At 66.9% G+C, this 53,767-nt stretch carries 58 protein-coding genes (1 of these 58 cut by a window edge); 32 read left to right on the top strand and 26 right to left on the bottom strand.

Annotated features, from left to right (window positions below; all coding sequences use genetic code 11):
• On the bottom strand, positions 1-420 hold the 5' portion of the coding sequence (locus tag VJ897_RS03130; protein ID WP_324053170.1) for a cytochrome c biogenesis CcdA family protein. It extends 318 nt beyond the left edge of the window; only the first 420 of its 738 coding nucleotides appear in the window; it begins with the start codon at positions 418-420; its stop codon lies off the left edge, out of view.
• A gap of 33 nt (positions 421-453) precedes the next feature.
• On the opposite strand from VJ897_RS03130, the gene VJ897_RS03125 reads away from it, so the two are divergent.
• The 4 genes from VJ897_RS03125 (at position 454) to VJ897_RS03110 (ending at position 3,429) form a co-directional block, all read left to right on the top strand.
• Entirely contained in the window at positions 454-891 is a 438-nt protein-coding gene (locus tag VJ897_RS03125) for a thioredoxin fold domain-containing protein (protein WP_324053168.1), read from the top strand.
• Positions 892-1,007: 116 nt separating this feature from the next.
• Positions 1,008-1,343 carry an ArsR/SmtB family transcription factor gene (locus tag VJ897_RS03120; RefSeq protein WP_324053166.1) on the top strand — a complete coding sequence of 112 codons (336 nt, stop codon included), beginning with the start codon at positions 1,008-1,010 and terminating at the stop codon, positions 1,341-1,343.
• Between the two features lie 28 nt (positions 1,344-1,371).
• On the top strand, positions 1,372-2,427 hold the full coding sequence (locus VJ897_RS03115; RefSeq protein WP_324053164.1) for a YeeE/YedE family protein: 1,056 nt from the start codon (positions 1,372-1,374) through the stop codon (positions 2,425-2,427).
• 54 nt (positions 2,428-2,481) lie between these two features.
• Positions 2,482-3,429 carry a DMT family transporter gene (locus VJ897_RS03110; protein WP_324053162.1) on the top strand — a complete coding sequence of 316 codons (948 nt, stop codon included), beginning with the start codon at positions 2,482-2,484 and terminating at the stop codon, positions 3,427-3,429.
• On the opposite strand, the gene VJ897_RS03105 is transcribed toward VJ897_RS03110, so the two are convergent.
• Complete coding sequence (locus VJ897_RS03105; protein ID WP_324053160.1) at positions 3,426-4,307, bottom strand: hypothetical protein; 882 nt, start codon at positions 4,305-4,307, stop codon at positions 3,426-3,428. The genes VJ897_RS03110 and VJ897_RS03105 overlap by 4 nt on opposite strands.
• Before the next feature lie 111 nt (positions 4,308-4,418).
• Between VJ897_RS03105 and VJ897_RS03100 the strand changes: the two genes are divergently transcribed.
• On the top strand, positions 4,419-5,333 hold the full coding sequence (locus VJ897_RS03100) for a DMT family transporter (RefSeq protein ID WP_324053158.1): 915 nt from the start codon (positions 4,419-4,421) through the stop codon (positions 5,331-5,333).
• On the opposite strand, the gene VJ897_RS03095 is transcribed toward VJ897_RS03100, so the two are convergent.
• Complete coding sequence (locus VJ897_RS03095; protein ID WP_324053156.1) at positions 5,272-5,946, bottom strand: thiamine diphosphokinase; 675 nt, start codon at positions 5,944-5,946, stop codon at positions 5,272-5,274. The genes VJ897_RS03100 and VJ897_RS03095 overlap by 62 nt on opposite strands.
• Before the next feature lie 163 nt (positions 5,947-6,109).
• Here VJ897_RS03095 and VJ897_RS03090 point away from each other — a divergent pair, with 163 nt between their 5' ends.
• Complete coding sequence (locus tag VJ897_RS03090) at positions 6,110-8,122, top strand: hypothetical protein (protein WP_324053154.1); 2,013 nt, start codon at positions 6,110-6,112, stop codon at positions 8,120-8,122.
• A 70-nt stretch (positions 8,123-8,192) separates the two neighbouring features.
• Here VJ897_RS03090 and VJ897_RS03085 read toward each other — a convergent pair whose 3' ends face one another.
• The 3 genes from VJ897_RS03085 to VJ897_RS03075 form a co-directional block, all read right to left on the bottom strand.
• Entirely contained in the window at positions 8,193-9,260 is a 1,068-nt protein-coding gene (locus VJ897_RS03085) for an ATP-grasp fold amidoligase family protein (RefSeq protein WP_324053152.1), read from the bottom strand.
• A 76-nt stretch (positions 9,261-9,336) separates the two neighbouring features.
• Positions 9,337-9,558, bottom strand: coding sequence for a DUF2842 domain-containing protein (locus VJ897_RS03080; protein WP_324053150.1), 222 nt, complete (start codon positions 9,556-9,558; stop codon positions 9,337-9,339).
• 9 nt (positions 9,559-9,567) lie between these two features.
• Entirely contained in the window at positions 9,568-10,860 is a 1,293-nt protein-coding gene (locus tag VJ897_RS03075) for an adenylosuccinate synthase (protein WP_324053148.1), read from the bottom strand.
• A gap of 135 nt (positions 10,861-10,995) precedes the next feature.
• Here VJ897_RS03075 and VJ897_RS03070 point away from each other — a divergent pair, with 135 nt between their 5' ends.
• From VJ897_RS03070 to VJ897_RS02995, 16 genes are all read left to right on the top strand, one after another.
• The gene (locus VJ897_RS03070; protein ID WP_324053147.1) at positions 10,996-11,319 is read left to right on the top strand and encodes a hypothetical protein; all 324 of its coding nucleotides are present in this window, start codon (positions 10,996-10,998) and stop codon (positions 11,317-11,319) included.
• 135 nt (positions 11,320-11,454) lie between these two features.
• On the top strand, positions 11,455-11,853 hold the full coding sequence (gene secG / locus VJ897_RS03065) for a preprotein translocase subunit SecG (protein WP_324053146.1): 399 nt from the start codon (positions 11,455-11,457) through the stop codon (positions 11,851-11,853).
• Positions 11,854-12,025: 172 nt separating this feature from the next.
• The gene (gene pyrG / locus VJ897_RS03060; RefSeq protein WP_324053144.1) at positions 12,026-13,669 is read left to right on the top strand and encodes a CTP synthase; all 1,644 of its coding nucleotides are present in this window, start codon (positions 12,026-12,028) and stop codon (positions 13,667-13,669) included.
• 97 nt (positions 13,670-13,766) lie between these two features.
• Positions 13,767-14,417: a hypothetical protein gene (locus tag VJ897_RS03055; RefSeq protein WP_324053142.1), complete on the top strand. Its 651-nt coding sequence runs from the start codon at positions 13,767-13,769 to the stop codon at positions 14,415-14,417.
• Between the two features lie 68 nt (positions 14,418-14,485).
• Positions 14,486-14,920 (top strand): tellurite resistance TerB family protein, encoded by a 435-nt coding sequence (locus VJ897_RS03050; protein WP_324053140.1) that lies wholly within the window; start codon positions 14,486-14,488, stop codon positions 14,918-14,920.
• A gap of 56 nt (positions 14,921-14,976) precedes the next feature.
• Positions 14,977-15,420: a tellurite resistance TerB family protein gene (locus tag VJ897_RS03045; RefSeq protein ID WP_324053138.1), complete on the top strand. Its 444-nt coding sequence runs from the start codon at positions 14,977-14,979 to the stop codon at positions 15,418-15,420.
• Positions 15,386-16,171 (top strand): phosphate/phosphite/phosphonate ABC transporter substrate-binding protein, encoded by a 786-nt coding sequence (locus VJ897_RS03040; RefSeq protein ID WP_324053136.1) that lies wholly within the window; start codon positions 15,386-15,388, stop codon positions 16,169-16,171. The genes VJ897_RS03045 and VJ897_RS03040 overlap by 35 nt, the downstream gene beginning before the upstream one ends.
• An 82-nt stretch (positions 16,172-16,253) precedes the next feature.
• Positions 16,254-17,036, top strand: coding sequence for an ABC transporter ATP-binding protein (locus VJ897_RS03035; protein WP_324053135.1), 783 nt, complete (start codon positions 16,254-16,256; stop codon positions 17,034-17,036).
• A gap of 75 nt (positions 17,037-17,111) precedes the next feature.
• Complete coding sequence (locus VJ897_RS03030) at positions 17,112-17,828, top strand: transporter substrate-binding domain-containing protein (protein ID WP_324053134.1); 717 nt, start codon at positions 17,112-17,114, stop codon at positions 17,826-17,828.
• 94 nt (positions 17,829-17,922) lie between these two features.
• Positions 17,923-18,810 (top strand): ABC transporter permease, encoded by an 888-nt coding sequence (locus VJ897_RS03025; RefSeq protein WP_324053316.1) that lies wholly within the window; start codon positions 17,923-17,925, stop codon positions 18,808-18,810.
• Between the two features lie 67 nt (positions 18,811-18,877).
• Complete coding sequence (locus VJ897_RS03020) at positions 18,878-19,684, top strand: ABC transporter permease (RefSeq protein WP_324053132.1); 807 nt, start codon at positions 18,878-18,880, stop codon at positions 19,682-19,684.
• Positions 19,681-20,994, top strand: a complete 1,314-nt coding sequence (locus VJ897_RS03015; protein WP_324053130.1) for a glutamine synthetase family protein — start codon at positions 19,681-19,683, stop codon at positions 20,992-20,994. Before VJ897_RS03020 ends, VJ897_RS03015 begins: the two co-directional genes overlap by 4 nt.
• A gap of 39 nt (positions 20,995-21,033) precedes the next feature.
• Positions 21,034-21,714 carry a type 1 glutamine amidotransferase gene (locus VJ897_RS03010; RefSeq protein WP_324053128.1) on the top strand — a complete coding sequence of 227 codons (681 nt, stop codon included), beginning with the start codon at positions 21,034-21,036 and terminating at the stop codon, positions 21,712-21,714.
• Entirely contained in the window at positions 21,711-23,066 is a 1,356-nt protein-coding gene (locus VJ897_RS03005) for a glutamine synthetase family protein (RefSeq protein ID WP_324053126.1), read from the top strand. Before VJ897_RS03010 ends, VJ897_RS03005 begins: the two co-directional genes overlap by 4 nt.
• Positions 23,066-24,373, top strand: coding sequence for an NAD(P)/FAD-dependent oxidoreductase (locus tag VJ897_RS03000; RefSeq protein WP_324053124.1), 1,308 nt, complete (start codon positions 23,066-23,068; stop codon positions 24,371-24,373). The genes VJ897_RS03005 and VJ897_RS03000 overlap by 1 nt, the downstream gene beginning before the upstream one ends.
• A gap of 133 nt (positions 24,374-24,506) precedes the next feature.
• The gene (locus VJ897_RS02995; RefSeq protein WP_324053122.1) at positions 24,507-25,715 is read left to right on the top strand and encodes a DegT/DnrJ/EryC1/StrS family aminotransferase; all 1,209 of its coding nucleotides are present in this window, start codon (positions 24,507-24,509) and stop codon (positions 25,713-25,715) included.
• 2 nt (positions 25,716-25,717) lie between these two features.
• On the opposite strand, the gene VJ897_RS02990 is transcribed toward VJ897_RS02995, so the two are convergent.
• Positions 25,718-26,683, bottom strand: coding sequence for a LysR family transcriptional regulator (locus VJ897_RS02990; protein ID WP_324053120.1), 966 nt, complete (start codon positions 26,681-26,683; stop codon positions 25,718-25,720).
• A gap of 104 nt (positions 26,684-26,787) precedes the next feature.
• Between VJ897_RS02990 and VJ897_RS02985 the strand changes: the two genes are divergently transcribed.
• Positions 26,788-28,155 carry an aminotransferase gene (locus VJ897_RS02985; RefSeq protein WP_324053118.1) on the top strand — a complete coding sequence of 456 codons (1,368 nt, stop codon included), beginning with the start codon at positions 26,788-26,790 and terminating at the stop codon, positions 28,153-28,155.
• A 35-nt stretch (positions 28,156-28,190) separates the two neighbouring features.
• Positions 28,191-28,430: an N-(5'-phosphoribosyl)anthranilate isomerase gene (locus VJ897_RS02980; RefSeq protein WP_324053116.1), complete on the top strand. Its 240-nt coding sequence runs from the start codon at positions 28,191-28,193 to the stop codon at positions 28,428-28,430.
• Between the two features lie 49 nt (positions 28,431-28,479).
• Here VJ897_RS02980 and phaR read toward each other — a convergent pair whose 3' ends face one another.
• The 3 genes from phaR to phaC form a co-directional block, all read right to left on the bottom strand.
• Entirely contained in the window at positions 28,480-29,043 is a 564-nt protein-coding gene (gene phaR / locus VJ897_RS02975) for a polyhydroxyalkanoate synthesis repressor PhaR (RefSeq protein ID WP_324053114.1), read from the bottom strand.
• 147 nt (positions 29,044-29,190) lie between these two features.
• Positions 29,191-29,634: a phasin family protein gene (locus tag VJ897_RS02970; RefSeq protein WP_324053112.1), complete on the bottom strand. Its 444-nt coding sequence runs from the start codon at positions 29,632-29,634 to the stop codon at positions 29,191-29,193.
• Between the two features lie 231 nt (positions 29,635-29,865).
• Complete coding sequence (gene phaC / locus VJ897_RS02965) at positions 29,866-31,680, bottom strand: class I poly(R)-hydroxyalkanoic acid synthase (RefSeq protein ID WP_324053110.1); 1,815 nt, start codon at positions 31,678-31,680, stop codon at positions 29,866-29,868.
• A gap of 122 nt (positions 31,681-31,802) precedes the next feature.
• Here phaC and phaZ point away from each other — a divergent pair, with 122 nt between their 5' ends.
• The gene (gene phaZ / locus VJ897_RS02960) at positions 31,803-33,074 is read left to right on the top strand and encodes a polyhydroxyalkanoate depolymerase (protein ID WP_324053108.1); all 1,272 of its coding nucleotides are present in this window, start codon (positions 31,803-31,805) and stop codon (positions 33,072-33,074) included.
• A gap of 55 nt (positions 33,075-33,129) precedes the next feature.
• Here phaZ and VJ897_RS02955 read toward each other — a convergent pair whose 3' ends face one another.
• The 3 genes from VJ897_RS02955 to VJ897_RS02945 form a co-directional block, all read right to left on the bottom strand.
• The gene (locus VJ897_RS02955; RefSeq protein WP_324053106.1) at positions 33,130-33,840 is read right to left on the bottom strand and encodes an alpha/beta fold hydrolase; all 711 of its coding nucleotides are present in this window, start codon (positions 33,838-33,840) and stop codon (positions 33,130-33,132) included.
• Between the two features lie 85 nt (positions 33,841-33,925).
• A complete protein-coding gene (locus VJ897_RS02950) occupies positions 33,926-35,269 on the bottom strand; it encodes an MFS transporter (RefSeq protein WP_324053104.1) in 1,344 nt (447 codons plus the stop codon).
• A 187-nt stretch (positions 35,270-35,456) separates the two neighbouring features.
• On the bottom strand, positions 35,457-36,197 hold the full coding sequence (locus VJ897_RS02945; protein WP_324053102.1) for an alpha/beta hydrolase: 741 nt from the start codon (positions 36,195-36,197) through the stop codon (positions 35,457-35,459).
• A gap of 154 nt (positions 36,198-36,351) precedes the next feature.
• Here VJ897_RS02945 and thrS point away from each other — a divergent pair, with 154 nt between their 5' ends.
• The 5 genes from thrS to VJ897_RS02920 all read left to right on the top strand — a co-directional run bounded on the left by thrS (position 36,352) and on the right by VJ897_RS02920 (position 41,077).
• Positions 36,352-38,343, top strand: a complete 1,992-nt coding sequence (gene thrS / locus VJ897_RS02940; RefSeq protein WP_324053100.1) for a threonine--tRNA ligase — start codon at positions 36,352-36,354, stop codon at positions 38,341-38,343.
• 202 nt (positions 38,344-38,545) lie between these two features.
• Complete coding sequence (bufA1, locus tag VJ897_RS02935; protein ID WP_324053098.1) at positions 38,546-38,851, top strand: BufA1 family periplasmic bufferin-type metallophore; 306 nt, start codon at positions 38,546-38,548, stop codon at positions 38,849-38,851.
• Between the two features lie 53 nt (positions 38,852-38,904).
• Positions 38,905-39,756 carry an MNIO family bufferin maturase gene (gene bufB, locus VJ897_RS02930; RefSeq protein ID WP_324053096.1) on the top strand — a complete coding sequence of 284 codons (852 nt, stop codon included), beginning with the start codon at positions 38,905-38,907 and terminating at the stop codon, positions 39,754-39,756.
• Entirely contained in the window at positions 39,753-40,499 is a 747-nt protein-coding gene (locus VJ897_RS02925) for an HvfC/BufC N-terminal domain-containing protein (protein ID WP_324053093.1), read from the top strand. Before bufB ends, VJ897_RS02925 begins: the two co-directional genes overlap by 4 nt.
• Positions 40,499-41,077, top strand: a complete 579-nt coding sequence (locus VJ897_RS02920) for a DoxX family membrane protein (RefSeq protein ID WP_324053092.1) — start codon at positions 40,499-40,501, stop codon at positions 41,075-41,077. Before VJ897_RS02925 ends, VJ897_RS02920 begins: the two co-directional genes overlap by 1 nt.
• On the opposite strand, the gene VJ897_RS02915 is transcribed toward VJ897_RS02920, so the two are convergent.
• Positions 41,034-41,402: a hypothetical protein gene (locus VJ897_RS02915; protein ID WP_324053091.1), complete on the bottom strand. Its 369-nt coding sequence runs from the start codon at positions 41,400-41,402 to the stop codon at positions 41,034-41,036. The genes VJ897_RS02920 and VJ897_RS02915 overlap by 44 nt on opposite strands.
• A 45-nt stretch (positions 41,403-41,447) precedes the next feature.
• Positions 41,448-41,774: an arsenate reductase family protein gene (locus VJ897_RS02910; protein WP_324053089.1), complete on the bottom strand. Its 327-nt coding sequence runs from the start codon at positions 41,772-41,774 to the stop codon at positions 41,448-41,450.
• 203 nt (positions 41,775-41,977) lie between these two features.
• On the opposite strand from VJ897_RS02910, the gene VJ897_RS02905 reads away from it, so the two are divergent.
• The gene (locus VJ897_RS02905; protein ID WP_324053087.1) at positions 41,978-42,184 is read left to right on the top strand and encodes a cold-shock protein; all 207 of its coding nucleotides are present in this window, start codon (positions 41,978-41,980) and stop codon (positions 42,182-42,184) included.
• 59 nt (positions 42,185-42,243) lie between these two features.
• Here the strand turns inward: VJ897_RS02905 and VJ897_RS02900 are convergent, their stop codons facing one another.
• The 5 genes from VJ897_RS02900 to VJ897_RS02880 form a co-directional block, all read right to left on the bottom strand.
• Positions 42,244-44,184 (bottom strand): acetoacetate--CoA ligase, encoded by a 1,941-nt coding sequence (locus VJ897_RS02900; RefSeq protein ID WP_324053085.1) that lies wholly within the window; start codon positions 44,182-44,184, stop codon positions 42,244-42,246.
• A gap of 19 nt (positions 44,185-44,203) precedes the next feature.
• Positions 44,204-45,910, bottom strand: coding sequence for a hydantoinase B/oxoprolinase family protein (locus VJ897_RS02895; protein ID WP_324053083.1), 1,707 nt, complete (start codon positions 45,908-45,910; stop codon positions 44,204-44,206).
• Positions 45,907-47,982: a hydantoinase/oxoprolinase family protein gene (locus VJ897_RS02890; protein ID WP_324053082.1), complete on the bottom strand. Its 2,076-nt coding sequence runs from the start codon at positions 47,980-47,982 to the stop codon at positions 45,907-45,909. Before VJ897_RS02890 ends, VJ897_RS02895 begins: the two co-directional genes overlap by 4 nt.
• 126 nt (positions 47,983-48,108) lie before the next feature.
• Positions 48,109-48,594: a hypothetical protein gene (locus VJ897_RS02885; protein WP_324053080.1), complete on the bottom strand. Its 486-nt coding sequence runs from the start codon at positions 48,592-48,594 to the stop codon at positions 48,109-48,111.
• 46 nt (positions 48,595-48,640) lie between these two features.
• Positions 48,641-48,763 carry a hypothetical protein gene (locus VJ897_RS02880; protein ID WP_324053078.1) on the bottom strand — a complete coding sequence of 41 codons (123 nt, stop codon included), beginning with the start codon at positions 48,761-48,763 and terminating at the stop codon, positions 48,641-48,643.
• A gap of 392 nt (positions 48,764-49,155) precedes the next feature.
• On the opposite strand from VJ897_RS02880, the gene VJ897_RS02875 reads away from it, so the two are divergent.
• Complete coding sequence (locus VJ897_RS02875) at positions 49,156-50,400, top strand: CFI-box extended C-terminal domain-containing protein (protein ID WP_324053077.1); 1,245 nt, start codon at positions 49,156-49,158, stop codon at positions 50,398-50,400.
• Here VJ897_RS02875 and VJ897_RS02870 read toward each other — a convergent pair.
• The 6 genes from VJ897_RS02870 to VJ897_RS02845 form a co-directional block, all read right to left on the bottom strand.
• On the bottom strand, positions 50,393-50,974 hold the full coding sequence (locus VJ897_RS02870) for a hypothetical protein (protein ID WP_324053075.1): 582 nt from the start codon (positions 50,972-50,974) through the stop codon (positions 50,393-50,395). The genes VJ897_RS02875 and VJ897_RS02870 overlap by 8 nt on opposite strands.
• Entirely contained in the window at positions 50,971-51,489 is a 519-nt protein-coding gene (locus VJ897_RS02865; protein ID WP_324053073.1) for a hypothetical protein, read from the bottom strand. Before VJ897_RS02865 ends, VJ897_RS02870 begins: the two co-directional genes overlap by 4 nt.
• A gap of 11 nt (positions 51,490-51,500) precedes the next feature.
• The gene (locus VJ897_RS02860) at positions 51,501-51,893 is read right to left on the bottom strand and encodes a hypothetical protein (RefSeq protein ID WP_324053071.1); all 393 of its coding nucleotides are present in this window, start codon (positions 51,891-51,893) and stop codon (positions 51,501-51,503) included.
• 104 nt (positions 51,894-51,997) lie between these two features.
• The gene (locus VJ897_RS02855) at positions 51,998-52,474 is read right to left on the bottom strand and encodes a hypothetical protein (protein WP_324053069.1); all 477 of its coding nucleotides are present in this window, start codon (positions 52,472-52,474) and stop codon (positions 51,998-52,000) included.
• Positions 52,475-52,520: 46 nt separating this feature from the next.
• Positions 52,521-53,036 carry a hypothetical protein gene (locus tag VJ897_RS02850; protein ID WP_324053067.1) on the bottom strand — a complete coding sequence of 172 codons (516 nt, stop codon included), beginning with the start codon at positions 53,034-53,036 and terminating at the stop codon, positions 52,521-52,523.
• 10 nt (positions 53,037-53,046) lie between these two features.
• Positions 53,047-53,415: a hypothetical protein gene (locus tag VJ897_RS02845; RefSeq protein ID WP_324053065.1), complete on the bottom strand. Its 369-nt coding sequence runs from the start codon at positions 53,413-53,415 to the stop codon at positions 53,047-53,049.
• Positions 53,416-53,767 lie beyond the last annotated feature (352 nt).

The raw sequence follows: 53,767 nt of genomic DNA, 5'->3' as shown, positions 1-53,767 counted from the left end.
GAAGGCCAGCCCCATCACGTAGGCGCCCAGCACCGTTGACGGGTCCGAGGTGCTTTCCATGCGCGCCTCGCGCATCAGGAAGGGGATCCGCAGCACCCCAAGAAAATGCAGCCCGAAGACGAAGATCACCGCGGCGGCGACGTAGCTGAGCGGTTCCTTGACCGCGGCGAAGGCCTGGCCCAGCGCGGTGGCCCCCAGCCCCAACAGCATGAAGATGGTCGTCACGCCCAGCGCGAACATGAGCGCCGAGACCGTCAGCCGCTTCTGCGCCCCCGGAGCGATTCGCCCGTCCGCGCGCAGTTCGGCCATGGATATCCCGGCCATGTAGGAGAAGTAGAAGGGCACCATTGGAAGGATGCAGGGCGTCAGGAACGCCAGCAACCCGGCCAGGAAAGCGCCCATGAAGGACACGTCGAACATGCCGGCTCCTTGAAGAATTCACATATTCGAATTATGATAAGTGAAAAGACAAAGGTCAATTCAATCATGGTCCGGTTCCTCTCCGCGCTCTGTCTCGTTCTGGCTCCGGTCCTGTCCGGCGCACTCCCCGCCCACGCGCAAGGGACCCCGGCCGAGGCCGAGGTGCAGCTGGTCATGGTCGAACAGGCCGGCTGCGCCTATTGCCGGCGCTGGGATGACGAGATCGGGCCGATCTACCCCAAGACCGAAGTCGGCGCGGTGGCGCCGCTGCGCCGGATCGACCTTCACGATCCCGTCCCCGACGACCTCGACCTCGCCCGCCGCCTGACCTTCACCCCTACCTTCGTGCTGGTCGTCGACGGGGTCGAGCTGAACCGGATAGAAGGCTATCCCGGCGAGGACTTCTTCTGGGCGCTCGTCGAGCGGATGATCGCTGACGCCGGTTTGATGGAGCCCGCGGCGGAGGGATGAAAGAGGTTCCGTCCCCTGTTGCCGATAACGCGCAAGTGACCGGTGATGCGTCAGACGGTCCTTTTGCGCCCCTCTCGGAAACCGGTAATATCCGTGAAACCCGCGGAAGGTGGATCATGGGGCTGCCAGTCATAGACAACGATATCCCGCCCGAGGAGCTCGACCGGATGGCCGAAAGCGCCACCGAAGCGTCGAATTTCCTCAAGGCGATCAGCCACGAGGGGCGGCTGATGATCCTGTGCCACCTGGCCACCGGCGAGAAATCCGTGACCGACCTGGAAAATCTTTTGTCAGCGCGGCAGGCGGCCGTGTCGCAGCAGCTGTCGCGCCTGCGGCTGGAGGGGCTGGTGACGCCCCGACGCGAGGGCAAGACGATCTACTACCGCTTGACCGACGAGCGTCCACGGCAAATACTGGATCTTGTCTACGACATGTTCTGCCGCCAGGCCTGAGCACGTCGAGGGCAGCTGGGAGGAGACAATGCTGGAGACGATCGGCTACGCCAACGCGGCGGCCCTGATCGGCCTGTTCGGGGGCCTGTTGTTGGGCCTCGCAGCGCGGGTCGGCCGGTTCTGCACACTCGGCGCCATCGAGGACTGGCTTTACGGACATGACGACACCCGGATGCGGATGTGGGCCGTCGCCATCGGCGTGGCCGTGATCGGCAGCTTCACCCTTGTCGGGCTGGGGGGCTTCGACGCGGGCCAGAGCGCCTATCTGCGCCAGGCCTGGAATCCGCTGGCCTCGGTCGGGGGCGGGCTGGTCTTCGGCTACGGCATGGCCATCGCGGGCAACTGCGGCTACGGCGCACTGGCGCGGCTGGGCGGCGGTGATCTGCGCTCTTTCGTGATCGTTCTCGTGATGGGGCTGGTCGCACTCATCACCCTGTCGGGGCCGCTGGCCTGGGTGCGGGTGGCCCTCTTTCCCGAACCGGCCGCCACGGGCACACCGCCGGGCATCGCCCACGGGCTGGGCGCGCTCACCGGGGTCTCGCCGGTGGTTTTCGGCCTTGGCCTCGGCGTGCTGATCCTGGCCTATGCTCTGCGCTCGCCCCTGTTGCGCGCGGCGCCGGCGACCATCGCCTGGGGCGTCGTCGTGGGGCTGGCCGTGGTGCTGGCCTGGGCGGGCACCCATTGGCTGGCCGTCGAGAGCTTTGCCGAGACGCCCGTCCAATCGCATACCTTCACCGCCCCGGTGGGGGCGACCATGCTCTATGCCATGACCGCCTCGGGCAACGAGCTGACCTTCGGCATAGGCTCCGTGCTGGGCGTGCTGGTCGGCGCCTTCATCGGGTCGCTCATCAAGGGCCATTTCCGCTGGGAGGCCTGCGAGGACCCGCGCGAACTGCGCCGCCAGATCCTGGGCGCGGCGTTGATGGGAGTCGGCGCGGTCGTGGCACTGGGCTGTTCCATCGGCCAGGGCCTGTCGGCCTTTTCCGTTCTGGCCTGGAGCGCGCCGGTCACCTTCGCCGCGATCCTTGCCGGGGCCGCGCTTGGTCTGCGCCAGCTTATCACCGGCTTTCAGCCCGCCGAATAGGCCGCCCCTCCGCCGGGCTGGACCCCACCCTGCCGACCCTGTAGGTGCATCGGCATGAGCACGCTCGACACCCCACAGGCCGACCGCATCCTGCCCGGCATCCTGCTGATGATCGGCTTTTGCATGTCGGCGCCCATGCTGGACGTCGCCGCCAAGCTGGCCGCGCAGACCCTGCCGGTGGGCCAGATCACCGCCGCCCGCTTCGTGATCCAGGCCGCGCTGATGCTGCCCGTCTGCCTCTGGCTGGGGTTGCGAATGCGTCCCCGTCCCGGGACGGTTGCGATGCTGCTGTGGCGAGCGCTGTTCCTTGTGCTCTCCACCTACTTCTTCATCGCGGCGATCCGCGTCATGCCCATCGCCGACGCGCTGGCCATCGTCTTTGTCGAGCCCTTCATCATCCTCTTCGTGGCCAAATACCTCTTCGGCGACGAGATCGGCCCGCGCCGCATCGGGGCCGCCGTGGTGGGCTTTGCCGGGGCGCTTCTGGTGATCCAGCCCAGCCTGCGGGCCTTTGGCTATGTCGCGCTGCTGCCGCTTGGCACCGCCTTCAGCTTCGCCGCCTACATGCTGATCACGCGCGGGCTGTCGCGGCGGATGCATCCCGTGACGATGCAGTTTCACACCGCGGCGATCGCGGCGCTGGCCACGGTGCCGGTGATCTGGCTGGCCGACGGGCGCGGCTGGCCCACGCTGGACCCGGTCATGCCGCAGGGCCTGGCCTGGGTCTGGCTGCTGGGCGTCGGGGCATTCGCCGCGCTCAGCCACATGATGATGACCCAGGCCCTGACCTTCGCGCCCTCGGCCACGCTGGCCCCGCTGCACTACCTCGAGATCGTGATGGCAACGGCACTGGGGTATCTCATCTTCGACGACTTCCCCGATCCGATGACCCTGGCCGGCATCGCGGTGATCATGGGCTCGGGCCTTTTCGTGATCCACCGCGAGCGGCAGATCTCGCGCGCGGATCAGGCCACCAAGGCCCCACCGGGCAGCCCGGTCTAAAGCAACGCGACCCCCTCCATGCGCGCGATCCGGGCGCAGTCCTCTTCGTAAAGGGCCGAGAGTGTCCTGCGCGTCTCCGCGTCCCATGGGTCATAGGGGCCGGACCCTTCGGTTTCCTGCCGGATGCGGCGCACCTGAGCGCCCGGCAGACGGGCGCCCCCGGCCGCGAAACTGGCCTCGGCGATGCCGGCCATTGCGCCGGCGCTGAGCGCCCCCATCGCCCCGGGCGCTGCCAGATCGATCTCGAAGGGACCGCCGGCCATGGCCTCGACCACCGCCAGGCCCGTCGCGCGCAGCTCCTCGTAGCGCCAGACGGTCAGCCGCGCCGCCGGAAGCGTCGCCCGGATATCGGCCACCACATCGGGCCAGCGTCTGGGCATCCGCGCCAGCGCCGTCCGTTCCTGCGCTCCGAAAGGCACCCAGACGCCCTGTTGCGCCACCGTGCTGTGGCAGGACGCGAAAAAGCCGGCGTAATCGCGGATCGAGAGGAAGATATGCGTATCGGCCATGTCCCAGTCAGCCGGCAGCGCCCCCAATCGCGCGGTCAGCCCGGGATAGAGCGCGGCATGTCGCAGCATCAGGCGCGGGGTGCCGAGGATGTTCTCCTCGCTGACCAGAAGCCGGCTGCGCCGCTCGCCCAGGGCGCCGGGCACCAGGGTTTCCAGCAGGCTCGCCGTGCGGCCCTGGACCTGCGCGATGCGGCTCGGCGGCATCTCGGGCTTGGGAAACACCAGTCCAGGCTCGTCGCGCAGGTCACCGGGGCCGAGATAACCCGTGCCCAGACGCAGCAACTCGCGCCGGCGCGCGTCGAACGCGCGCTGCAGGGTCGTCGTCGCCGTCTTGTGCGCACCAAGGTGCAGCGCCAATGTCGATAACATGCCGTCCGCCCGATCCTTTTTCCTTCGCCCGATCTAGACAGAGCAGTGGAGCCTTGTCCACGGCACTCTGCAGCCCCTTGCGCCCGCCCGTTCGGGCTGTAGCGTGACCGGATGGACAGTGACCGCCCCTATCTTGGAATCCTGCTGATGCTGGCCTTCTGCGTGCTCGCCCCGCTGGGCGATGCCATCGCGAAACTGCTGGGCGCGACGCTGTCGATCGGCGCACTGGTGGCCGTGCGTTTCGGCGCGCAGGCGGTGACACTGCTGCCGCTGGCGCTGGCGCTTCGGCTGCCCATGCCACGCGGGACCGCGGTACTCTGGCTCATCGCGCTGCGTACCGTGCTTCATGTCCTCGGGATCGCGCTGATGTTCACGGCGCTGCGTCACTTGCCACTGGCCGACGCGCTGGCCATCGTCTTCGTCATGCCCTTCATGATGCTGCTGGCGGGCTGGCTGCTGCTGGACGAGGACGTCGGCCCGCACCGCCTGGGGGCCTGCGCGGCGGGCTTTGCCGGAACGCTCATGGTGATTCAGCCGAATTTCATGGAATCCGGCTGGCCCGCCCTGCTGCCGCTGGGTGTCGCGGTGGCCTTCGTGGGCTTCATGCTGGTCACGCGCAAGATCGCCAAGGTCGTGGACCCGATCGCCATGCAAGGGGTCTCGGGCCTGATGGCCATCGCCGTTCTGGCCCCGCTGGCATTGGCCTTGCCCGGCTGGCCGGCCCTGTCCTTTGATGGGCTTGGCACCAGCAGCCCGGGCCTGCTGGCACTGATGGCCCTGATCGGCACCGTGGCACACCTGTTCATGACATGGTCGCTGCGCTTTGCCCCCTCGGCCACGGTCGCGCCCATGCAATACATGGAGATTCCATTCGCCACTCTGATCGGCTGGCTGATCTTCCGCGACCTGCCCGACGGGCTGGCGGCGCTGGGTATATGCGTGACCGTGGCGGCGGGGCTTTACATCATAGGGCGCGAGCGGGCCATCGCCCGCCGCCCGCGTCCCCCGACGCCAGAAGCGACCTGACCGTCACGTCCAGAAGGACGCGCGGCAGGATCACCAGCATCCCCGGCGTCTCCGGGAGAAGGTCCACCGGCCCGGTCGCGCGGTTCGAGGTCCCCACGCGCGCATCCGCCGCCAGGGTCAGCCCCGTCGTGGGCCATTCCAGCCCGTGGCTCTGCACCCGCCCCGGCGCCAGCGGAAAGAGCGAAACCGTGCTGCCCGCGGCCAGGTCCAGACGAAGGCGTGGTGGGCAGAGGAACACCAGGCTGTCCCGCCCGATGACCAGGCATGGCCGGTCGGGATGGCGCGCCAGCACGGTCAGCGCGGCAAGCTCATGATCCAGTCGACCGCCCGAGACCCCCACTGCCAGCACCAGCGGCGCGTCGATGGAGCGCAACGCCTTGTCGAAATCGGTGGTTTCCTGTTCCGTCACCGGGTGGAGGACATCGCCCAGGATCTCCTGCCCCGAGGCCGACAGGCTGTCCATGTCGCCGATCACCGCCTCGGGCGCGCGCCCTGCCAGCAGCGCCGCGTCACCGCCACCGTCAGCGGCAACCAGCCGCGGCGCCCAGGAAAGCGCCGCGCTCAGGTCTTCCTCGGCATGAGACGACCCGCCCAGAAGCGTGATCGGTGCCAAGCTTGAAACAATGACCCGATTCACGCTTCACTATCCACGACTTTTCCACCGCGCCACAAAAGGGTCATCAAATAATACTCCTCTAAACGTTCTTTCGTTCCGGATCGCGAACCAATTGGTGGTAAACCCTTCGGCATTGGGTTGGACAGAAAGTGAGCATTCAATGGTTGAAACGAGCAAGATCCTGACGGTCTCCTACGGCACTTTCTCATGTACCTTGGAGGGGTTCGACGACTCCTTCAACACGATGAAAGCCATCGCCGAGTATTTCCGGGACCTGGCCTCGGATGATCGCTATTTCGGCGCCGAACCGCCAACCCCGGATGCGGAGATGCTGGCCCGCATCGCCGAAAAGGAGATATCCCGCCGGGTCGAGGCCCGCACCGGGGCTGACGGGGTCGTTCTGCGCCCGGCCCTGTCCCGGCCCGAGGCCGAGACTCGACCGCGCCCGGAGATGCCTGACCTGGAGACCGCCGCCCCGCCGGGCGAAACCTCGTCCGCGGCGATTTCCGCCGCCGTTTCGGCAGCGGCCGCCGCGCCCTCGCGCAGGCAATCCGCCGAGACCGGCGCCCTGTCCGACCACCAGGACCCCCCCCGGACCAGCGCCGCCCGGGAGCATGTCGCGCCCGATGTGCAGTCCCCGGCCGAAGCCGCCCCGCAAGCCCCTGCGCTCGAAGACGACGAGGAGGCCCCCCAGGTGGCCCCCGAGGACTCCGAGGTCGCGCCGATCGCGGAACCGTCCGTTACCGCCGATCACCCCACCGACACAGACCCGCTCGATCGCCCCGACAGGCTCGGCGAACCCGCGAGCCCGCAGGTGCAGGGCACGCCTGACGCCCCCCTGACCGAGGCCCCCGCCCACCCCGATGCCGACAGCGTCGCCGCCAAGCTGCAGCGCATCCGCGCCGTGGTCAGCCGCGATGGTGCGGCCTTCGCAGGGTCGGACTATACCGAGGACCAGGGCGGCACGGACGAAACCCAGATGGGGCAGCTGCCCGATGTGACCGATTACGCCGCGGCCCCCGCGACCGACCCCGAGGACGAAATCGAAGCCATGTCCGAGGCCCCCGCACCCCTTGTCGAGCGCGCCTATCATCGCCGGGAAGACGACATCACGGACGTGGTCGAGGCAGAGGCCGGCCAGCACACCGCCGTCACGTCGCACGGGGACAGCCAAGCCGAACAGGACACGGATGCATCCACCGGCCCCGACGCCGCGGACGAGGACCCGCGCGAAGCAGAGCTTGCCGCACCGGATCTCGCCGTGCTTGACGGGGCAGATGAACTGGACCGGTATCTCGGCGACCGGGGCGATGCCGATCTCTCGCCCGAGGAAGAGGCCGAACTGCTCGAGGCCGTCACCGGCGACTCCGAACCCGGTGCTGACGCGGAGTCCGAAACCGCTACGGACGAGGCGGACAACGCCGACGACGCCGCTTCCACGATCGCACAGCCCCACGGATTCGCGGCCGCCCCGGAAGAGGACGAGGAAGCCCTCACCCGTCTGCTCGATGAGACCAATGCCCAGATGAAGGAACCCGAGGGCAACCGCCGTCGCGCCGCCATCGCCCAACTCAAGGCCGCCGTTGCCGCCACCCAGGCCGAGGGCGCGACCGGGCAGGCCGGGGACCCCAGCGGCGCCGGCGAGGTCGAGAATGCCTTTCGCGAGGACCTCGACCAGGTGGTGCGCCCGCGCCGCGCGCCCCGGCCCGACCAGGCCCGCAGCGGGACACAGAGCGAACGCCCCCGCCCGGCACCGCTCAAGCTGGTCGCCGCGCAACGTGTCGACGTCGACCGCGAGGCGCCCGAGGCCGAAAACACCCCTGGCCAGCCGGTACAGCCCGTGCGTCCGCGCCGGGTGCAGGCCCGCGACCGAGCCGAAGGCGCCGGCACCGACGGTTTTGCCGACTTCGCCGAACGCATGGGCGCGCGCGAATTGCCCGATCTGCTGGAAGCCGCGGCCGCCTATACCGCCTTCATCGAGGGGGCCGAGGAATTCTCGCGCCCGCAGATCATCCGAAGGGTGCGCCAGGTGGCTCCGTCCGACTTCAACCGCGAGGACGGGTTGCGAAGCTTCGCCGACCTGCTGCGCGAAGGGCGGCTGAACAAGGTACGCAACGGCCGTTTCCAGGTCGCCGAGGATACCCGCTTCAACCCCCAGCGCCAGGCCAGCTAGGCAGACCAGTCGCAGCCTGGAAGGGGCAGGGATTTCCCTGCCCCGTGCGCGTTGAAGGCCCCGCCGGGAGTCACCGGGCCGTGACCTCGTCCTGCAGGCGACGCGCGAGGGCGAGGCTGCGATGGAAATCCTCGACCGGGAGCGGCCCGGCGGCATTCAGGCCGGGCCGCCGGCGGGCCTCGCGGGCGCAGAACCGGGCCAGCGCCCGCGCATAGACCCCCTTCCAGCCCTCGTGGGTGGTGTTCAGGAACCAACTGCGGCGAATATCCCAGAACCGGCTCGGGTCCGTGGCCATCGAAAAGCCACCGACGAGGATGCCGGATTCACTGTAGACCGTGATCTCGCCAAGGTAGAGCGCGCCCCCTGTCACCAGGAAGTCCACCCTCAGTTGATCGAACAGGGCGCCGATGTGACTGGCGATTTCCAGGGCCGCATCGGTTGCCGGGGGCAGCGGCGCATCATCCACCACCTTCGGGCTGACCCCGCTCGGTTGATCGGACCGGGTCCAGGTGCCCTTCTCGTCGCGCAACCAGACAGCCGCCACCCGCTCGTTCCCGGCGATCGTGCGGATTGGCAGCACGCGGACCGCCAGCCCGCCATAAACATAAATCTTTAGGTCGACCAAATCGGCGCGCTTGTCGACGCGGTCCTCGACGAAAAGCCGTGGACGGATGTCGTAATAGGCCCATTGGTTGTTCCGGCGGCCGTGACGCTGGGCCATTGCCCGCCGGATGCCGTCTCGCACCTCGTCCCGGGACAACCCGTCGCGCGCCGGAAAGAGGTTCGTCGACCAACCGTGCGTGGTCTTGATGACAACATCTGCCCCCAGCATGGCCTCGGGGATGTCTTCCGGCCGCCCGGTCCAGAGCGTCTGCGGCATCTCTACCGCGATCCCCATGTCGCGGACGAAATCCTTCGCCGCCAGCTTGTCCGACACAATGGTGAACCTGGGGTCGTGATCGAACACCTTGCGCCAGACGAACTTGGCGTTGGCCACGCGCGGGGCGGCGACGCTCAGTCGCCAGTTTCCATGGGCGATGGATCGCCGGTAAAAGCGCAGGATCTCCCTTGGATGCGACAGCGCGATGGCGACATCCAGTGCGAGAAACAGCAAACGGTCGAAAAATCGTCGGGACACGCAGGCTCCGATACGGATGATCAAAGGCTACGGCCGCGGCCGGACCCGGGTCAAGCATGCGGCGCGGAAACCGAGCCTAGTCGCCTTGGCCCACCCCCTTGAACACCCATTTGAGCGGAAAGGCCCAGAGCACACCCAGCCCGACGTAGATCGCAAGTTCCGCGCCCAGCGGCGGGCGCGCTTGAGGATCGGGCCAGGCCCAGTTCACCAAGCTGACACAGGCCACGATGTAGACCGGAAGGCCGATCAGCAGGATCAGCAGCGACAGGCGCTTGCGAGCTTTGAGCGACAGGGCCAAGGGTCCTCCTCAGTCAGCAAAGGGATCTGTCACCAGGATGGTGTCGTCCCGCTCGGGTGAGGTGGACAGTAGCGCCACGGGGCATTCGATCAACTCTTCCACCCGGCGCACGTACTTGATGGCATTGGCCGGCAGGTCAGCCCAGCTGCGTGCGCCCTCGGTGCTGTCCTGCCAGCCTGGCAATTCCTCGTAGATCGGAATGCAGCGCGCCTGCTTGTCGGCGGCAGTCGGCAGGTAGTCCAGCCGCGCGCCGTCCAGCTCGTAGCCCACGCATATCTTCAGGGTTTCGAACCCGTCCAGAACATCCAGCTTGGTCAGCGAGATGCCGGTGACACCCGAGGTGGCGCAGGTCTGGCGCACGAGGGCCGCGTCGAACCAACCGCAGCGGCGCTTGCGCCCCGTGGTGGTGCCGAACTCGTGACCCCGTTCGCCCAGGCGCTGGCCGTCGGCGTCGTCCAGTTCCGTTGGAAACGGCCCCTCGCCAACGCGGGTCGTGTAGGCCTTCACGATGCCCAGCACGTATTCGATGCTGCCGGGGCCGACGCCGGTGCCCGTGGCCGCTTGCCCCGAGATCACGTTGGAGGACGTCACATAGGGATAGGTTCCGAAGTCGATGTCCAGCAGCGCGCCCTGCGCTCCTTCGAACAGAATCCTGCGGCCCGCCTTGCGCTTTTCGTTCAGCACCTTCCAGACCGGCCCGGCAAAGGGCAGTATCTGCGGCGCGATCTCTTCGAGTTGCGCGATCAGGACGTCACGGTCGATTGCCGCAAGACCCAGTCCCCGGCGCAGGGCGTTATGGTGCACCAAGGCCCGGTCGACGCGCGTCTGAAGCGTTGCGGAGTCGGCCAGATCAGCGACCCGGATCACCCGGCGCCCGACCTTGTCCTCGTAGGCCGGGCCGATACCGCGCCCGGTGGTACCGATCTTTGCGACGGAATTCTGGTCCTCGCGCGCCCGGTCCAGTTCGCCGTGCAGCGGCAGGATGAGCGGCGTGTTCTCGGCGATCATCAGGGTGTCGGGCGTGATCTCGACACCCTGCGCGCGAAGCGTCGCGATCTCTTCCATCAGGTGCCAGGGGTCCAGCACCACGCCGTTGCCGATGACCGACAGCTTGCCGCCGCGCACCACCCCCGAGGGCAGCGCGTGCAGCTTGTAGACCGCCCCGTCGATGACCAGCGTGTGGCCCGCGTTGTGCCCACCCTGAAAACGGCAGATCACCTCGGCCCGTTCGCTCAGCCAGTCGACGATCTTGCCTTTGCCCTCGTCGCCCCACTGGGCGCCGACCACGACCACGTTTGCCATGTCAATCTCCGGTTTGAAAACGTCGTTTGCATACATGGGGGGGCGGCACGGTGAAACCGCAAACTTGGGTCCCTATCGCCACTTTGCCGCAAGCCCGCCGAAATCCTGCCCGACAGCCCGGGCAAACCCGGCAACATGGTGAACCGAAAAAGCAGGATTCTGGCCTCGCTCGCGGTGCTTTTCGTGCTTCTGGCGACCGGCTCGGGGCTCTTGTTCTACCACGAAGGCGATGACGCGTTCGGCGGATTGACCGGATTCATCGGTTTCGTGTTCGTCGTCCTTCCCCTTGGCACCCTCGCACTCGTCCTCGTCATGGCCACGCTACGCAGCTGGCGAAACGACGGGAACCGCTTGGGCCGCCTCCAGTCGATGCGATCGGGCCGATGCGATCGGGTGTTCATTATTTGTCCCTGCGCCGGCGCCTCCGTAATGGCTCGGTCCGGGGGACTCGACGACTGAAACCTCGTCCGTGCTGATTGCGCTTCTGGGCAGGCCGGTCATTCCGCTCCTCGTTTTCCTGCTGCAGGACGGGGGTTGCGGGCGGACGTAATGGCTTCTAGATACGCCGGTGTTGCGCAACCAAAGGCTCGCCCCATGCAGAACGTCGTTCTTGTGATCCACCTGCTGCTGGCGCTCACGCTGATCGGCGTGGTGCTGATGCAGCGTTCCGAAGGCGGCGGCCTTGGCATGGGCGGCGGTGGCGGCGGTGGCGGTGGCGGTCTCGTGTCGTCACGCGGCGCGGCCACGGCGCTCGGCAAGCTGACCTGGCTGTTGGCGGTGGCGTTTATAGGCACCTCGATCACCTTGACGATCCTCGCCGCGCGAGAGGCGTCGGAAAGCTCGGTCGTTGATGGCGCTGTCCCCGCCGGGGCCGGCGACGACGCAGGCGGCGTGACGGCTCCGACGCTGGACGGGGACGCGTTGCTGCCGCCCTCGGTAGACGGGTCCGGCGGTTCGGGCGGCGATGCACCCCTGGTGCCCGACGCGAACTGACCGACAGGCACCGGCCACAACCTTTAGCGGGCGCGCGCAAGGCCCCAACACGATATTGCGCCGCCGGTTGCGTTCGCGGGGCGAATCCGGCTAAAATTGAACCCCGTGACATCGGGGCCGTCGATCGGCCCCGTTTCTGACGTTCGGACGGTTTCACGGGGGCTCTCGGCACATGGCGCGCTATATCTTCATCACGGGCGGCGTGGTCTCTTCGCTTGGCAAGGGCCTGGCCTCGGCCGCCCTGGGCGCTCTGCTGCAGGCCCGCGGCTTCTCGGTGCGGCTGCGCAAGCTCGACCCCTACCTGAACGTCGATCCCGGCACCATGTCGCCCTTCGAACATGGCGAGGTCTTCGTGACCGACGACGGCGCCGAAACCGACCTCGACCTGGGCCATTACGAACGCTTCACCGGCGTCGCGGCGCGGGGGACCGACTCGGTCTCGTCCGGGCGCATCTACTCCAACGTCCTCGAAAAGGAACGCCGCGGCGATTACCTTGGCAAGACGATCCAAGTCGTCCCGCATGTCACGAATGAGATCAAGGACTTCATCAATATCGGCGATGACGAGGTCGATTTCATGCTCTGCGAGATCGGCGGCACGGTCGGCGACATCGAGGGCCTCCCCTTCTTCGAGGCGATCCGACAGTTCAGCCATGACAAGCCGCGCGGGCAATGCATCTTCATGCACCTGACGCTCCTGCCCTACCTGGCCGCCAGCGGCGAGCTCAAGACCAAGCCCACCCAGCACTCGGTCAAGGAACTGCAGTCCATCGGCATCGCGCCGGATATCCTCGTCTGCCGGTCCGAGCAGCCCATCCCGGAAAAGGAGCGCGAGAAGATCGCGCTGTTCTGCAACGTGCGCAAGGGGGCCGTTGTCGCCGCCTATGACCTGAATTCCATTTACGAGGCCCCGCTGGCCTATCACCGCGAGGGGCTGGACCAGGCGGTGCTGGACGCCTTCGAGATAAGCCCCGCGCCCAAGCCCGACCTGCGCGTCTGGGACGACGTGGCCGACCGCATCCACAACGTGGACGGGGCGGTGAACGTCGCCATCGTGGGCAAGTACACACAGCTCGAAGACGCCTACAAGTCCATCAAGGAGGCCCTGTCCCACGGCGGTATGGCCAACCGGGTCAAGGTCAATGTCTCATGGGTGGACGCCGAGGTGTTCGACCAGGACGACGCCGCGACCCACCTGGAAGGCTTCCACGCGATCCTGGTCCCCGGCGGATTCGGCGAGCGCGGCACGGAAGGCAAGATCAAGGCCGCGCAATTCGCGCGGACCCGCGACATTCCCTACCTCGGGATCTGCCTGGGGATGCAGATGGCCGTGATCGAGGCGGCGCGCAACGTGGCCGGCGTCAGCACCGCCGGCTCCGAGGAATTCGACCACGAGGCCGGCAAGAAGCGTTTCGAGCCTGTCGTCTACCACCTCAAGGAATGGGTGCAGGGCAACGAGAAGGTCAAGCGCAAGCACACCGATGACAAGGGCGGCACCATGCGCCTGGGCGCCTATGACGCGGTGTTGGCCGAGGGGTCCCGGGTCGCCGGCATCTATGGCACCACCGCGATCGACGAGCGGCACCGCCACCGTTACGAGGTGGACGTGAAATACCGCGAGAAGCTGGAACAGGCCGGGTTGGTTTTCGCGGGCATGTCGCCCGATGGGCGCCTGCCGGAGATCGTGGAATGGCGCGACCACCCCTGGTTCATCGGGGTACAGTTTCACCCCGAACTGAAGTCAAAGCCCTTCGCGCCGCATCCTCTCTTTGCCGATTTCGTCCGTGCCGCGGTGGAAAATTCCCGGCTGGTCTGAGCGGTTTCGGATCGCTGTCGCGATCCGACCGGGTGGGGGGCCGGCCCCCCACACCCCCCGGGATATTTTCGGTCCGAAGAAGCTGGGCCTTGGCCTGGTGTTCTTGGCCGAATGCGCCTTGGCGCAGGTGGTCGAGGCGGATTACGACAGAGTGGCCGCAGAGCTGGGCGGCGTCTTCGATTTCGAGGCGTTCGAGGTGCTCCCCGAGCCGGGTGCGGCGATCGAGGGTGTGATCTCGGCGCCCGGCCTGCGCATCGGCGAGCGTTTCGCCGGTCAGCGGGTGGCGCGCGGCCAGCCTCAGGACAGGGTGACGCCGCCGGCACCGGCGGGGTTGGCCGTTCGCCCCGGCGCGCCGGGCCGGAACCACGCGGTGGCCCACCATGCCGGGTTCGGCTCCAACGCGCTGTTCCCCCTCGGCCCTGCGGGCTTTGGCAGGATCGAGGGCCGCGGCGAGGGGGCGACGGCGATCCGCTTTGCCCGGCCCCGGCAGGTGGCAGGATTTCGCGTTCATGCCGATTATGCCGATCCACTGGGGACGCGCCCGGCGCCCGGCACTCTGCGGCTGCGGGTCTTCGGCCCCGGGGGGCGCACACTCGGCACGGTCGAGGTCGCGCTGCGGCCCGGGGTGATGTCGCTTGGCTTTCGCAGCATCGGCGCGCCCATCGCCGGCCTTCTGATCGAAACACACGACCCGGGCGGGATCGCCCTCGACGACATCCTGTTCGCCGCGGTCGAGGTCATCGGCTGATTTGCCCTTGCAACCGTGGCACGGTGGCCCAGACTGACCACCAAGGACACTAGGGAACAGGCGACGCGATGTTGGAAAAACTGCTGGCCCGGCTTCACCTGGCCGACCCGCCCCAGACGCCCATGCCGCCCGCCGATGCGCAACACGCCCTGGGCGCCCTTCTGGTGCGGGTGGCCAAGGCCGACAAGACCTATCTCTTTTCCGAGATCCACGAGATCGACCACCTGCTGGCCGACCTCTACGCGCTTAATCCGGTCGAGGCCGCCCGGATGCGCGCCCAGTGCGAAAAGCTGGAGGCGGCCATGCCCGACACCACGGACCTGGCGCATATCCTGAAGGCCGGGATACGCGAGACCGAAAAGGAGGCCTTCGTGCGCGCGCTTTGGGCCGTGGCCCGTGCCGACGGGGTGCGGCACGCCAGCGAGCGCCAGGTCGTCGCCCTGGCGAGCGAGGCCCTGGGCATGGCCCCCGAGCGCGCCGAGGCCCTGCGCGAAACCGGCTGAGCGCGGCGCGGACGACGGGGATTGGCCTCGGGCGGCGCGGGGCTTATATCACGCGCATGATTGCCGATCTTCTGCGCGCCCTGACCGCCCCGACCCCGCAGGCCATCCCGGCCGATGATTCGCACTTGGCCCTGGCCGCGTTGCTTGTGCGCATCGCGCGCTCGGACGGCATCTATGATGCCAGCGAGGTGGCGCGCATCGATGCGGTGCTGCAAACCCGTTTCGAGATGACGCCCGCGGCCGCGGCCGAGATGCGCCGTGACGCCGAGCGGGTCGAGGCCGAGGCGCCCGACACCGTGCGCTTCACCCGCGCCATCAAGGACAGCGTTCCTTACGGCGAACGCGAGGGCGTGATCGAGGCCCTGTGGGAGATCGTGCTGGCCGACGGCGTGCGCGACCACGAGGAGGACGCGCTGCTGCGTCTGGTGGCGCCCATGCTGGGGGTGACCGACCAGGACAGCGCCCATGCCCGCCGCCGCATCGAGGCCCGGCAAGGGTAACGACGGGGTGATCGCCGCCCTTCCCATGTATGACCGGCCCGAGACCCGGTGGGCGACGGATCGGTTCTGGGGCCTGATCCGCACCGGCTTGATGGCGCGCGGCATCGACGCCCCCGAGACCCTGACCCGCGGCAATGATCCCTGGGAAGCCTGGCAGGCCCCGGACCTGGTGCTGGCCCAGACCTGCGGGTTGCCCTACCGCGCGCGGCTGCACGCGCAGGTGACATTGATCGGAAGCGCCGATTTCGGCCTGCGCGGCTGCCCGCCGGGCGATTACAACAGCGTCATCCTTGCCCGCGGGGACGCCCTTCCCCCGGCCCCGGTGCTTGCCGTGAACGAAGCGCTCAGCCAGTCCGGCTGGGCCGCGCTGGAGCGGTTCTGCCGCGATGCCGGGCTGTCCCCGCGCGACATCGTCCTGACCGGCGCGCATCGCGCCTCGGTCAGGGCGGTGATCGCGGGACGCGCAGACATGGCTGCCTGCGACGCCCAGACCTGGCGGCTGATACAGCGGCACGACGATTGGGCGCGCGACGCCATCGAGATCGCCCGCACGCCGCCCGGCCCCGGGCTGCCCTTCATCACCCGCGCCGGGCAGGACCCGGCGCCCTACCTGGCCGCCCTTTCCGAGGCATGCATCGCGCTGGACGCCGGGGACCGCGCCGCGCTCAACCTGTGCGGGATCGTCGCGCGCGCGCCCGGTGACTACACCGCCCTGCCCATTCCGCAGGCACCGGACGAGGCGCGGGGCTGACCAAGGGCCGGTCGGACGGAAATCGTTGCATTCGATCTGGAATCACGGCCTAGTGCTTCATCATACAACACCCAGAGGCCCCGTGACCGATCCGGCAACCGCCCCCGTCCTTGAAATTCACAACCTGCACAAGGCCTACGGCGCACTCGAGGTCATCAAGGGCGTCGACCTGTCAGCGCCGCCGGGGCATGTGCTCAGCCTGATCGGGTCGTCAGGGTCGGGCAAGTCCACGATCCTGCGGTGCGCGAACCTGCTGGAGGACAGTCAACAGGGCGACATCCTGTTCTGCGGCGAGCCGGTGGCCTGGAAGGGCAAGGGCCTGAGCCGCCAGCCCGCAGATCACGCACAGGTGATCCGCATTCGCACGAACCTGTCGATGGTGTTCCAGCAATTCAACCTTTGGGCGCACATGACGATCCTGCAGAACGTGATGGAGGCGCCGCGGACCGTGCTCAAGCGGGACCGAGCCGAAGTCGAGGCCGCCGCCCGCGCCTATCTCGACAAGGTTGGGATCGGCGACAAGTGCGATGTCTACCCCGCCCAGTTGTCGGGCGGCCAGCAACAGCGCGCAGCCATCGCACGGGCCCTGTGCATGGAGCCCAAGGCGCTGCTTTTCGACGAACCGACAAGCGCCCTGGACCCGGAACTGGAACAGGAGGTCGTGCGCGTGATCAAGTCGCTGGCCGAGGAAGGACGCACCATGCTTGTCGTCACCCATGACATGAAGATGGCCGCCGATATCTCGGACCACGTCGTTTTCCTGCACCAGGGCCTTGTCGAGGAAGAAGGCCCGCCGGATCAACTCTTTGGCGACCCGCGGTCGGAACGGCTGCGCGGTTTCCTTTCGGCAACCGCCCATACGTAACGGTTGCCAAACGCGAACGGGCAGGGAATCCTCTGCCGCAGGGTCCTACGGGGCCGAAATCAACGGGAGAAACCGATGAAGAAACTTGCACTTACAACCGCAGCGCTGGCCCTCCTCGCCGGAGCGGCTTCAGCGCAGGACGTTGTCCGCATGGGCACCGAGGGCGCCTACCCGCCGTGGAACTTTCTCAACGACGACGGCGAGGTCGACGGCTTCGAGCGTGAACTTGGCGACGAACTCTGCGCGCGGGCCGAGCTGACCTGCGAATGGGTCACCAACGACTGGGACAGCATCATTCCCAACCTGGTGTCGGGCAACTACGACACCATCATCGCGGGCATGTCGATCACCGCCGAGCGCGAGGAAGTCATCGACTTCACTCAAGGATATACGCCGCCGGACCCCTCGTCCTACCTGGCGCTGTCGTCGGATCTCGACGTGTCCGATGCGGTGATCACCGCACAGACCGGCACCATCCAGGCGGCCTTCGTCGCCGAGCAGGGCTGGACCCTGGTGGAATTCGCCACGCCCGAGGAAACCATCTCGGCCGTCCGCAACGGCGAGGCTGACGCTGTGCTGGCCGACAAGTCCTTCCTTGACGGCGCACTGGAGAGTAACCCCGACCTGGTCATGCTCGACCGCATGGAGCAGATCGGCGGCGGCGTCGGCATGGGCCTGCGCGAAAGCGACACCGAACTGCTCGAAACCTTCGACGCGGCGATCCAGTCCATGAAGGACGACGGGTCGCTCAATGCGCTGATCGAGAAATGGGAAGTGGCCTCGACCTTCTGAGGTCCCCTCGCGCCCGCGCCGAACCGTCCCGGCGCGGGCGCCCCCTTCATCCTGGCAACGAAACACCTTCCGCGCCGCTGATCCGAGGCCCACAATTTTCAGCTTCTGCACCGACCCTTCGACACTGGACGGCCTGCAATGGCTGTCGTGCTACCTGACCACGGGCAAGCACATGAATTTCTACGTGTCTTTCGGTACCGTGCTGTTGCTGCTCGCGATCACCGCGCCCACGGCGCTGGCCTTCGGCTTCGGCGGGGCCATGGCCGCGCGCAGCCGCATCGCGCCACTGTCCTGGCTGGGCAAGGCCTATATCGCCCTCGTGCGCGGCGTGCCCGACATCGCCTTTTTCCTGTTCTTCGTCATCGCACTGGACCAGGGATTTGAATACATCCGCCACCATCTCAAGTGCCCCGGCTGGCCAGATGCGATCCGTCAGGGCAACGATTTCGTCGTCTGTTCCGATGCCAAGCTGCCACTGGGCAATGCCGCGCAATGGGTGCATGAAACCTATGGTTTCTTCCTGGCAGTGCTGACCTTCGCATTGGTCTTCGGCGCCTTCGCAGCCAACGTGCTATACGGCGGGATGCACGCGGTCCCGCGCGGCCAGATCGAGACCGCCGAGGCCTATGGCATGTCGCGCCGCCAGACCTTCTGGCGCATCCTGGTGCCCCAGATGTGGGTCTATGCCCTGCCCGGCCTGGGCAACCTGTGGATGGTGCTGACCAAGGCCACGCCGCTGCTGTTCCTGCTGGGGGTCGAGGACATCGTCTACTGGGCGCGCGAACTGGGCGGGATCAAGGGCGAACGCTTTACCGACTACCCGCATGGCGACTGGCGCATGTGGTATTTCCTGGTGCTGCTGGTCTTCTACCTCGCCCTGACCCGGGTGTCAGAGATCGGGCTGGACCGGCTGATGCGGCACCTGACCCGGGGTCAGGCGACCGCCGGCGGCGACGCCCAGCGGAAGGTCGCCGCATCATGAAACGAAATTCCAGAATTTCGTTCGCATCGCAAAATTCTGGAATTTTGCGCGCCCCGGGGGCCGGGCGATGAGTTGCTGGCAGACCATCACCGACTATGCCTTTCGCTCGCTCGGCTTTGGCGAACGCCTTCTTCCGCGCGAGGATTTCACGCTGTGCCAGCAAGTCACCCTGATCGGCTCGGGGATGATCTGGAACGTCTATTTCGGCCTGGTCGCCCTGCTGACCGGGTTCGTTCTGGCCACCGCCGTGGCCATGGGCAAGGCCAGCCCCAACCGGCTGGTCCGCAAGCCGTCCGAGTGGTTCATCTTCCTGTTCCGGGGGTCGCCGCTCTTCATCCAGTTCTTCTTCGCCTACTTCCTCTTTCTCAGCCTCAAGTCGAGCTACCCGGTCTTCGACGCCTTCACCTCGGCCGCCGTGGGTGCGGCCATCGTTCTGTTCCTGAACACCGCCGCCTACTCGGGCGAGATCTTCCACGGCGCCCTGCAATCCATCCCCCGCGGCGACACCGAGGCAGCCGATGCCTACGGCTTTTCCGGCTGGGCAAAGTTCCGCAAGATCACCTGGCCGACCATGCTGCGGCTGGCCTGGCCGGCCTATACCAACGAAGCTATCTTCCTGTTCCATTCCACGACGCTGGTTTTCTTCAGCAGCTTTCCAGCCTGGCAGCAGCGCGGTGACGCGCTCTATTACGCCAGCTATTTCGCCGACAAGACCTTCAACCCCTTCGTGCCCTACCCGATCCTGGCGGGGTTCTTCATCCTGCTGACCCTGGTTATCATCCTTGTCATGGGCGCGATCAACCGCCACCTGAACCGGCACCTGCCGCAGGACCGCCGCGCGCGGCTGCGCGTCCGGGGCCCGGCGGTGCGATGACTGGCACGCCCGGCGCGCTGCGCACCGCCACCGCCGATCTCAACGGGATCGCGCGGGGAAAGCGCCTGCCGGGCCGCATGGCCGACAAACTGATGGCCGAGGGGCTGCGCCTGCCCCTTTCGGCGCTCAACCTCGATGTCTGGGGCGAGGATATCGCGGGTAGTCCGTTGGTCTTTGCCGGCGGCGACCCCGACGGGGTGGCCCGGCCCACCGGGCGCGGTCCACTTCCCGTACCGTGGCTGGCGGGGTCCGGCACACTGGTGCCGATGTGGATGTTTCACGAGGACGGGCGCGCCTTCGAGGGCGATGCCCGTCAGGCGCTGTCCCGTCTGCTGGACCGCTTCAGCAAGCGCGGCCTTGTCCCTTTGGTGGGCAGTGAACTGGAGTTTCACCTGCTTGACGACAGCCGCGCCATGCCCCGGCCTGCCGCCTCGCCCCGCTCGGGACACCGCCGCCCGGGTGGCGATATCCTCTCGCTGCGCCAGTTGGACGATTTCGAAGTGTTCTTCGCCGATCTCTACGAGGGCGCCGAGGCGATGGGCCTTCGCGCGGGTGCCGCCATTTCCGAGGGCAGCCCGGGTCAGTTCGAGGTCACGCTCGACCACCGCGAGGCAATGAGGGCGGCCGACGACGCCTGGTTGTTCAAGATGCTGGTGCATGGCATGGCCCGCAAGCACGGCATGGCCGCAAGTTTCATGGCCAAGCCCCTGCCCGATCACCCCGGCAACGGGCTGCACGTGCATGTCTCGGTCATGGACGGGACCGGCGCGAATGTCTTCGACGACGGCACCGAGCGCGGCAGCCAAACCCTGCGACAGGCTATCGGCGGCTGCTTGGCTCTCATGGCGGAGGCCACGCTGGTCTTTGCGCCGCATGGCCCCAGCTACGACCGTTTCGTGCCCGGCGCCCATGCACCGACGGGCATCAGCTGGGGTTACGAGAATCGCACCGTCGCCCTGCGCGTGCCCGGCGGCGCCCCGGCAGCGCGGCGGCTGGAACACCGTCTGGCGGGCGGTGACGCGAACCCCTACCTGATGTTCGGCGCGGTGCTGGGCGGCGTTCTGGAGGGCATCGCCGCGCCCACCGAGCCGCCGGCCCCGCTCACGGGCAACGCCTACGAAAAAGACCTGGACCAGGTGCCGGGCGACTGGATCACCGCCATAGATGGCTTCGCGGCAAGCCACGGGATCGCCAGGATCTTCGCACCGCAACTGATCGCCAACTTCGTCGCGACCAAGCGGCAGGAGGCCCGCAAGCTGGCCGATCTGGACGCGGCGTCGCGCCGCGCGCTCTACCTCGACATCGTCTGACCGGGGGCCTAGGTTGCGCGCAAACACCAAAGGTCATCCATGAAGATCGGCATCCTTCAAACCGGCCACGCGCCCGATCAGCTTCGCCCCGCGCTGGGCGACTACGACGCCCTGTTCCGGCAGCTTCTGGCCGGCCAAAACTTCTCGTTCGCCACCTACAACGTGGTCGATGACGTCTTCCCGCCCGGCCCGGCGGCCTGCGACGGCTGGCTGATCACGGGATCGAAGCACGGCGCCTACGAGGACCACGCCTGGATTCCCCCGCTCGAGGAACTGATCCGCGCCATCAATGATGCCGGGCGGCCCCTCGTGGGCATCTGCTTTGGCCACCAGATCATCGCCCAGGCGCTTGGCGGCCGGGTCGAGAAATTCGCGGGCGGCTGGATCGTGGGGCGGCAGACCTACGACTGGCAGGGCGAGGCGCTGCCCCTGAACGCCTGGCACCAGGACCAGGTCGTGGAATTGCCACCGGGGGCCGAAGTGCTGGCCGAAAATGACACGTGCGCCCATGCCGCTCTGCGCATCGGCGCTGAGATCCTGACCCTGCAGGCCCATCCAGAATTCGACCATGACATGATCGCGGGGCTGATCGAACATCGCGGCGACAGGGTGCCAGACGACCGGCTGGAAGCAGCCCGTGCCGGGCTGGGCCGGCCCGTGGCCAACGGGCATGTGGCGCGTTGGATCGGGGATTTCCTGCGCGACCGGGTGCCCGCATGACCAACTGGTTCGACCGCATCCCGGCGGCCGCGCAGCGTTACGCCGAGGCCCATCCGCTGGACGAGGTCGAATGCATGATCGCGGACCTGCCCGGCATCGCCCGGGGCAAGGCCGTGCCTGCCTCCAAGTGGGAGAAGATGCAGAAGTTCCACCTGCCGAACTCGATCTTCTTCCAGACCATCACCGGCGGCTGGGGTGAGGCCGCGGGCAACGAGGGCTTCACCGAACCGGACATGGTGCTCTATTCCGACCTGTCGACGGCCACGGCGGCGCCCTGGGCCGACGACGGCACGCTTCAGGTGATCCACGACGCCTATGACCAGCAGGGCGCGCCGATCCCGTTTGCCCCGCGCAACGTGCTGCGGCGCGTCGTGGAGCTTTACGAACGGCAGGGATGGAAACCGGTCGTCGCCCCCGAGATGGAGTTCTTCCTCGTGGCGCGTAACACCGACCCGGCCAAGCCGATCGCCCCGATGATGGGCCGCTCGGGGCGCCCGGCGGCGGCGCGGCAGGCCTATTCGATGTCGGCGGTGGACGACTATGGCCCGGTCATCGACGACATCTACGAATTCGCCGAGATCCAGGGCTTCGAAATCGACGGCATCACACAGGAAGGCGGCGCCGGGCAGCTGGAAATCAACCTGCGCCACGGCGACCCCGTCAAGCTTGCCGACGAGGTTTTCTATTTCAAGCGGCTGCTGCGCGAGGCGGCCCTGCGGCACGACTGTTTCGCCACCTTCATGGCCAAGCCGATCGAGGGCGAACCGGGCAGTGCCATGCATGTGCATCACTCGATCCTGGATACCGCGAGCGGCAACATCTTCACCGGACCCAATGGCGGTGAAACGGATGCCTTCTACCAGTTCATCGGCGGTCTTCAGGCGCACCTGCCCTCGGTCATCGCGTTGATGGCGCCCTATGTGAACAGCTACCGCCGCTACGTTCGCGACCATGCCGCACCGATCAACCTGGAATGGGCGCGTGACAACCGCACCACCGGGCTACGCGTGCCCTTGAGCGACCCGGACGCGCGCCGCATCGAGAACCGCCTGGCGGGCATGGATTGCAACCCCTACCTGTGCATCGCGGCCTCGCTTGCGGCGGGATACCTGGGGCTGACACAGGAACTCTGGGCCGACAAGAGCTTTCGCGGGGATGCCTACGAGGGCCAGCCCGACCTGCCACAGGGTCTGGGTGCGGCGCTGGACCTGTTCGATTCCAACATCGCGATGCACGAGGTCCTGGGCCCGGAATTCGCCCGGGTCTATTCCATCGTCAAGCGCGCGGAATACGAGGAATTCCTCCAAGTCATCAGCCCATGGGAACGCGAACACCTGTTGCTCAACGTCTGATGCCAAATCCGCTTTACCGCAACGACCGCCCGGCCACCTACCCCGACAGCTGGTATGCCGACAGCACCCCTATTCCCCCGGAACGGCCCGGCCTGCACGGTCATCAGCGCGCGGATGTCTGCATCGTGGGGGCGGGATTTTGCGGGCTGACAGCGGCGCTGCACCTGGCGCAGGCGGGGGTGTCGGTTATCGTTCTCGATGCGCACCGGGTTGGCTGGGGCGCCTCGGGGCGCAACGGCGGGCAGGTCGGGTCCGGGTTCAACAAGGACATGCGCTGGCTGCACACGCGGGTTGGCGAGGGGCCGGCCAAGGCCCTCTGGCGCATGACCGAAGAGGCAAAACAGCTGCTGCGTGACCTGGCGGACGCGCATGCCCCCGACGCGCCCTTCAAGCCCGGCGTGGCCCATGGCGCCTATTCCGTGGCCGAGGCCGCCGCGCTTCACGACGAGGCCGAGCACCTGTCCAGGATCCATGGCTACGACGCGATCGAGCCGCTGGGCGCACAGCCTTTCCAGCGCGTCGTGAAATCGCCGCGCTACCGTGGCGGCGTGATCGACCGCGGCGCGGGCCACATCCACCCACTGCGCTATGCCCTGGGGCTGGCGCGGGGCGCCGAAAAGGCCGGCGCGGTGATCCACGAACGCACGGAGGTGCTGCATGTCGAGGATGGCAGCCCGGTCGAGGTGCGCACGGGCTCGGGCCGGGTCACGGCCGATCATGTTCTGCTGGCTGGGAACGGCTACCTTCCGAACCTGAACCGGCGGGTGGCGGCCCGGACCATGCCGCTCAATTCCTTCATCGCCGCAACGGAGCCATTGGGCGATCGTGCGACGCAGGTGCTGGCCGAGGACATTGCCTGCGCCGACAGCAAGTTCGTGGTCAACTACTTTCGGCTGTCCGAGGACAAGCGCCTGCTCTTCGGCGGGCGCGAGAATTACTCGATCGCCTTCCCGCGGTCCATCGAACCTCAACTGCGCAAGCGCATGGAGACGATGTTCCCGCAACTGGCCGGCGTGGGCATAACGCACGTCTGGGGCGGCACCCTCGGCATCACGATGACACGCCTGCCACTGGTGACCCGGGCCGGCGGCGGGATACTCAGCGCCGGGGGCTTCTCGGGGCACGGGGTGGCGCTGGCCGGCCTGGGCGGCAAGCTCATGGCCGAGGCGGTGCAGGGCCAGGCGGGCCGGTTCGACATCTTCGCGGACCTGCCCGTGCCGCCATTTCCCGGTGGCACGGCGCTGCGCGCGCCGCTTCTGACCCTGGCCATGACCTGGTATGCCCTGCGCGACCGGCTGGGCCTCTGAACGAGGACTGAAACCTGCCTGCAACAGACCACCCCGCGCGCGCCGTGCACGCCCTTCGTCATGGAACTGACCTGCACAATGTGTTAAAAGTATCCAAAATCCTGTTTCGACTTTTCCGAAAAGAGACCGTGTCATGCCCGAGACCCGCCGCGAGATCCCGAATGTCTACGACGCCGAGCCGATTCCCGCAGCCGCCATGGAAGAGGTCACACGCCTTCTGACAACAGGCGATCTGTTCCGCTACACGGCGAAGGAGAACGCGCCGGTCTCGCTCCTGGAACAGGAATTCGCGGCGCTCCTGGGCACGAAATACGCGTTGGCGGTCTCGTCGTGTTCTGCGGCGCTGTTCCTGTCGCTCAAGGCGCTGAACCTGCCGCGCAACGCGTCGGTGCTGATCCCGGCCTTCACCTTCGCCGCCGTGCCCTCGTCCATTGTCCATGCCGGGTGCCAGCCGGTTCTGGTCGAATGCGGCGCGGACTACCGCATCGACATGGACGATTTCGAAGCCAAGCTGCCGCAGTCCGACGCCGTGCTCATCAGCCACATGCGCGGGCATACCAGCGACATGGACGCGATCATGGCGCTGTGCGATGCCGCCGGCGTCCCGGTGATCGAGGACGCGGCCCATTCTCTGGGCACCACCTGGCATGGGCGCAACATCGGCACGATCGGCACGGTCGGCTGTTTCTCGTTCCAGTCCTACAAGCTGATCAACGCAGGCGAAGGCGGGATCATGGTGACCGACGATGCCAACCTCGTGGCGCGCGCGGTGATCATGTCGGGGGCCTATGAACACAGCTGGATGAAGCACGACGTGCCCGCCGAGGCAATGCAGGCCTGGCAGAACAAGCTGCCGCTCTACAACCTGCGCCTGTCGAACCTGTCGGCCGCGATCATCCGGCCGCAACTGCCGGAACTGGCCCGCCGGGTCCGCGACGGGCGGCGCAACCATGACCACGTCGCCAATCTGCTCAACGCCAGCCCCTGGCTGAGCGTCCCCGAGTCGCTGCCCCCCGAAAAGCGCGCCCCGGATTCCATCCAGTTCAACCTGGTCGGCATGACCGAGGCCCAGATCGGGGCATTCGCCGACGCCGCCGCCCGGCGCGGGGTCAAGGTTCAGATCTTCGGGCGCAGCACGGACAACGCCCGCGCCTTCTGGAACTGGCAGTTCCTGGGCCGCGACTGGGACCTTCCGCAAACCCGCGCCATGCTGATGGCGGCCTGCGACGTCCGCCTGCCCGCGCGCCTGACGGTCGAGGAGTGCAGCATAGTCGCCGGGGAACTGACGGCGGCGGCACAGGACGCCATGACCGCGGACAGTGGGGCCGTGGCGGCGGAATAAGCCTAGCCCAGGATGCGCAACTGCCCTTCCAGCCAGGGCAGCTTGCGCGTCGCCGGGACCACGATCATCTCTGCCAGCAAGCTGCGCAGTCGTGCAGCCATGTCGGCGGGCATCGTGCCCAGCACGTCGCGACGGGCGACCAGTGAAATGCGGCGGCTCAGCGGCTCCAGCGGCAAGGGGTGAAGCTCAACCGCGTCGCGGAACCGCGCAGCATGGGACCAGCCCAAGGGCGTCAGTATGGTCCAGCCCGCCCCGGCGGCCACCATGGCCATCACCGCGTGATAGCTGTCCAGCTCGAAGCGGTGAGTCAGGGTCAGGTTTTGCCGCACAAGGTGGCTGACGATCATCTGCCCCATGTGATGGCGCGTGGTGTATTGCACCATTGGCAACCGGCGCAACTGGCGCAGCATGTCACCGGGGGCGAGCACCCCCTTTGGCGCGGCGATGACGAAAGGTTCTTCGAAAAGCGGATGCACCTCCATCCAGTCGGCACCGCTGCCGATGTCGCTGGCGACCACCACGTCCAGGGCGCGGGCCTGCAGCAGGTCGAACAACCGGTGCGAGGCCCCGGTTTCCAGAAGGAACTGGCAGTCCTTCAAGTCCGCCCCCATCTCGGACAACAACCGCGGTGTGACGTCCGCGTCGAAATCCTCGATCATGCCAAGCCGCAGCCGCGTCAGGCGGCTGAGGTCGGCCATGGCCAGTTCGGCCCGGGCCAGTTCAGCCTCGCCCAGTATGGCGTTTGCCCGCCGCAGGAACATCTCGCCCGCAGGTGTCGGCGTGACGGGCCGCGCGTTGCGATTCAGCAGGGTCGTGCCGATCGCCGCCTCAAGGTTCGTCAATTGCTGCGATACGGTTGCCGCGGAACTGCCCAGCCGCTTGGCCGCGGCCGAGATCGATTGCTCCTCGGCCGTGGCGACGAAGACCTCGACCCCCCAAAGCGTGATCCTGCCAGATGCTGCCGCCATGCCCGCCCCCTTTGCCACGAAGGGTATCCCCGCGCGCGGGCCAATTGAAAGCCCCGCCATGCCCCTCTAATGTCAGGCAACGCAACTTCCGCCAAAGGTAGCCAATGCCCGACGACACCGCCAGTTCCTGGGAGGCGCGCGCCAGCGCACACAGCTTCTATGGCTTCACCGACCTGCCAACGATCCGCGACCGCGGCCCGGTGATCGTGACCCATGGCACGGGACCCTACGTCGTCGACGTGCATGGGCGGCGCTATCTCGATGCCAACTCGGGGCTGTGGAATATGGTGGCGGGCTTCGACCACCCCGGCCTGATCGCCGCGGCCAAGGCGCAATACGATCGTTTCCCCGGTTATCACGCTTTTTTCGGGCGTATGTCGGACCAGACCGTGATGCTCTCGGAAAAGCTGATCGAGGTCAGTCCCTTCGACACGGGCCGCGTGTTCTACACCAATTCCGGGTCCGAGGCGAACGACAGCTTGGTCAAGATGCTCTGGTTCCTCTGGGCGGCCGAGGGCCAGCCGGAGCGCCGCAAGATTCTGACCCGCAAGAACGGGTATCACGGGGTCACGGCCGTCTCGGCTTCGATGACCGGCAAGCCCTACAATTCCGTCTTCGGCCTGCCACTCGAAGGGTTCGTCCACCTGACCTGCCCGCATTTCTGGCGCGAGGGGCTGCAAGGCGAGACCGAGGCCGATTTCACCGCCCGCCTGGGCCGGGAACTGGAAGATGTCATCGCCCGCGAAGGGGCCGGAACCATCGCCGGTTTCGTTGCCGAGCCGGTGCTGGGCGCCGGCGGGGCGATCCCGCCTCCCGAGGGCTATTTCAGGACAATCGCGCCGATCCTGCGGCGGCACGGCATACCGCTGATCTCGGACGAGGTCATCACCGGGTTCCACCGCACCGGGCAAACCTGGGGATGCGAAACCTATGGGTTCACCCCCGACGCGATCCTCTCGTCCAAGAACCTCACGGCGGGGTTCTTTCCCATGGGCGCGGTTGTCCTCGGGCCCGAGTTGTCGGCGCGACTGCAGGCGGCCAGCGAGGCGATCGAGGAGTTCCCCCATGGCTTTACCGCCTCGGGGCACCCGGTCGGCTGTGCCATCGCGCTCAAGGCGATCGACGTGATCCTGAACGAAGGTCTGGCCGAGAATGTCCGTAGCCTGACCCCGAGATTCGAGGCCGGGCTGGCACGGCTGGCCGGGCATCCCAACATCGGCGAATGGCGCGGCAAGGGGTTCATGGGCGCGCTGGAGGCCGTGGCCGACAAACCAACGAAAACGCCTTTCGACGCGGCGCTATCGGTCAGTGAACGCATCGCCAATGCCTGCACCGACCAGGGGCTGATCTGTCGGCCGCTGGGGCAATCCATCGTTCTCTGTCCGCCCTTCGTCATCACCGAGGCGCAGATGGACGAGATGTTCGGCAAGTTGGAAAGAGCACTGGACCAGGTGTTCGCCGAGGTCGCTTAAGGTGGCATTAACCCTGCTTGCGCCAAGGTCGCGGCATGGAACATGTCAGACAGATGCAGGCCTGGCCGCGCAAGCAGGACTGGCTGGACCAGGTCTTTCGCTGTCGCGCCGCCGAAACCGGAGGCGTGATCCGCAGACAGGTCCGAGACGTCGAGAACGAGGTGGGGGTCGCGGCATTGGTGGCAGAAGTGCGGCGCCGCAACTTCCGCCTGATCCGCACCCGGGTTCATTTCGTGATCGTGTGCGATTCCGGGCCGATCGACATCCTGGCATGATCAAAATTCCAGAATTTTGATCCGGCGAACGAAATTCTGGAATTTCGTTCTATTTTCGCATCTTAGCCAGTTTGTTCTGAAGCTTCGCCAGCTCGGCCTTGATCTCGTCGAGGTCTTTCTCGTCCCCTTTTTTGCCGGTCTCGGTCACTGACGCTTCGCTTTGCTCCGTGGTGCCCATGACGCCGCCGGTCATGGCCTTGAGAAAGGCCTGTTGCTGCGCCTGCATGGCCTCGACGCCGGGCATCTGCGACAGCGCGCCCATGGGCCCCATGTTCTCCATCATCTTGGACTGACTTTCGCGCAGCATCTCGAAAGACTGGGCCAGGAACTGCGGCACCACGGACATGGATTGGCTGGTGTAGGACCGCACCAGATCAGTCAGGACATCCACCGGCAGAACGCTTTCGCCGCGGCTTTCGTGTTCGGCGATGATCTGGAGCAGGTACTGCCGGGTCAGGTCGTCGCCCGACTTCAGGTCCACGATCTGTACCTCTCGCCCATCGCGGATGAACGCGGCGATATCCTCGAGCGTCACGTAGTCGCTGGTTTCGGTGTTGTACAGGCGGCGGCTGGCATAGCGCTTGATCAGAAGCGGCTGGGACGTCTCGGCCAAGGTATTCCCTCCTCAGGACCGTTTTGCGGTGCAGAGAAGCGTGAATGCCTTTGCAGCAAAAAGCAAGGGCGAGCTGCTTGCGCAGCCCGCCCCGCGTGACGTCGGCCCTCAGGGAGGAGGAGGAAGGGCCGGGCGTTCCGGTTTCGCTTACTTCGCGGCCTTCTTGGCAGCGGAGGTCACCTCTTGGGTGGCTTTCTTGGCAGCGGCGCTCATGTCCTCGGACATGTCCTTGCCGGCGGCCATCATCAATTCCATGGTCTCGGACTGGACCTTCTTGGCGATCTCGGCGAAGGCCGCCATGTGCTCGGCAGCGGCTTCGGACGAAGCAGAGGCGAAGTCGGTCATCGCCTTGGCGTAGTCGGCTGGCTCTTCCTTGGCCTTCGCCATCTCGGTCATCTTGTTGAGGGTGTCCTGCGTCCACTTGGCGCTCAGCTCGGTGGACTTCTGGGCGGCGTCGATGGAGACAGCGGAAAGCTTCTCGGTCAGCGAGCTCTGGGTCTTGAAGGCATCTTCCATGGCTTTGGTGTCCACGGGGAAAGCGCCCATCATGTCTTTCATCACGGTGGTGAAATCTTGGGTCTTGGCAGTCATTGATCAGGTCCTTTCAGTGCGGGTTCACGGGACGATCCCGTTTCTGCGTCTGCCCATAAGATAGATGCTGCATCGCAGCATTTCAACCTTTTTTCTGCATCGCAGCATTACTCTCACGAATTCCGCCCAACCCCCCGGATTCCAACTCTAACGCGTGTAACATTTCCGCCTGTAACGGCCCCTTCAGGCCCCTGCCCGGCGGCACTGCATGCCATCCGGCGACCTGCGCCGTCAGCCGATTGCGGGCTTGTCGGCAACGACGTAGGTGCCGGGTGCCGGGGCAAGAGGAGGATGGGCATCAGAGCCGGGGCCGCGGGCCGTTATCTTCTTGCCCGAGCGCTTGCGCAGCCACTTCTCCCAGGCGGGCCACCAGCTGCCCTCGTGCCTTTCGGCGCCGGCCTGCCAGTCCTCGGGCGAGAGGGTGAGGTCGTCGTTGGTCCAGTAGCCATACTTGTCCTTGACCGGCGGATTGACGATCCCCGCGATATGGCCCGACCCGGCCAGTATGAAAGTCTTGTCGCCGGACCCCATCTTGCGGATGCCCTGGTAGGAGCTCTTCCACGCGGCGATGTGGTCGGTCTCGCAGGCGATGGCGCAAAGCGGCACCTGCACGTTCTCGATCCGCGCGACATGACCGGCGACCTGGAAACCGCCACTGGCGAACTCGTCGCGCTGACACAGCCCGCGCAGGTATTCCACGGCCATCTTCGCGGGCAGGTTGGTGCCGTCGCCGTTCCAGTAGAGCAGATCGAAGGCCGGCGGGCTTTCTCCCAGCATGTAGGACCGGATCGCCGGCTGGTAGATCAGGTCGTTGGAGCGCAGGAAGGAAAAGGTCCGCGACATGTAGAAACTGTCGAGATAGCCATGCTCGGAGACCTCGGCCTCGATCCCGTCGACGAAGTCGTCATCAAGGAAGACGCCCACCTCGCCCTTGTCCGAGAAATCGGTCAGGGTGGTGAAGAATGTGGCCGAATTGACGTAGTCCAGTCCACGGTCCTTGAGGATCGAGAGGGTGAGCGACAGGGTCGTGCCCGCGATGCAGTACCCGATGGCGTTGACCTTCTTGACCCCGCAGATCTCGCGCACTGTCTCGAGCGCGGTGACATAGCCGTCCTCGATGTAGTCGGCCATGCCCACCTCGCGATAGGTGGCATCCGGGTTGACCCAGCTGACCACGAAAAGCGTGTAGCCCTGGTCAACGATCCACTTGATCAGGCTGTTACGCTCTTTCAGGTCGAGGATGTAGAACTTGTTGATCCACGGCGGAAAGATCACCAGCGGCGTGGTGTGGACGTTCTCGGTGCTGGGAGCGTACTGGATCAGCTCGAACATGTGGTTGCGGAACACCACCTCGCCCGGCGTGGTCCCGAGGTTTTCACCCACCTTGAAGGCATCCCGGTCGGCAAGGTTCACGATCAGTTCGCCACCGTTGGCCTCAAGGTCGTGGACGAGATTCTCAAGGCCGGTCACCAGGCTCTCGCCCTCGGTTTCGACCGCACGTTCCAGCGCGTCGGGGTTGGTGGCCAGAAAGTTCGTGGGCGCCATCAGGTCGACGATCTGCTGGCTGAAATAGCGCAGCCGGTTTTGTTCCTGCTCGTCCAGCCCCTCGATGGTCTCTACCGCGTTGGACACGGCCTCGGCATTGAGCATGTACTGCTGCTTGATGAAGTTGAAATAGGGGTGCGTGTCCCAGAGGGGATTCCCGAAGCGCTTGTCGCTGGGGGTATGGTCCTCGGGCGCCTTGAGCTGCCCGCTGGCCAATGCATGTTGCGCCTCGACGTAATGCTGAAGGGTCTTGCCCCAGTAGCCGACCTGCTGCTCGATCAGCTTGGCAGGGTTGTTCATCATCTCGGACCAGTAGGCCGTGGCGGCCTTGGCGTAGAGCTCGTGACTGGGCCCCTGAAGGTCCTCGGGAACCTGCCGCTTGTTGGAGAGGACACTGACCAGCCGCTGGGTAAGCTCCTCGATCCGGGACATGTTCTCTTCCAGCCGCGACAGCGCCGCAGCACCATCCGCCTCGCCCTCTCCGGAATCCTCAGTTGTCATGTAGGCCCTCCCGGGGTATTTTGCAGTTGCAGCATGTGCCACTGGCAGGATCAGTGGTCAATGCGACCCATAGCACGGATGGTCGACATGTTCGACCGCACACGCGCAAGCAGGAGACGCCCGTGAAGTACATGATGACCTACGACATGATGGAGACGGCCCGGAACACGAACGAGTGGCTGGGCGCCACTGCGCGGGCCATGGCCTCCTACCCGGCGTTCGCGATGTGGCCCCACCCGGGCATGGCGCTGCTCAAGGCCTGGGGCGAGGTGACCGAACGCAGCTTCGCGCGCATGGCGGCCCGGCCCGACTGGGGCATCCCCTCCATCCCCGGCGAGGATGGCAAGGACCACGTCGTCTCGATCCGGAAGGTCATGGAAAAACCCTTCGGCGACCTGATCCATTTCCGGTGCCAGGGCCGGCACGAGCGGCCACGCAAGGTGCTGCTGGTCGCGCCCATGTCGGGGCACTACGCGACGCTTCTGCGCAAGACCGTGATCTCGCTCCTGCCGGATTGCGAAGTCTACATCACCGACTGGCACAATGCCCGCGACATACCCGTCTCGGCGGGCAAGTTCGACATCGAGGACTACACATTGCACGTGATGGATTTCATGCGTGAGATGGGCCCCGACACGCATGTCATCGCCGTCTGCCAGCCGGTCCCACTGACGCTGGCGGCCACCGCCTACCTGGCCGAACTGGACCCCGAGGCGCAGCCACGGTCACTGACGCTGATCGGCGGTCCCGTTGACCCCGAGGCAAACCACACCGAGGTGACCGACTTCGGCCGCACCGTCACCATGGGACAGCTGGAACAGTCGATGATCCAGCGGGTCGGTTTCAAGTACGACGGGGTCGGGCGCAAGGTCTATCCGGGACTGCTGCAACTTGCCTCTTTCATCTCGATGAACGGCGAGACCCACACCAGCGCCTTCACCAACCAGATCCTGCGCGGCGCCAAGGGCGAGGCCAGCGACCACGACAAGCACAACACCTTCTACGACGAATACCTTGCCGTCATGGACATGACCGCGGAATTCTACCTTTCCACGGTCGAACGTATCTTCAAGGCCCGAGAGATCGCGCGCAACGACTTCATCGTCGATGGCCACAAGGTCGATTTCGGCAAGATCACGCAGGTTGCTGTCAAGATCGTCGAGGGCGAGGATGACGACATCTCGGCCCCCGGCCAGTGCCTGGCCGCGCTGGACCTGCTGACCGGCCTGCCCGACAGCAAGAAGGCCAGCCACCTGGAACCCGGCGCCGGGCATTACGGCATCTTCGCCGGCAAGAGCTGGCGCAACAACATCCGCCCGCTGGTGCTGGACTTCATCGACGCCAACTCCGGCGCCCGGGGTGGCACCGCGCCACGCATCGCGGCGGTCGAGTAACCCGCGACCCGGGGGCATTTGCCCCTTTGCCCGCCGGCCACGGTGCCGCGCGGGCTCAGCGCAGCACAAGCGGCCGCCTCAGCCAGGCCTGGAGGGCGGCAATGGTGCCTTCGGGGTCCTCCAGCATGACCGAATGCCCGGCACAGTCGAGCACCTCGAGGGTGGCATAGGGGATCAGGTCGGCCTGGAACGCCTGCCGTTTCAGCGGCACGATCCTGTCCAACGCGCCCGCAAGGACCAGGGCGGGCTGGGTGATCCGGCGAAGACTGCCCTGGTGGTCGCGGCGGCGCTGCATGGCGCGCTGCTGACGTGCGAATACCGTGGCGCCCAGGTCGCGCGCCATTTGCGACAACTGCGCCATGTGCCGGCCGCGGTCGGACCCCGCGGCAACCTGCACCGGCAGCACCTCGCGCGCCAACATCTCCTCGAAGCGGCCCGAGCGGGCGCCGATCATCAGCGGCTCGCGGTCCGCCGCCTCCTGCGGCGTGTCTCCCAGGGCATTGGTGCCGATCAGGGCGATGCGGTTGATCCTCTCGGGCGCCCGGCGGAACATCTCCAGCGCGATCACGCCACCCAGCCCGTGCCCGGCCAGGGCGAATTTCGCGGGCGCCCCCGACAGCGTGGCCGAGGCCATTTCCTCGATCCGCTCGCCGGTCCAGACGGGGGCGACCATGACCGGCCGCACGTGATTGATTGCGGTGGTGACATCGGCCCAGCCGCGCGCGTCGGACAGCATGTCCGGCAAAAACACCAGTGTCTCGCTCATGACCGCCCGACTCCCAAACCGGCTTCGCTGTGCGCAGCGCCAAGACAGCCACGCCGTCCCGCGCAACGCAAGCACCTATCGCCGGTCAGCACCTGCCCAGCACCCGCGCCGCCCGCGGCCGGTAGAGCGCCAGAAGTCCAAGCACCGCCACCCCGAGGATCGCCGCCGGCGCCAGCGTCACCGACACATGAAGCGCCTCAAGCGCCGCGGGCTCCTGCGCGACCCGGCCCCGGGTCGTCTCGCGCCAGCCGAAAGAGCCCAGGATCAGCCCCAGCGCCCCGGGGGCCAGCGCGTTGGCCAGCTTCTGGCAGAACAGCCAGATCGCAGAGAAGCCGCCCTCGATCGCCATCCCGGTGCGGGCGCGGGTCACATCCATCAAATCGGGATACATGGCCCAGGGGATCTGCTGGTAGGCACCGTTGGTCATCCCCGCCAGCACGAAAAGCCCGGCAATCGCCGTGACATTGACCGAAGGCAGCGCGGCAAAAAGCGCGAACAACAGCAGGATGTAGAAACACACGCCCAGGACCAGCGCTACCAGCTTGCCCAGCCGCGCCGAGGCCAGCACCCAGCCCGGCTGGCTGAGGGTCGACCCCAGCGTGAAGGCGGCGAACAGCAGCGACAACACCGACACGGACCGCGCCGCCCCCGACAAAAACGTGTCACCGGTGTCGGTGATCAGGTAGAGCGCGGCAAAGGGCAGCCCGGCGGTGATCAGCGCGATGGCCAGCGTCATCACCCCGTAAAGCGCGGCCAGCGTCATGAAGGGACCGTTGCCCAGCACGTGGGCCAGCATCTGCCCGGGGCCGATCTCGACCGGCGCCGGATGACGCGGCGCATCCCGGATCGTCCAGACGGAAAACCAGATCGCGCCCAGGATCAGCGGCGAGACCACGAGCGCCGCCCGCGCATGTCCGCCCGCGGCGGCCAGCGCCGGCACCAGTGCCCCGCCCAGCAGAATGCCGACGCTGGCAAACCCCATACGCCAGGCCATCAACTGCGACCGCTCACCGGCGTCCCCGGTGATTTCTCCGGCCAGGGCGCCATAGGGAATCGCCACCATGGTGAAGCCCACCGTGGCCAGGCAGAAGAAGCCCAGCACCCAAGGCAGCGCTGCCACGCCGTCCAGCCCCGCGGGCACGGCGAACAATCCCACCATGCCGGCCACCATGACCACCGCCCCGACACCCATCCAGGGCGCGCGCCGCCCGTGGCGGCTTTCCGTGCGGTCCGAAAGATAGCCGATCACCGGGTCGGTAATCATGTCGAAGACCAGAACGGCCGTCGTCGCCGCCCCGGCGACCCCGGCAGGCACGCCCAGGTACGAGGTCAGGAAGGCCAGCACGAGCAACTGCTTGACCACCACGAAGACCACCACGCCCAGGTCCGCCAGCCCCCAGCCCGCCTTTTGCCCCAGTGTCAGTGCCATGCCCCCTCCCCGCAGGTCCCAGCCAATACCAAAACCCGCCGCATCCCAAGCGAAACCGCGGCAGGACGGCGGGGTTCTTCTGGCCGGAAATATCCTCGGGGGGAATTGGCCGGCAAGGCCAAGGGGGGCGGACAGCCCCCCTCCCCGAGGCGTAGCCGAGGCAGGCCTGCGCGGCGCAGCCGCCCCGCTAGATCCGTCCCAGCACCTCTTCAAGGCTGCTTTCGATCAGCGCCAGGCACTCGGGGCCAGAGAACCTGTGGTCGGCCCCATCGACCAGCGTCAGGCGCATGTCCGGGCCCTGCGCGTGTTCCAGCAGGCGCAACGCGACCGGCGTTTCCACATCCCGGTCGGCCGTCCCCTGCAGAAAGCGCACTGGAAAGGGCAGCGACAGCGGCGCGCGCAGGACCAGCCGCTCGCGCCCGTCCTCGATCAGGCGGCGCGTGATGATGTAGGGATCACCGTAGTCCGACGGCAGAGCGACCTGGCCATCCCGCTCCAGCGCGGCGCGCTGGTCGACGTCGAACCCCGCCCACATGCTGTCCTCGGTGAAATCCGGCGCGGCGGCGATGGTGACAAGACCGGCGACCTTGTCAGGCCGCGCCCGCGCCACAAGCAGCGAAATCCACCCGCCCATGGAGGACCCCACCAGGACAACCGGCCCATCGATTCCGTCCAGCACCGCGCAGGTGTCCTCGAACCAGTCGCCGATGCAGCCGTCGGTGAAAGCCCCGCCGCTGATCCCGTGGCCGGAATAGTCGAAGCGCACGAAAGCCTGGCCGCGCGCGCCCGCCCAGCGGTCGAGGTGCACCGCCTTGGTGCCCGCCATGTCGGACTTGAACCCGCTGCAGAACACGACCGTCGGGCCCTCGCCCGCGCTTTTCTGCAAGGCGATGCGCCGTCCTTGTGGTGTCGTGACCTCCTCGGTCATGTGATCCCCCCTGTCCTGATGCCAAGGATCTCAGAGCACAGACCGCGCCCGGGATGCAAGCTTGACACCGCCCCGGCACGGGGCGAAAACACATCGGCAAGACATACCCGCAACCGGGCGTTCCGTGGGCGCCAAACCGACGAGGAGACAGGCCATGCATGACGGCCGGCCCCAGATTTCCCTGACCTTTCCCGATGGCAATGCACGCAGCTTTCCCAGCGGCGTGACCCCGGCCGACGTGGCCGCCGAGATATCGACCTCGCTGCGCAAGAAGGCCATCTCGGCCCATGTCGACGGCCGGCACTGGGACCTTCAGTGGCCGATCGAGGCCGACGCAGCCATCGCCATCAACACGATGAACGACGAAGCTCCCGCGCTGGAACTCATCCGCCACGACCTGGCCCATATCATGGCCCGCGCCGTGCAGGAAATCTGGCCGGACGTGAACGTCACCATCGGCCCCGTGATCGACAACGGGTGGTACTACGACTTCGACCGGGCCGAGCCCTTCACCCCCGAAGACCTCGGCGCGATCGAGAAGAAGATGAAGGAAATCATCAACAAGCGCGACGTGGTTTCCACCGAGGTCTGGGATCGCGCCCGCGCGGTCAAGCACTACGAGGACAACGGCGAACCCTACAAGGTCGAACTGATCGGCTCAATCCCAGGCGACGAGCCGCTGCGCATGTACTGGCATGGCGACTGGCAGGACCTGTGCCGCGGCCCGCACCTGCAGCATACCGGGCAGGTGCCCGGGGACTCGTGGAAACTCATGTCCGTGGCCGGCGCCTACTGGCGCGGCGACAGCAGCCGCCAGATGCTGCAACGCATCTATGGCGTCGCCTTCCAGAGCCGCGACGACCTCAAGAAATACCTGAATTTCCTCGAAGAGGCCGAACGCCGCGACCACCGCAAGCTGGGCCGCGAGATGGACCTATTCCACATGCAGGAAGAGGCCCCGGGCCAGGTCTTCTGGCACCCGGACGGCTGGACCATCTATACCGCGCTGCAGGACTACATGCGCCGCAAGCAGCGTGCCGGCGGCTACCGCGAGATCAACACGCCCCAGGTGGTGGACCGCAAATTGTGGGAGGCCTCGGGCCACTGGGACAAGTACCAGCACCACATGTTCGTGGTCGAGGTGGACGAAAGCCGCGACGGCGAAAACGACGATGCGGCGGTCAGGAACAAGGCGCAGACCCGGATCAACGCGCTCAAGCCGATGAACTGCCCCTGCCACGTGCAGGTCTTCAACCAGGGCCTGAAAAGCTATCGCGACCTGCCGCTGCGGCTGGCCGAGTTCGGCTCTTGCGCGCGGTTCGAATCCTCGGGGGCGTTGCACGGCATCATGCGGGTGCGCGGGTTCACGCAGGACGATGCGCATATCTTCTGCACCGAAGAGCAGATCCAGGAGGAATGCGCGCGATTCATCGACTTCCTTGCCGGGGTCTACCGTGAGCTTGGCTTTCCCGAGTTCGAGATCCGTTTCGCCACCCGCCCCGAAAAGCGCGTGGGATCGGATGAAAGCTGGGACTACGTCGAGGGCGCGCTGGAAAAGGCGATCGAGGCCGTGGGCCGCGATTACACCCTGGAACCGGGTGACGGCGCCTTCTATGGACCCAAGCTTGACTTTTACCTGACCGACGCCATCGGCCGGGTCTGGCAATGCGGCACCTTCCAGGTGGACCCGAACCTGCCCGAACGGCTGGGTGCGACCTACATCGCCGCGGACGGCGAAAAGCACCGCCCCTACATGCTGCACCGTGCCGCGCTGGGGTCCTTCGAGCGGTTCATCGGCATCCTGATCGAGAACTGGGAAGGCAAGCTGCCCTTCTGGCTGGCCCCGCGGCAGGTCGTCGTGGCCTCGATCACCTCCGAGGCCGACGACTACGTCCACGAGGTCGTGGCACGGCTAGGTGCGGCCGGGGTCCGCGCCGAGGCGGACATCCGCAACGAGAAGATCAACTACAAGGTCCGCGAACATTCCCTTGGCAAGGTGCCGGTGATCCTCGCCTGCGGCGCGCGCGAGGTCGAGGAGCGCAGCGTATCGGTGCGCCGCCTGGGACAGAAACAGACCACGGCGGCCACGCTCGACGAGATCACCGCCGAACTGGAAAGGGCGGCCACGCCGCCGGACCTTCTGTAACAATCGGGCCTCCAGCGCTGTAACCTTCGACGCCCCGCCCCGTGCGGGGCGTTTGTTTTCAGGCGACACATTGTCACGCCCCGTAACAGGCCGGTGATACACGCCCCAGTGAATGGCGCGTGTGCGCCTGGCGACACTAGGGTTTCGACGTCGGCCAGGACAGGTCGGCGCACATTGCATTCAATTGAGAGGGATCGACCCCATGACCAAGACAACCACCAAGCTGGCACTCGCCGCCTCCGTCGCCACGGCCGTTGCAGGGCTGACCACGGCCGCCCAGGCGCAAGAGAACGTCAAGTGCTACGGCGTCAGCCTTGCCGGCGAGAACGACTGTGCCGCCGGCCCCGGCACCACCTGCGCGGGCACCTCGACCGTCGATTACCAAGGCAACGCCTGGACACTGGTGCCGGCCGGCACCTGCGAAGACATGGAGCTGCCCGAGATGGCCGACGGCGGCGATCGCATGGGCAGCCTCGAGCCGCTCGACCGGGACATTCCGCAATCATGACACAGCGGGGCCGGGCAGCCGCGCCCGGCCCCTCTCGCCGACGGAGACCGCGGATGTTCGACGCGCCACATATCCCCCTGCCAAGCTTGCCCGGTGTCGGCTACAAGCCCCAGCACTTTGCCGAAATCCTGGCCGACCCCGGCCCGGTCGAATGGCTGGAGATCCATGCCGAGAATTACATGGGCGCGGGCGGCCGCCCGCTGGCCCAACTGCGGGCGCTGTCCGAGCGGTTCGCCTTTTCGGTGCACGGCGTGGGCCTGTCCATTGGCGGCGCGGACCCGTTGGACAGAGACCACCTCGCCCGGCTCAAGACCCTGTGCGACTGGCTGCAACCGGCCAGTTTTTCCGAACACCTGGCCTGGTCCAGCCACGACAGCACCTTCTTGAACGACCTTTTGCCCCTGCCCTACACCACCCCAACCCTCGATCGCGTCTGTGCCCATATCCATCAGGTGCAGGATGTGCTGGGCCGCCGCATGTTGCTGGAAAACCCGTCTTCCTACCTGGCCTTTGCCGAGAGCGAGATGGAAGAGACCGAATTTCTGTCACAGGTTGTCCGCCGGACCGGCTGCGGCTTGTTGCTGGACGTCAACAATGCCTTCGTCAGCGCCACGAACCTGCGCTATGCCCCCCGAGCCTATATCGACGCCTTCCCGCTGGACGCGGTGGGCGAGATCCACCTGGGCGGCCACGACGAGGACGCCGACGACGGCGGCGCACCGCTGCTGATCGACAGCCACGGATGCGCGGTGGCGGACCCTGTCTGGGCATTGCTGGATCACACGCTGGGGAAATGCGGCCCAAGGCCGGTGCTGGTCGAATGGGACACGGATGTGCCCGACTGGCCCGTTCTGGCCGACGAGGCGCGCCGCGCCGAAAGGGCCTTGCAACGGGTGCCCGCATGACCGGCCAGGCAGGCTTTCGCACGGCGCTTCTGGACCCCGCCGCCGCACCGCCAGCCGGACTCGTGAACCCGGACGGCACCGCCGCCGCCAAACGGTTCGACGTCTACCGCAACAATGTCGCCGTCAGTCTGGCCGAGGCCTTGGAGACCGCCTTTCCGGTGATCCTGAAACTGGTGGGTGCGGATTTCTTTCGTGCGATGGCCGGGGTCTACCTGCGCCGGCACCCGCCCCGATCGCCGCTGATGATGTTCTACGGCGCCGACATGCCGGAATTCCTGCAAGGTTTCGGACCGGCGCGATCCCTGCCCTACCTGCCCGACGTCGCCCGCCTCGAACTGGCCATCCGGCGCGCCTATCATGCCGCCGATACCGCGCCTTTCGATCCCGCGACGCTGACCTCGTTGCCCGAGGACGCCCTGCCGGGGCTGCGGTTCACCTTCGCGCCGGCCCTGCGGCTTGTGGCCTCGGATCATCCCGTCGCAGGTCTCTGGACAGCGAACACGGCAGGCGGCTCCGCACCCTCCGCCCGCCCCGAGACAGCACTTGTCACCCGGCCCGGCTTCGATCCTATTGTCGATGCCCTGACCCCGGTCCAGGGCCGCGCGCTGGACGCGCTCATGAACGGCGCGCCACTGGGCCGCGCCCTGCACCAGAGCGGGCCAGACTTCGATTTCGAGCAGCTTCTGACACTGATGCTGGAGCGCAACGCCATCACCGCCCTGACCACCGAGGAGTTCGCCTGATGACCGCCCTTTTGTCCGCCTATGACCGTCTCGTCGCTGGGCTGGAACGCATAGCGCCCCTGCTCTTGCCCAGCCTGGCTCGCCTGGTCTTCGCCGCCACGCTCTTGGTCTATTTCTGGAACTCGGCACTGACCAAGGTCGGGGACGGCCTTCTGGGGATATTCCAACCATCGCTGGGGGCCTATGCGCAGATTTTCCCGCGCGCGATGGAGGCCGCGGGCTTCGATCCAGGCCAGCTGGGGCTGTTTCATTGGGCGGTGGTCGTGGCCGGAACGCTGGCCGAGATCCTGCTTCCGCTGCTGATCGTGCTGGGGCTGTTCACCCGGCTGGCCGCCCTGGGGATGATCGGCTTCATCACCGTCCAAAGCCTGACCGACCTTTATGGCCACGGCGGCATCGGGCACGACGGGACGCTGGGCGCCTGGTTCGACGGGGTGCCCGATGCCCTGATCCTGGATCAGCGGGCCTTCTGGGTCTTCGTACTGGTCTGTCTGGTGCTGCGCGGAGCCGGCCCCCTGTCGCTGGACACCATGCTCAGAAATGCGCCCTGGGCTCGTCCGGCTTCCCGGCCGCGATAGCCAGCACCCCGCCCAGCCCGACAAAGCCGATGGGAAACATCGTGCCCACGTTGAAGCCGAAGGCGGCGTAGAACAGCGCGCAGGCGACCAGCATGAGGATTCCCCCCCAGAGGGCGCGCACCTTGGCCATGGCGCCGCCCGCGATGGCCAGAAGCGGGGCCAGGAAGCTGGCCGTTCGGATGAAGCCGGGGTTGTCCAGCACGCCGAATATCTCGGCGATCTCGCCATGGCGCTCGCTGACCTCGGCATAGCCGTAGCCCACCAGCCCGACGATGATGCCCATGATGCCGCCGATCAGGCCAAGGACCAGTGCCGCGTTTCGCATGATGCCTCCGTTCTTCGTTGGGCTTTATCTGGGGGCTTGCGCCGATTATCCAAGCAGCGTCTCCTCGACAGGCCTGGTCCAGCCTTGGTGCCACTGCCCGCCTGACTCGATAACCGGGCGTTTCAGCAGGGTCGGATGCGTGGCCAGCAGGTCCGCGGCGGGGCGCTGACGATCCTCCTGGGACAGCCCGCGCCAGGTGGTCGAGCGGGTGTTGACGGCGCCATCCCCGAACCGGTCGAGGATCGCCTGCATATCGGCCGGGCCGATCCCATCGGCGCGCACGTCTATGACCTGCGGGTCATGCCCCGCCGCGCGCAGCGCCTTGAGCGCCTTGCGGCAGGTATCACAGGATTTCAGCCCGAAAAGGCGCATGTGCCGCCTCCTTTTTGTGCAAGTGCCGTTGGGATCGGCGCCGCCCTGGCCCCGACAGGGTATTGTCATTTGCTTTTTGCCCGTCCGATCTAATTTTATCAATGCAAGGCTGACGGATTGCCGCCCTTTTGCGCGCGGCACCGGAAGACCTGGACCCCGGGGACTGGGGCCCAGTCCCCCCTGAAAGCACAGGAGATACGGACATGCCCAGGGGCACCGTGAAATGGTTCAACACCGCAAAAGGCTTCGGCTTCATCGCGCCAGACGATGGCGGCAAGGACGTCTTCGTCCACATCTCGAAGGTGGAAGAAGCCGGGCTGACCGGCCTGGCCGACGAACAATCGGTCGAATTCGAACTGGTCGAGGGGCCCGACGGCCGCCAGATGGCAGGCGACCTGAAGCTGGGCTGAGGGGCGCGCCGGGCCTGCCAGCCTCTCGTCGATGACCACCGACACGCCGGAGGATGTCGCTAAAGCGCCTCTCGCTGCGACAGTCCCGCGTAGTCCCCGAGGCTTTCTGGGTTGGCAAGCGAAGCCTTGTTCCTGACCTCCTCTCCCAAGGCGGCAGACTTGGCCGCGCCCTCGACACGCTTGCCACTGATCGTGTAGGGCACGGCCCCCACCGTATAAATCGCGGCCGGAACATGGCGCGGCGAGCATTCCTGCCGCAACCGGGTGCGGATCTCCTTTGCAAGTTCGGACGTGGCCGCCGCACCCCCGGCCATCTGCAGGCAGAGCACGATTTCCTCGTCATCGCCGACCGGCCGCCCGAAGGCCAGGCAATCGGCCACCTGCGGCAGGCGCTCGCAGACGTTGTAGATATCGGCGGTGCCGATGCGTACCCCGCCGGGGTTGAGCGTGAAATCGGACCGCCCGTGGATGGTCAGGCTGCCGTCGAGGTGCTCGGTCAAGCGGTCGCCATGGGTCCAGACCTGCGTCCGGTCCTCGAAATAGGCCCGGTGGTAGCGCGCGTCGCCATCCTCCCCCCAGAAGGTCAGCGGCATCGAGGGGAAGGGTTCGGTGCAGCACAACTCGCCGGGGCGGTCGATGACGGCCACACCACGATCATCCAGAACCTGCACCGCCATGCCCAGCGCCTTGGCCATGAGCGCCCCGCGCCGCACCGGCAGCATCGGCGCCCCGGTCAGGAAACACCCCATCAGGTCGGTGCCCCCGGAAATCGAGAAGAACCCGAAATGGTCGCCCACCGCGTCATACATCCAGTCGTATTGATAGGGCGCCATGGGGCTGCCCGAGGCCAGCAGCCAGCGCAGCGAGGCCAGGTCGTAGTGATCGCGGGGCCTGAAGCCCATGTCGGACAGGGTCGACAGGTACTTGGGGGAAATTCCCAGATGCGTCAGCCGCTCGTCTTGCACCAGTTGCCACAGCATGGTGCCATCCAGTTCCCCGTCCCGCTTGACCACCGGCGCCCCGTCGTAAAGCACCACCGTAGCCCCGGCGGCCAGCCCCGACATCAGCCAGTGATACATCATCCAGGCGGTGTTCGAATACCACAGCACCCGGTCACCGGGCCGCACGTCGACGTGCAGCACGTGTTCCTTAATCATGGTCAGCAACACGCCGCCTGTCTTGTGGACGATGGCCTTGGGCTTTCCGGTCGTGCCCGAGGTATACATGACGTAGATCGGCGCATCGAAGGGCACGCGGGTGAAGGTCAGGTCGGCTTTCTGCCCGAACTCCTCCCAGGCGACGGTCGGCACTTGCGCCTTCGTCGTATTCTCGCCCACCAGCACAAGCCGGGCCAGTCCCGGCATCTGGTCGGCCACCTCGCCGATGCGGTCCGAGACATCGACCGGCTTGCCGCCGTAGGTGATGCGCGGCGCGGCAAAGAGCACCTTCGGCTCAACCTGCCCGATCCGGTCGAGGATGGCCGCCGCCCCGAAATCGGGCGAACACGAGGTCCAGACCCCGCCAACGGCGGCCGTGGCAAGCAGCGTCACCAGCGCCTCGGTGCGATTGGGCAGTACCGCGCCCACGCGGTCGCCCTGCCCCACGCCCGCCGCGCGCAGCCCATCGGCGCATTTGGCGACCCGTGCGCGCAGCTCATCGGCGGTGACATGGGCGCGGTGGCCGGTCTCGTCGGCCTCGACGATCACCACCTCGTCGCCGGTCTGGCGCAGGAAGTTTTCGGCCAGGTTGATGCGCGCATCGGGGAAGAAACGGGCGCCGGTCATCCAGGCATCATCATTCGGCACGAAGACCCGTTCACCCTTGTCCCCGATCACGCCGACGAAGTCCCAGACCTTAGACCAGAACCCCGACAGGTCGCTGATCGACCATCGGTGCAAACCCGCGTAATCGCGCGGATCAAAGCCGCTCTCGCGCGCGAAGCGCGCCAGTGCGCTGTCCTGCCAGCGGTCCTCGGACGGTGTCCAGACAATCTCGGGCATCGTGGTGGTCACTCCTGTTCTAGAATGCGTCGCCCTTGCGGGCCAGTTCCTGAATTTCATATATTTCTGATTGGCTTAGGCCGTAAACCTCGCGTGCAGCATCAGGCGTGATATAGCCCAGTGCCAAGTCGCGGCGCACCTGTGCGGTATCCCGATCACGGGGCGCACCGTAGCCCGCACCGCCAGGAAACGCCATCAACACGCGCGCGCCATGGGGCACGAATTGCCGCCCCTTGCCACGCATCGTGGTGCCGTCGTCCCGGGCGATCCGTGTGGGGGCGCCGTCCTGCCCGCCACGCCGCCCGCGTGCCGGGTGATCGACCCGGTCCAGCATGGCCGAGATGTCGAATTCGTGGCCCTCGCGCGCGCCGACCTCCATGTATTGGCCCAGCCCCCCGCGATACTGCCCGGCCCCGCCGCTGTCGGGGCGCAACTCCTTGCGCCAGATGATGACCGGGCCGACCTGTTCGGTCGCCTCGACCGGCATGGTCATCACCCCCGAGGGGAAGGCCGTGGCGTTCATGCCGTCCAGGCCGGGCCGCGCCCCCGATCCGCCGGAATTGAAGGTCAGCACCTCGGCGCGGACGGCATCGGCGGGCGCGTCGGCATCCGTTCGGGGCCGAAGGGACAGCTGAAAATTGCACAGGCAGCCCGCACCCTCGGCGGGCACCACGCCTGGCAAGAGCTTGTCGAGCGCGTCATATACCGTGTCCGGCACCATGTGGCCGATCACGTGGCGCAGCGCCACGGGCGCGGGCCAAGTCGCGTTTACAATCGTGCCCTCGGGCGCGGTAATCTCGAACGGGGCGAGACTGGCCGCGTTGTTTGGAATATCCGGCGCGATGGCGCATTTGAGCGCGTAGCAGGCATAGGCCTTGGTATAGACCAGCGGCACGTTGATGCCTTTCTTGTCGACCTTGCTGGTCCCGGACCAGTCGCTGAGGATGCGGTCGGTCTCGATGGTCAATGTCACTCGCAGGTCGATCGGTGACGAGTAGCCGTCAATGCGCATGTGGCCCTCGGCCTGACCGGGGGTCAGCGCATTGATCCGTGCCAGCGTTGCGGCGCGCGAATTGGACAGAATGAAATCGGAAATGCCGGTCAGGTCAGTCAGGCCGAACTCGTTCATCATGGCGCGCAATCGCCTCTGGCCGATTTCGTTGCAACTGGCCAGCGCGTAGATATCGCCCACCAACTGGTCCGGTTCACGCACATTGCCGCGAATGATCTGCACCAGCGTCTGGTCAACCTGCCCGGCCCGCGCAAAGGGCATGACGGGGATATAGAGCCCCTCTTCATGCACGTCGTTGGCATCCGCGCCGAAGCCGCGCCCGCCGATATCGGTGACGTGCGCGGTGCAGGCGAAAAAGCCGATAAGGTCCTCGCCGTGAAAGGTCGGAGTGACCACGGTGATGTCATGCTTGTGACCCGTCCCCTCCCACGGATCGTTGGTCAGGTAGACATCGCCCGGGGCCATGTTTTCCACGCCGATGCGGCGGATGAAATGGCCAACGGCGTCGGCCATGGCGTTGACATGGCCCGGCGTGCCCGTGACCGCTTGGGCCAGCATCTCGCCGCTCGCGTTGTAGACCCCGGCAGACAGGTCTCCGGCCTCGCGCACGCTGGTCGAAAAGGCGGTGCGGATCAGCGCCTGGGCCTGTTCCTCGACGACCGAGATCAGGCGGGTCCACATGACCTGACTGGCGACTTTCGACGGTTTGCTCATGATGCGTTTCCCTGCGCGACCACCTCGATCGTGCCATCGCCCAGCGCGCGGGCGCGGCGGCTGGCAGGGACGACCACGGTGGTTTCCTGCTCGGTGATCAACGCCGGGCCGGCCAGAGTGCTGCCGGGGGCCAGCCCTGTCCGACGCAGCACCGCCGCGGACAGCACCGCGCCACGGGCCGGATCGAACAAGTCCCGTGTGCCCGAAGCCGCCGGTTCCGGCCCGTCGGCGACCCGCTCGACCGGCGCCGGCCGGGCTTGCCGCGTGGCCGCCTTGACCGACCAGACCGTGATCTCGGCCCGCAGCCCGGCAACCGTCCGCCCGAAGAGCTTTTCGTATTCCGCCTCGAAGAGCGCCAATATCTGCCCGGCCTCCGGCGCGGCGGCCTGGGCAGGCGTAAGGTCGATCGGGATTTCCCAGCCCTGGCCGGCGTAGCGCATGTAGAGCCTGTGCTCGGCGGTGACCTCGGCCTCGGCGTCGCAGGCGCGCACGAAACCGGTCGCTTCCTGCTCCATCTCGGCGAAAAGGCTGCGCACGGCGGCGGGATCGAAGGCGTCCATCGCGGTGAAGACCGAGCGGGTTGCCTCGAAACTGAAGGGCGCGCGCAGGAACCCGATGGCCGAACCGACCCCCGCGCCCCGCGGCACCAGGCATCGGTCGAGGCCCAGCTTCTCGCACAGCCGCGCGGCATGCAGCGGGGCGGCCCCGCCGAAGGCGATCATGGTGTAATCGCCCAGATCCTCGCCGTTTTCCACGGCATGGACGCGGGCGGCGTTCGCCATGGTCTCGTCCACCACCTCGGCCAGGCCGAAGGCGGCTTCTTGCGGATCCATCTCCAGTATCTCGCCGATCGCGGTGCCAAGCGCCGTGCGCGCCTTGTCGGGGTAGAGCGGGATCGAGCCGCCCGCGAAATCCTCGGGGTCCAGCTTGCCCAGCACAAGGTCGGCATCGGTGACCGCGGGCTTGTCGCCACCGCGCCCGTAGCAGGCCGGTCCCGGTTCGGACCCGGCGCTTTCAGGACCGACCCTTATCTGGTTCATCGCGTCCACACGGGCCAGCGACCCGCCGCCGGCGCCGATCTCGACCATGTCGATGACGGGGATCGAGATCGGCATGCCCGACCCCTTCTTGAAGCGATAGCTGCGCGCGACCTCGAAGACTCGCGCGGTCTTGGGGGTCTGCGCCCGGATCAGGCAGATCTTGGCCGTGGTGCCCCCCATGTCGAAGGACAGGACCTTGTCCAGCCCGTGCCGCGCCGCCAGGTCGGCGGCAAAGATCGCGCCACCCGCCGGGCCGCTTTCCACCAGGCGCACGGGAAACTCGGCCGCCGCCTCCAGCGCCATGATGCCGCCGCCCGAGTGCATCAGGTAGACCGGGCACGCGGCGCCCTCAGTCGCCAACCTGTCCTTCAACCTGCCCAGGTAAGAGGCCATGAGAGGCTTGATATAGGCATTCGCGATCGTGGTGTTGAAGCGTTCGTATTCGCGCATCTGCGGGCTGACCTGGCTGGACAGCGACACCATGGCGCCGGGCATCCGCTCGGCCAGGACCTTGGCGATCAGGCGTTCGTGGGCGTCATTCGCATAAGCGTGCAGCAGGCCGACGGCCACGCTTTCATAGCCCGCCGCGGCCAGGTCATCGACCAGCGCCTCGACCTCGGCGCGGTCCAGCGGGACCAGCACCTCGCCCCGCGCGTCGATGCGTTCGGCGACCACGTGGCGGCGATTGCGCGGCAGCAGCGGGTCTGGCAGCACCAGGTTCAGGTCGTATTGCTCGAACCGGCTTTCCGTGCGCATCTCGATCACATCGCGAAAGCCCCTCGTGGTAATCAGCGCGGTCTTGGCTCCGCGTCGCTCGATCAGGGCATTGGTCGCCAACGTGGTGCCATGGATGATCTGCGCGATCTGGTCCGGCGCGACGCCCGCCGCCTGGCAGACCCGGCTCATGCCCTCGACGATGGCGTCCTCGGGGGCGCCATGGGTCGTGAGCACCTTTGCCGAGGTCCTGTCCGCCCCGCACTCCAGTACCACATCCGTGAAGGTGCCGCCGATATCGACTCCCAGCCTGGCCATCTTCAGGATCTTCCCTTGCCGTTTCGCGTGCAGGCTAGTGCCAAACGGCGGGGAATGGCCAGACCCCGCGGGCCATCGCGGCTCCAGGGGACGGTCCCGCGGGACCGGCCCGGTGGCGACGCGCCGCTAGAGCATGCCGCCCGACCCGAGAATGGCCAGACCCGTGCCGATGAACAACAGCGACAAAAGGGCGATCGCGGCAAAGATCAGCGAGATGGCCGCCACGATGATCGCGATCAGCGCGATCAGGGCCGCGTTTTCATCCCCGTCCGCCTTCGACGCGATCCGGGCCTGCCGCCCCAGCACCAGCCCGACGATCGACAGCACGATGCCGACGACCGGGATGAAGAACGCCAGGACCGCGCAGACGATGGCGATGATGGATTTCTTCATCGACCCGGACATGTTCCTGATGTCGGCGGTGTCATCGGGGCTGGCGTAGATCTCGCGCGCGCTACCGTCCTCCGCGGTGACGAAGTCGACGGTGATGCCGGCCCTGGGGCTGACATCCGATTTCCAGTCGGCGGCCGAGAACGCGTAGCGCTGGCCGTCATCACCGGAAATCGTGCCGCTGCTTTTCTGGATGTTGAATTCGAGTATCCTGCCGTTCATCTGTCGCCTCCTGTCGGGTGTCGCATGGATCACGTGATCCCGCCCGTCATGCCGGGCAATTGAAATTGAAACTGTAAAAGGCGTCGTTTCCGACGACCTCGTGGCGCATGTCGCCGACCGTGACGCGGCCCAGATCATCCTCGATCAGCAGCGAAGCCCCCACCTCCAAGGTCTGGTCCCAGTCACCGCTCCCAATCGACGCCGCTTTCCGCAAGAACCGCCGAGGGCGATCAGCCCCGACAGGACCGGCGCCTGTCGCGCTTCGCCCCCGGCGCGGCGCAAATGGCCGAAGCGCGCGCGGTCCCTTGCGTCCGTCTGGTGCCCGAGGGGCGGACTCTCGGGCTTCGGACGGGGCTGCGCCGGGATCGGTCATCGTGGACTCACTGGCAAGAAATCAATGGCAATGATGGTCTTGCCGCAACGTACCGCTGTCAACGCCGCGGACCCAGTCCGATCCGGGCGGGGGGCAATACGGCATCTCTCCCCCGTTCAGGGGATGCAAGGGACGGTGCGTTTGTGGCCCAATGCTACCCTTCGCGGCCACAATGGGAGACACGAGCGATGGCACAGCCGACAAAAACACCCGCGCGGCGCCGGGGCATGGGGCGGCGCCGGGCGCTGGCCATGCTGGCGGCGCTGGGGCTGGTCCCGCGCGCGGCGCTGGGACAGGAGGCCGAGGCACCCGAGACCTGGGCCTGCGGGGCCTCGCGGCCCACGCAGTTCGGGATGCACCGGCTGGAATACATCCTCGAGGGCCGCGAGGCGACAGCGATCCGGGGCGTGATGCACTTTGATCTCGACGGCTATGACTGGCTTGCCGAGAACGAGGACACCCGCGCCCTGGGGGTTGAGAGTTGGGGCTCGCCCTTCGCCCGCGCCATCGCCAATGAGGCGCGCAAGCGGCGCGCGGCCCTGCACCGGGTGCCGGCGGGCGACGAGCGCGAGGCGGTCAACGCCATGATACAGGCGGCGGAGACGGCCGCGAATCTGGGCATTACTGGGCTTCTTGAGTTGTACCTGCAAACACCGCCCGGCCGCGCCGATACGCTGGTGCCCGAGAAGATGATCTTGCGCTTCCCGCCGATGGGCAAGTTCGCGGGAGTGGACAACGATTTCCTCGGGATAACGGCGCTGACCGCCAATGGCGAGAGGATTATCGAATGGAGTTACCAGGTGACCGACGCCGACTCGTCGCTTTCCGGCGTGGGCCCTGCGCCGATGATCGTCGAGCAGGACCGCGCCCGGATCAGGGTGCTGGCCGACAAGATGATCGCGGGCGAGCTTATTTCCTTTCGCGTGAATGACGAGAACCAGCAGACCCTCCACGAGGTCGCGCTTCCACTAGGCTATGACTGGGCCACGGAGTATGCCGCGATGACCGGCCTGCAGCCCGTCGCGCAGCAGGCCGCGCGGGCGAAGGCACAGGGCACATACGAGGATTTCCGTGCCGACAATCCCGGGGGCGGCACCTGCGAAACGCGCGGCTGCTTCTTGACCACCGCCACGGCCGGGGCGGTGGGCCTGCCTGATGACTGCTGGGAACTGGCCACCCTGCGCGCCTTCCGCGACGGCTGGCTGGCGCAGCATCCCGGCGGGGCGGCACTGACCGCGCGTTACTATCGGCTGGCACCGCTGCTGGTGCGCCGCGTCGACCGGCGCCCCGACGCGCGCGCCGTCTGGCTGCGGACCTGGGCCTTCGGCGTGGTCCCGGCCGCGCTGGCCGCGCGGCTGCGGCTGAACCGCCCGGCACTGTGGATCTACCGCGCCATGGTGCGCCGCTTGGCGCGCCGCGCGCGGATCACCTGATGTCGGCCGTCCCGGCGCCCGGGGCCATCGCGGCGGCCAGATCGGCGGCCCTGCGTCGCCTGCGCGGGGCCCAGGGCCAATGGGCGATCACCAGTGCCAGCCCGATGAGCAGCAGCAGGACAGCGGGCGCCGCCGCCGCAACCCTACCGTTGACCATTGCCCCGGCCCCGATGGCACCGCCGGCGATCACCGAGACCAGACCAATGATGAACATCACGAGGTTCGCCCCCCTGGAAGGGCCCAGCGTGACCTCGGCCCCCGGCCGCGCCTCTGCAAAGGCCCGCAGGACCGCGGCCACCGCCGCCCAGTGTTCCTGGGCGTCGGGATTCGCGGCATAGCCCACGCGCGACGCGTTGAAGCCGATGGACCGGCGCGTGTCACCACGGAACAGGTCAAGCCGCACCATGCGGGCATCGCCGAAGGTCTTCATTTCCAGGAAGGCGCTGTCCACCTCGGCCAGGTCGACGGCCTCCTGGTTCGCCATGGACAAGACAGTCCCGTCGAGGCAGACCTCGACCGGCCCGCCAAGAGCCGTGGACCGGTAGCGGAAGGCCCGCGGTTCCTGTCCGGTCACGGCGGCACCCAGGTCGCGAAAACGCGCCGTGCCAGCCAGGTGCAACCCCCCGCGGCAAGCACATGCACCAGCAGCAGCAGGATCAGCCAGGTCAGGAAGCTCTCGTCGGGGATCACCAGCGCGGCCAGCGCGGACATCACGGCCCATAGGACGAAGGCAGCCCCCAGAGCCACGCGCCAACTGATGCCGCCCCTGCGCCGATCGTGAAGGGCCACCGCCAGCCCCACGGCAATGCCGGAGACCAGCCCGAAGCCATAGGCCAGGGGCAAACCCGCCGCCAGGGTGATCAGGAAACCGGGCCAGAGGGCCGCGCCGATCGACCCGTCCTGCGCCACGCCGAGTTCCGTGACGAAGGCGATGAGCACCAGAAGCGCGACCGCCCCGATGGCCCCGAGAAGCGGCCCCAGCAGGGCATAGAGCGCGGCAATCCCCGCGAACCGACCCCCTCCGGGGCGCGTGTCGGGGGGCGGTGCGGGATACTGGCTCATCTGCCGCGTCTCCTTCTGGTCGGACATTGCGAGGCGCGTCAGTCGCGCCGGTAGGGATTGATTTCGCACATCATGGTGACTGCGAGGTCCGCGTAATCGCTGAAGTCCGTGTAATAGCCCTGCACGCGGTCCCAGTGCGCGCCGCCTTCGGCAAAGCCGTTCGCAGGCAGTCCGCCCGCCATGACATCGGTGACGAAGGCCTCGGCATCTATATCGCCCATGTTCTGCACGTCGCGACACCGCAGGAAGAAGGCCATCGTTGCGGCGGCTTCCTCGACGGTAAAGGGATTTTCGCCCGCGACGGCCTCGGACCAGCCGTCATGGGCGGTGTTGAGAACACCACCCGGCGTAACCGGCCCCTCGGCCACCGCCGGCCCCGCCGCCAAGACACCCATCAGGCCCGCCAGGGCCGCGCCCGCACTTCGTCTCATGGTCCTTTTCCCTTCGATCATCGATGCCACGCCGGTCTCAGAGTCAGCCTACAGCCTGCCGACCCCGCCCAGATATCCCCCGAACGGGGGAGGCGGGCGCGGCCTCAACCTTCGGGCAGTTTTGCGCGGCAATCCCACATGGTGCGCGCCGCGTCCTGTGCGCCGTCCGGTGGTATGATGAGTTCAGTCTCCGGGCCGACCGTCAGCCGTGTCTCCTCGTCGCCGAAGATCGTCAGGACATCGACTACCGACGCCATCCCGTCGGATGTCAGGTTCACGTTATATACGCCGCCGCTGTCGACCATCGTCAGCGTGTAGTCCTTGAAATTGCCGAGCCGCAGGGTGCCCTCGATCTGACTGCCAAATCCTTCCAAAGATGTGCTGAAAAGCATGATGTCGCGGCCTGGGAAAGCAGCGAAACTGATGCCAACATCCTCAGAATAATAGGTCATGTGGCAGTATGGACGGCCGTCGTTCCGCGTGAGCGGGTCGGCCGCGGCCTCCCACGCGCCTTGCTGCGCCAGCGCCGGATGGGCCATGGCCGCGCCGAGCGCCAGCATGAGAAGAGTTCGTTTCCACATGCGCGTCGCGCCTCCTGTCCGCGTGTTCGTCAAAGCTGAGTGTCCGTCAAAGCTGATCCCAGCAGCCCGCGAAGCCCTCGGCGGCCTTGGTGGAGCCGGAGGCGGGGAAGGACAGTGCCCCGCTGCTCCCGAGTGAAACACTCATGCCCAACTCGAATGTGTCGGTCATGATGAACCCCTGCAGGATGGCGATTACGCCCTCTTCACCGAGGCTACCAGCCACCCAGGTCGACGGGGTGTCGCCCCTGCTCCAATAAAGCCTGTAGCGCTGGCCCTGCGGTGTATCGCCCGCGAAGGTGATCTGGCCGTCCTGCTCGCCGTTCAGGCCGGTCAGTACGGGCGAGTCGAGGCCGATGAAATTGCCCACACCCGATGTCGCGTGCAGGCTGAACTTGCGCCCCGCGTGGCCGATACCCATCCAGCAATGACCGCCCTGCGCCGTCGGCTGGGGGCTGGAGGTCCATTTCCAGACATCCTCCTGCGCGGTCGCCGCGGGCGGGGTGACACCCAGGGCGAGGGCCGCCGCCAAGGCTTTTGGGGAAAATCGCGTTGCGCGGATCATGGCCATCCTCCTACGCCTCCTCGGTGACGTGGAAATTCACGCCGCCCCCGGCGCGCACCTGCATGCGCTGGCGTACTTCGCGATAGCCGTTGCCGACGGCCACGTCCCAACAGCCGGCCGAAACGGTGAAGGCATAGCTGTCGCCAGGGTCGAGCCACAGGCCGTCGGGCAGCCGGTCCAGGCCGTAGCTGCCCACGTCGCAGGCCGAGATCAGCACCGCCGGCACGCTGATGCTTGTCTGGTTGTGGACGACGATCGTCCCCGTCGGCTCGCCCGGCCGCACCAGCGGCCCGCCGGTCAGCAGATCGCCCGAACAGGCGCCAAGGGCGAGAAATGTTCCCAAAGCCAGCCCCCGCGAAAGTGTTTTCAGTCCCGTCATGGCGTATCCCCCGACGTCAGGTCATGTGTCCATGATGCGCGGGCGTGCTGCCCCCGCCCATCCCCCGAACAGGGGAGACGCCGCCCGGATCTCCGCGCCCCGACACGGGCGCACCGGGCTGCCCGGTGCGCACTGGTCCATGACCCCGGTCTGGGTCGCCGGGGAAAGTGTGCCGCGCAAGCAAGACGTCGGTCGCCTGGTCCACATCCTTGAGCGAAACGGTCCAATGACGGCTGTCAGCACGAAGCGGTCACGATCCTCGACGTGGAACTGTCCGAACGGCACCCGAAGTTCGGGCGGGGAGCGGCCGTTCGCTGCGCCCACCGCGAACGACGGCAACGCGCGGAAGCGA

The sequence above is a fragment of the Salibaculum sp. genome (assembly GCF_035270045.1).
Classification (GTDB): Bacteria; Pseudomonadota; Alphaproteobacteria; order Rhodobacterales; family Rhodobacteraceae; genus Salibaculum.
Note: the sequence above shows the minus strand (reverse complement) of the source record. Positions and strands in the feature narration are given on the sequence as shown.

What these genes read in the sequence shown, in the direction of transcription:
- VJ897_RS03125 (WP_324053168.1), top strand. Translation starts at nt 454, where the DNA reads ATGATAAGTGAAAAGACAAAGGTCAATTCAATCATGGTCCGGTTCCTC.
- VJ897_RS03120 (WP_324053166.1), top strand. Translation starts at nt 1,008, where the DNA reads ATGGGGCTGCCAGTCATAGACAACGATATCCCGCCCGAGGAGCTCGAC.
- VJ897_RS03115 (WP_324053164.1), top strand. Translation starts at nt 1,372, where the DNA reads ATGCTGGAGACGATCGGCTACGCCAACGCGGCGGCCCTGATCGGCCTG.
- VJ897_RS03110 (WP_324053162.1), top strand. Translation starts at nt 2,482, where the DNA reads ATGAGCACGCTCGACACCCCACAGGCCGACCGCATCCTGCCCGGCATC.
- VJ897_RS03105 (WP_324053160.1), bottom strand. Translation starts at nt 4,307, where the DNA reads ATGTTATCGACATTGGCGCTGCACCTTGGTGCGCACAAGACGGCGACG.
- VJ897_RS03100 (WP_324053158.1), top strand. Translation starts at nt 4,419, where the DNA reads ATGGACAGTGACCGCCCCTATCTTGGAATCCTGCTGATGCTGGCCTTC.
- VJ897_RS03090 (WP_324053154.1), top strand. Translation starts at nt 6,110, where the DNA reads ATGGTTGAAACGAGCAAGATCCTGACGGTCTCCTACGGCACTTTCTCA.
- VJ897_RS03075 (WP_324053148.1), bottom strand. Translation starts at nt 10,860, where the DNA reads ATGGCAAACGTGGTCGTGGTCGGCGCCCAGTGGGGCGACGAGGGCAAA.
- VJ897_RS03070 (WP_324053147.1), top strand. Translation starts at nt 10,996, where the DNA reads ATGGTGAACCGAAAAAGCAGGATTCTGGCCTCGCTCGCGGTGCTTTTC.
- secG (WP_324053146.1), top strand. Translation starts at nt 11,455, where the DNA reads ATGCAGAACGTCGTTCTTGTGATCCACCTGCTGCTGGCGCTCACGCTG.
- pyrG (WP_324053144.1), top strand. Translation starts at nt 12,026, where the DNA reads ATGGCGCGCTATATCTTCATCACGGGCGGCGTGGTCTCTTCGCTTGGC.
- VJ897_RS03050 (WP_324053140.1), top strand. Translation starts at nt 14,486, where the DNA reads ATGTTGGAAAAACTGCTGGCCCGGCTTCACCTGGCCGACCCGCCCCAG.
- VJ897_RS03045 (WP_324053138.1), top strand. Translation starts at nt 14,977, where the DNA reads ATGATTGCCGATCTTCTGCGCGCCCTGACCGCCCCGACCCCGCAGGCC.
- VJ897_RS03040 (WP_324053136.1), top strand. Translation starts at nt 15,386, where the DNA reads ATGCCCGCCGCCGCATCGAGGCCCGGCAAGGGTAACGACGGGGTGATC.
- VJ897_RS03030 (WP_324053134.1), top strand. Translation starts at nt 17,112, where the DNA reads ATGAAGAAACTTGCACTTACAACCGCAGCGCTGGCCCTCCTCGCCGGA.
- VJ897_RS03020 (WP_324053132.1), top strand. Translation starts at nt 18,878, where the DNA reads ATGAGTTGCTGGCAGACCATCACCGACTATGCCTTTCGCTCGCTCGGC.
- VJ897_RS03015 (WP_324053130.1), top strand. Translation starts at nt 19,681, where the DNA reads ATGACTGGCACGCCCGGCGCGCTGCGCACCGCCACCGCCGATCTCAAC.
- VJ897_RS03010 (WP_324053128.1), top strand. Translation starts at nt 21,034, where the DNA reads ATGAAGATCGGCATCCTTCAAACCGGCCACGCGCCCGATCAGCTTCGC.
- VJ897_RS03005 (WP_324053126.1), top strand. Translation starts at nt 21,711, where the DNA reads ATGACCAACTGGTTCGACCGCATCCCGGCGGCCGCGCAGCGTTACGCC.
- VJ897_RS03000 (WP_324053124.1), top strand. Translation starts at nt 23,066, where the DNA reads ATGCCAAATCCGCTTTACCGCAACGACCGCCCGGCCACCTACCCCGAC.
- VJ897_RS02995 (WP_324053122.1), top strand. Translation starts at nt 24,507, where the DNA reads ATGCCCGAGACCCGCCGCGAGATCCCGAATGTCTACGACGCCGAGCCG.
- VJ897_RS02990 (WP_324053120.1), bottom strand. Translation starts at nt 26,683, where the DNA reads ATGGCGGCAGCATCTGGCAGGATCACGCTTTGGGGGGTCGAGGTCTTC.
- VJ897_RS02985 (WP_324053118.1), top strand. Translation starts at nt 26,788, where the DNA reads ATGCCCGACGACACCGCCAGTTCCTGGGAGGCGCGCGCCAGCGCACAC.
- VJ897_RS02980 (WP_324053116.1), top strand. Translation starts at nt 28,191, where the DNA reads ATGGAACATGTCAGACAGATGCAGGCCTGGCCGCGCAAGCAGGACTGG.
- VJ897_RS02970 (WP_324053112.1), bottom strand. Translation starts at nt 29,634, where the DNA reads ATGACTGCCAAGACCCAAGATTTCACCACCGTGATGAAAGACATGATG.
- phaC (WP_324053110.1), bottom strand. Translation starts at nt 31,680, where the DNA reads ATGACAACTGAGGATTCCGGAGAGGGCGAGGCGGATGGTGCTGCGGCG.
- VJ897_RS02955 (WP_324053106.1), bottom strand. Translation starts at nt 33,840, where the DNA reads ATGAGCGAGACACTGGTGTTTTTGCCGGACATGCTGTCCGACGCGCGC.
- VJ897_RS02950 (WP_324053104.1), bottom strand. Translation starts at nt 35,269, where the DNA reads ATGGCACTGACACTGGGGCAAAAGGCGGGCTGGGGGCTGGCGGACCTG.
- VJ897_RS02945 (WP_324053102.1), bottom strand. Translation starts at nt 36,197, where the DNA reads ATGACCGAGGAGGTCACGACACCACAAGGACGGCGCATCGCCTTGCAG.
- thrS (WP_324053100.1), top strand. Translation starts at nt 36,352, where the DNA reads ATGCATGACGGCCGGCCCCAGATTTCCCTGACCTTTCCCGATGGCAAT.
- bufA1 (WP_324053098.1), top strand. Translation starts at nt 38,546, where the DNA reads ATGACCAAGACAACCACCAAGCTGGCACTCGCCGCCTCCGTCGCCACG.
- bufB (WP_324053096.1), top strand. Translation starts at nt 38,905, where the DNA reads ATGTTCGACGCGCCACATATCCCCCTGCCAAGCTTGCCCGGTGTCGGC.
- VJ897_RS02925 (WP_324053093.1), top strand. Translation starts at nt 39,753, where the DNA reads ATGACCGGCCAGGCAGGCTTTCGCACGGCGCTTCTGGACCCCGCCGCC.
- VJ897_RS02920 (WP_324053092.1), top strand. Translation starts at nt 40,499, where the DNA reads ATGACCGCCCTTTTGTCCGCCTATGACCGTCTCGTCGCTGGGCTGGAA.
- VJ897_RS02915 (WP_324053091.1), bottom strand. Translation starts at nt 41,402, where the DNA reads ATGCGAAACGCGGCACTGGTCCTTGGCCTGATCGGCGGCATCATGGGC.
- VJ897_RS02910 (WP_324053089.1), bottom strand. Translation starts at nt 41,774, where the DNA reads ATGCGCCTTTTCGGGCTGAAATCCTGTGATACCTGCCGCAAGGCGCTC.
- VJ897_RS02905 (WP_324053087.1), top strand. Translation starts at nt 41,978, where the DNA reads ATGCCCAGGGGCACCGTGAAATGGTTCAACACCGCAAAAGGCTTCGGC.
- VJ897_RS02900 (WP_324053085.1), bottom strand. Translation starts at nt 44,184, where the DNA reads ATGCCCGAGATTGTCTGGACACCGTCCGAGGACCGCTGGCAGGACAGC.
- VJ897_RS02895 (WP_324053083.1), bottom strand. Translation starts at nt 45,910, where the DNA reads ATGAGCAAACCGTCGAAAGTCGCCAGTCAGGTCATGTGGACCCGCCTG.
- VJ897_RS02890 (WP_324053082.1), bottom strand. Translation starts at nt 47,982, where the DNA reads ATGGCCAGGCTGGGAGTCGATATCGGCGGCACCTTCACGGATGTGGTA.
- VJ897_RS02885 (WP_324053080.1), bottom strand. Translation starts at nt 48,594, where the DNA reads ATGAACGGCAGGATACTCGAATTCAACATCCAGAAAAGCAGCGGCACG.
- VJ897_RS02875 (WP_324053077.1), top strand. Translation starts at nt 49,156, where the DNA reads ATGGCACAGCCGACAAAAACACCCGCGCGGCGCCGGGGCATGGGGCGG.
- VJ897_RS02865 (WP_324053073.1), bottom strand. Translation starts at nt 51,489, where the DNA reads ATGTCCGACCAGAAGGAGACGCGGCAGATGAGCCAGTATCCCGCACCG.
- VJ897_RS02860 (WP_324053071.1), bottom strand. Translation starts at nt 51,893, where the DNA reads ATGAGACGAAGTGCGGGCGCGGCCCTGGCGGGCCTGATGGGTGTCTTG.
- VJ897_RS02855 (WP_324053069.1), bottom strand. Translation starts at nt 52,474, where the DNA reads ATGTGGAAACGAACTCTTCTCATGCTGGCGCTCGGCGCGGCCATGGCC.
- VJ897_RS02850 (WP_324053067.1), bottom strand. Translation starts at nt 53,036, where the DNA reads ATGATCCGCGCAACGCGATTTTCCCCAAAAGCCTTGGCGGCGGCCCTC.
- VJ897_RS02845 (WP_324053065.1), bottom strand. Translation starts at nt 53,415, where the DNA reads ATGACGGGACTGAAAACACTTTCGCGGGGGCTGGCTTTGGGAACATTT.